This window comes from Streptomyces sp. B8-7 (genome assembly GCF_058833805.1).
Genome location: NZ_JBYRRL010000003.1, coordinates 461374 through 519044 on the forward strand (window position 1 = coordinate 461374; position 57671 = coordinate 519044).

At 74.9% G+C, this 57671-nt stretch carries 35 protein-coding genes and 3 pseudogenes (2 of these 38 only partly in view); 20 read left to right on the forward strand and 18 right to left on the reverse strand.

Translation table 11 applies throughout. The features are described from left to right. From AC5K6T_RS17265 to AC5K6T_RS17280, 4 genes are all read right to left on the reverse strand, one after another. On the reverse strand, positions 1-6684 hold the 5' portion of the coding sequence (locus AC5K6T_RS17265; RefSeq protein ID WP_493210009.1) for an SDR family NAD(P)-dependent oxidoreductase. Its footprint begins 264 nt before the window's first position; the window shows 6684 of its 6948 coding nt (coding positions 1-6684); it begins with the start codon at positions 6682-6684; its stop codon lies beyond the left edge, outside the window. A 420-nt stretch (positions 6685-7104) separates the two neighbouring features. After that, positions 7105-7371, reverse strand: coding sequence for an acyl carrier protein (locus AC5K6T_RS17270; protein ID WP_493210011.1), 267 nt, complete (start codon positions 7369-7371; stop codon positions 7105-7107). 330 nt (positions 7372-7701) lie between these two features. After that, positions 7702-9342: a BTAD domain-containing putative transcriptional regulator gene (locus AC5K6T_RS17275; RefSeq protein WP_493210013.1), complete on the reverse strand. Its 1641-nt coding sequence runs from the start codon at positions 9340-9342 to the stop codon at positions 7702-7704. Between the two features lie 440 nt (positions 9343-9782). After that, the gene (locus tag AC5K6T_RS17280; RefSeq protein WP_493210015.1) at positions 9783-10451 is read right to left on the reverse strand and encodes a TetR/AcrR family transcriptional regulator; all 669 of its coding nucleotides are present in this window, start codon (positions 10449-10451) and stop codon (positions 9783-9785) included. Between the two features lie 286 nt (positions 10452-10737). On the opposite strand from AC5K6T_RS17280, the gene AC5K6T_RS17285 reads away from it, so the two are divergent. The 4 genes from AC5K6T_RS17285 to AC5K6T_RS17300 all read left to right on the forward strand — a co-directional run bounded on the left by AC5K6T_RS17285 (position 10738) and on the right by AC5K6T_RS17300 (position 20103). Next, positions 10738-12912: an MMPL family transporter gene (locus AC5K6T_RS17285; RefSeq protein WP_493210017.1), complete on the forward strand. Its 2175-nt coding sequence runs from the start codon at positions 10738-10740 to the stop codon at positions 12910-12912. Between the two features lie 190 nt (positions 12913-13102). Then, positions 13103-14896, forward strand: a complete 1794-nt coding sequence (locus tag AC5K6T_RS17290; RefSeq protein ID WP_493210019.1) for an ABC transporter ATP-binding protein — start codon at positions 13103-13105, stop codon at positions 14894-14896. Beyond that, positions 14896-16632 carry an ABC transporter ATP-binding protein gene (locus AC5K6T_RS17295; RefSeq protein ID WP_493210021.1) on the forward strand — a complete coding sequence of 579 codons (1737 nt, stop codon included), beginning with the start codon at positions 14896-14898 and terminating at the stop codon, positions 16630-16632. The genes AC5K6T_RS17290 and AC5K6T_RS17295 overlap by 1 nt, the downstream gene beginning before the upstream one ends. Positions 16633-17157: 525 nt before the next feature. Continuing rightward, on the forward strand, positions 17158-20103 hold the full coding sequence (locus AC5K6T_RS17300) for a LuxR C-terminal-related transcriptional regulator (RefSeq protein ID WP_493210023.1): 2946 nt from the start codon (positions 17158-17160) through the stop codon (positions 20101-20103). 110 nt (positions 20104-20213) lie between these two features. Here AC5K6T_RS17300 and AC5K6T_RS17305 read toward each other — a convergent pair whose 3' ends face one another. The 4 genes from AC5K6T_RS17305 to AC5K6T_RS17320 form a co-directional block, all read right to left on the reverse strand. Beyond that, positions 20214-21398, reverse strand: a complete 1185-nt coding sequence (locus AC5K6T_RS17305) for an SDR family oxidoreductase (RefSeq protein ID WP_493210024.1) — start codon at positions 21396-21398, stop codon at positions 20214-20216. 180 nt (positions 21399-21578) lie between these two features. Continuing rightward, positions 21579-22820, reverse strand: a complete 1242-nt coding sequence (locus AC5K6T_RS17310) for an aspartate aminotransferase family protein (RefSeq protein WP_493210025.1) — start codon at positions 22818-22820, stop codon at positions 21579-21581. A gap of 4 nt (positions 22821-22824) precedes the next feature. Further along, complete coding sequence (locus AC5K6T_RS17315) at positions 22825-23268, reverse strand: type II toxin-antitoxin system RatA family toxin (RefSeq protein ID WP_493210026.1); 444 nt, start codon at positions 23266-23268, stop codon at positions 22825-22827. A gap of 127 nt (positions 23269-23395) precedes the next feature. Further along, complete coding sequence (locus AC5K6T_RS17320) at positions 23396-24349, reverse strand: AfsR/SARP family transcriptional regulator (RefSeq protein ID WP_493210028.1); 954 nt, start codon at positions 24347-24349, stop codon at positions 23396-23398. Positions 24350-24594: 245 nt separating this feature from the next. Between AC5K6T_RS17320 and AC5K6T_RS17325 the strand changes: the two genes are divergently transcribed. Next, positions 24595-25734, forward strand: a complete 1140-nt coding sequence (locus AC5K6T_RS17325; RefSeq protein ID WP_493210030.1) for an FAD-dependent oxidoreductase — start codon at positions 24595-24597, stop codon at positions 25732-25734. Positions 25735-26158: 424 nt separating this feature from the next. On the opposite strand, the gene AC5K6T_RS17330 is transcribed toward AC5K6T_RS17325, so the two are convergent. Then, on the reverse strand, positions 26159-26995 hold the full coding sequence (locus AC5K6T_RS17330; RefSeq protein ID WP_493210032.1) for an SDR family NAD(P)-dependent oxidoreductase: 837 nt from the start codon (positions 26993-26995) through the stop codon (positions 26159-26161). A gap of 375 nt (positions 26996-27370) precedes the next feature. On the opposite strand from AC5K6T_RS17330, the gene AC5K6T_RS17335 reads away from it, so the two are divergent. The 3 genes from AC5K6T_RS17335 (at position 27371) to AC5K6T_RS17345 (ending at position 31935) form a co-directional block, all read left to right on the forward strand. Next, the gene (locus tag AC5K6T_RS17335; protein ID WP_493210034.1) at positions 27371-28771 is read left to right on the forward strand and encodes an MFS transporter; all 1401 of its coding nucleotides are present in this window, start codon (positions 27371-27373) and stop codon (positions 28769-28771) included. 381 nt (positions 28772-29152) lie between these two features. Then, positions 29153-30331 (forward strand): FAD-dependent monooxygenase, encoded by a 1179-nt coding sequence (locus AC5K6T_RS17340; protein ID WP_493210036.1) that lies wholly within the window; start codon positions 29153-29155, stop codon positions 30329-30331. Continuing rightward, positions 30331-31935: a hypothetical protein gene (locus AC5K6T_RS17345; RefSeq protein WP_493210038.1), complete on the forward strand. Its 1605-nt coding sequence runs from the start codon at positions 30331-30333 to the stop codon at positions 31933-31935. Before AC5K6T_RS17340 ends, AC5K6T_RS17345 begins: the two co-directional genes overlap by 1 nt. A gap of 72 nt (positions 31936-32007) precedes the next feature. Here AC5K6T_RS17345 and AC5K6T_RS17350 read toward each other — a convergent pair whose 3' ends face one another. Then, positions 32008-33183: a MalY/PatB family protein gene (locus tag AC5K6T_RS17350; RefSeq protein WP_493210040.1), complete on the reverse strand. Its 1176-nt coding sequence runs from the start codon at positions 33181-33183 to the stop codon at positions 32008-32010. A gap of 228 nt (positions 33184-33411) precedes the next feature. On the opposite strand from AC5K6T_RS17350, the gene AC5K6T_RS17355 reads away from it, so the two are divergent. The 3 genes from AC5K6T_RS17355 (at position 33412) to AC5K6T_RS17365 (ending at position 38073) form a co-directional block, all read left to right on the forward strand. Beyond that, the gene (locus tag AC5K6T_RS17355; protein ID WP_493210042.1) at positions 33412-34239 is read left to right on the forward strand and encodes a VOC family protein; all 828 of its coding nucleotides are present in this window, start codon (positions 33412-33414) and stop codon (positions 34237-34239) included. A gap of 517 nt (positions 34240-34756) precedes the next feature. After that, positions 34757-36235: a rifampin monooxygenase gene (gene rox / locus AC5K6T_RS17360; RefSeq protein ID WP_493210818.1), complete on the forward strand. Its 1479-nt coding sequence runs from the start codon at positions 34757-34759 to the stop codon at positions 36233-36235. A gap of 149 nt (positions 36236-36384) precedes the next feature. Next, on the forward strand, positions 36385-38073 hold the full coding sequence (locus AC5K6T_RS17365) for a phosphodiester glycosidase family protein (protein WP_493210044.1): 1689 nt from the start codon (positions 36385-36387) through the stop codon (positions 38071-38073). An 84-nt stretch (positions 38074-38157) separates the two neighbouring features. Here AC5K6T_RS17365 and AC5K6T_RS17370 read toward each other — a convergent pair whose 3' ends face one another. Continuing rightward, the gene (locus AC5K6T_RS17370) at positions 38158-38673 is read right to left on the reverse strand and encodes a hypothetical protein (RefSeq protein WP_493210046.1); all 516 of its coding nucleotides are present in this window, start codon (positions 38671-38673) and stop codon (positions 38158-38160) included. A gap of 452 nt (positions 38674-39125) precedes the next feature. Here AC5K6T_RS17370 and AC5K6T_RS17375 point away from each other — a divergent pair, with 452 nt between their 5' ends. The 3 genes from AC5K6T_RS17375 to AC5K6T_RS17385 all read left to right on the forward strand — a co-directional run bounded on the left by AC5K6T_RS17375 (position 39126) and on the right by AC5K6T_RS17385 (position 41771). Beyond that, a complete protein-coding gene (locus AC5K6T_RS17375; RefSeq protein ID WP_493210047.1) occupies positions 39126-39596 on the forward strand; it encodes a cation:proton antiporter regulatory subunit in 471 nt (156 codons plus the stop codon). 7 nt (positions 39597-39603) lie between these two features. Next, complete coding sequence (locus AC5K6T_RS17380) at positions 39604-40821, forward strand: cation:proton antiporter (protein ID WP_493210048.1); 1218 nt, start codon at positions 39604-39606, stop codon at positions 40819-40821. 143 nt (positions 40822-40964) lie between these two features. Next, complete coding sequence (locus AC5K6T_RS17385; protein ID WP_493210050.1) at positions 40965-41771, forward strand: alpha/beta fold hydrolase; 807 nt, start codon at positions 40965-40967, stop codon at positions 41769-41771. A gap of 95 nt (positions 41772-41866) precedes the next feature. Here AC5K6T_RS17385 and AC5K6T_RS17390 read toward each other — a convergent pair whose 3' ends face one another. After that, the gene (locus AC5K6T_RS17390; RefSeq protein ID WP_493210052.1) at positions 41867-42061 is read right to left on the reverse strand and encodes a hypothetical protein; all 195 of its coding nucleotides are present in this window, start codon (positions 42059-42061) and stop codon (positions 41867-41869) included. Positions 42062-43489: 1428 nt separating this feature from the next. Between AC5K6T_RS17390 and AC5K6T_RS17395 the strand changes: the two are divergent. After that, positions 43490-43753: pseudogene (locus tag AC5K6T_RS17395) on the forward strand (ClpB D2-like domain containing protein); the annotation flags it as partial. Between the two features lie 11 nt (positions 43754-43764). Continuing rightward, positions 43765-43935 carry a hypothetical protein gene (locus AC5K6T_RS17400; RefSeq protein ID WP_493210054.1) on the forward strand — a complete coding sequence of 57 codons (171 nt, stop codon included), beginning with the start codon at positions 43765-43767 and terminating at the stop codon, positions 43933-43935. 458 nt (positions 43936-44393) lie between these two features. Here the strand turns inward: AC5K6T_RS17400 and AC5K6T_RS17405 are convergent, their stop codons facing one another. Beyond that, positions 44394-45659: a YhgE/Pip domain-containing protein gene (locus tag AC5K6T_RS17405; protein ID WP_493210056.1), complete on the reverse strand. Its 1266-nt coding sequence runs from the start codon at positions 45657-45659 to the stop codon at positions 44394-44396. A gap of 402 nt (positions 45660-46061) precedes the next feature. Between AC5K6T_RS17405 and AC5K6T_RS17410 the strand changes: the two genes are divergently transcribed. Next, positions 46062-47819: a sigma-70 family RNA polymerase sigma factor gene (locus AC5K6T_RS17410; protein WP_493210058.1), complete on the forward strand. Its 1758-nt coding sequence runs from the start codon at positions 46062-46064 to the stop codon at positions 47817-47819. A 65-nt stretch (positions 47820-47884) separates the two neighbouring features. Here AC5K6T_RS17410 and AC5K6T_RS17415 read toward each other — a convergent pair whose 3' ends face one another. The 5 genes from AC5K6T_RS17415 to AC5K6T_RS17435 form a co-directional block, all read right to left on the reverse strand. Continuing rightward, positions 47885-48724, reverse strand: coding sequence for a carbohydrate ABC transporter permease (locus tag AC5K6T_RS17415; RefSeq protein WP_493210059.1), 840 nt, complete (start codon positions 48722-48724; stop codon positions 47885-47887). Further along, complete coding sequence (locus tag AC5K6T_RS17420) at positions 48721-50070, reverse strand: ABC transporter permease subunit (protein ID WP_493210061.1); 1350 nt, start codon at positions 50068-50070, stop codon at positions 48721-48723. Before AC5K6T_RS17420 ends, AC5K6T_RS17415 begins: the two co-directional genes overlap by 4 nt. 6 nt (positions 50071-50076) lie before the next feature. Further along, positions 50077-51399 carry an ABC transporter substrate-binding protein gene (locus tag AC5K6T_RS17425; protein ID WP_493210063.1) on the reverse strand — a complete coding sequence of 441 codons (1323 nt, stop codon included), beginning with the start codon at positions 51397-51399 and terminating at the stop codon, positions 50077-50079. 38 nt (positions 51400-51437) lie between these two features. Then, a complete protein-coding gene (locus AC5K6T_RS17430; protein ID WP_493210064.1) occupies positions 51438-53060 on the reverse strand; it encodes a glycoside hydrolase family 13 protein in 1623 nt (540 codons plus the stop codon). Positions 53061-53296: 236 nt separating this feature from the next. Continuing rightward, on the reverse strand, positions 53297-54565 hold the full coding sequence (locus AC5K6T_RS17435; protein ID WP_493210065.1) for an ABC transporter substrate-binding protein: 1269 nt from the start codon (positions 54563-54565) through the stop codon (positions 53297-53299). Between the two features lie 132 nt (positions 54566-54697). Here AC5K6T_RS17435 and AC5K6T_RS17440 point away from each other — a divergent pair. The 3 genes and pseudogenes from AC5K6T_RS17440 to AC5K6T_RS17450 all read left to right on the forward strand — a co-directional run. After that, positions 54698-55210 (forward strand): annotated as a pseudogene (locus tag AC5K6T_RS17440) (PadR family transcriptional regulator); the annotation flags it as partial. Between the two features lie 239 nt (positions 55211-55449). Continuing rightward, positions 55450-56103 (forward strand): annotated as a pseudogene (locus tag AC5K6T_RS17445) (ABC transporter ATP-binding protein); the annotation flags it as partial. Positions 56104-56166: 63 nt separating this feature from the next. After that, positions 56167-57671: the 5' portion of an ABC transporter permease gene (locus tag AC5K6T_RS17450; protein ID WP_493210067.1), read on the forward strand. 964 nt of this gene lie beyond the right edge of the window; only the first 1505 of its 2469 coding nucleotides appear in the window; the start codon lies at positions 56167-56169; the stop codon falls past the right edge of the window.

The window sequence follows — 57671 nt, forward strand, 5'->3', positions numbered from 1 at the left end:
CAGGTCGGCGGTGCCGGGGGCGAACCGGGTGCCGCCGAACGCGCCGCCCTCGGGGCGCAGTTCGGCCAGTTCGCACTCCAGGACCAGCCGGGACTCGTCCTCGGCCAGCACCCGGCGCACACCGCGCAGGGCGGGCCCGTGGAAGAGGGTGCCGTCCGTGTACAGGCCGGCGCCGTCGCGTCCGGTGCCGAGGGCGGGCAGTCCGGTGACCGCGGCGGCGTCGGACGGCTGGGCGGAGGCCGTGCCGGGGGTGACCACGGCCGCGTAGTGGGGTCGTACGGTGCCCTGGGCGTCGGCGGCCTGGACGGTGACCTGGACGCTGTCGCCGACGGGGGTCATGGCCAGCTCGGGCCGCTCGGGCAGGGTGTCGTCGAACAGGATGCCCTTGCGGACCGCGAAGTCGGCGACCCGGCGCACCTCGGTGCCGGTGGCGCGCTCGACGGCGCCGATGGCCCAGCCCAGGGCGACCACGGCGGGCAGCACCGGGGTGCCGCCGATGACGTGGTCGGCGACGACGGGGTCGCCGGCGAGGGCGGCGAGGGAGCGGTGCACGGTGACGGTGCCGGTCTGCGCGGGCCGCTCGGGCTCGGACAGCGGGGTGGTCGGGCCGAGGACGGTGACCGTGTCGGCGGCCCGTCCGGCGTCGAACTGCTCGGTGAACATCCGGGCCCCGGTGTCGACCGGGATCAGGGTGATGCCGCGCTCCTCGAAGACGGCCTTGATCTGCGGGGAGACCATGCCGCTGTCCCAGGCGCCCCAGTTGAGGGAGGTGACGCGGACGTCGGGACGGCGCCGTCGGAAGGAGGAGGCCCAGGCGTTGAGGGTCTCGTTGGCCATGGCGTAGTCGGACTGGCCGCGGTTGCCGAAGAAGCCGGCCACCGAGGAGAACAGGACGACGTGGCGCAGGGTGCCGGTGTCGAGTGCGGCGGCGACCGAGCGCAGGCCGGTCAGCTTCGGGGCGAAGACCCGCTCGATCTCGGAGGCCTTCTTGTTGGCGATGAGCTGGTCGGCGAGGACGCCGGCGCCGTGCACCAGGCCGGTGACGCGCTCCTTGTACGGGGCGAGCGCGGCGGCGGTGGCGGCGGGGTCGGTGATGTCGACGGCCAGGTACTCGGCGGTGCTTCCGGCGGCCCGGAGGTCGGTGAGGGTGCGGCGGATCTCGCGGGCGCCGACGACGGAGCCGTAGAGCTGTTCGACGCGCTTGGGGGTGGGCTTCTCACCGGAGGACTTCAGCTGGGCGGCGGCGGCCGCCTTCAGGGCGCCGTCCTCGACGTCTCGCGCCCAGGCGGGTTCGTCGGCCAGCGGGGTGCGGCCGAGCAGGAGCAGTCCGGGGCGGTGGCGGCGGGCGAGTTCGACGGTGCAGGCGGCGGTGATGCCGCGGCCGCCGCCGGTGACGACGAGGAGGTCGTCGGGGCCGGGGGCGGGCACGTTCGGGACGCCCTCGGCCAGGGGCTGCCCGGCGAGGCCGAGGCCGACCCGGCGGGTGCCGTCGTGGCCGACCTGGGTGAGGTCGGCGACGGCGTCGTGCAGTTCGTCGACGAGAAGGCCGGCGCCGGCCTCGGGGCTGAGCCCGGCGTCCAGGTCGACGGCCCGGCAGAACAGCCGGGGGGCCTCCACGGCGAGGGTCTTGACCAGCCCGGTGACGCCCGCGGCGGGGGTGAGCTCCTCGGCCACACCGGTGAGGCCGAAGCAGCCGTCGAGACGGGTGACGGTGACGAACGCGGCGCGGCCGGCGTCGGCGGCGGCGCTCAGCGGTTCCACGGCGTGCTTGGCGACGAGCAGGGAGTGCGCGAGGCGCCGGGTGGCCTCGGACCAGTCGCCGAGGTGCGCGGCGGACAGGTCCACGACGAGGGTGACGCGGTCGGCGAGGACGGCCTCCATCCGCTCGGCCAGCTCGGTGACGCCCCAGCCGGTCAGCGCGTGGTCCTTGGCGCCTTCGACGCGCTGGACGACACCGGGCAGCCGCAGCACGTGCACCGGCCGGCCGGCCTCGACGAGGCGCGCGGCGAGTGCGGGCGCCAGCTCGGAGCCGTCGTCCACGATCAGCGCGGCCGAGCCCTCGGCGTAGGGGGCGGCCAGCAGGTCCGGGCTGGGCAGGGTGACGAGCGCGGCCTGGGCCCGGCCGACACCGCCGGCGGGCCGCTCGGCCGCGGGCCCGGCGGCGGGCCCGGCGGCGGGCCGGTCGTCGGCCGCGGGGGCGGTGCCGTCCGTGGTGCCGGCGGCGGGGGCGGCCGGGGTCCCGGTGCTGTCGCCGGACATGAAGTCGACGATCTGACGCAGGGTGCGCAGTTCGGCGAGCTGCTCGGGGCCGGCGGCGACGCCCGCGCCGAACCGCTCCTGCATCACGCCCATGATCTCGACCCGCTTGATCGAGTCGATCCCCAGATCCGCCTCCACATCCATGTCCAGATCCAGCATCTCCGCCGGATAACCCGTCTTCTCCCCCACCACGTCCAGCAGGGCGTGCGAGACCTGGGCGGAGTCGGGGCCGGCGGCCGGTGCGGCGGGGCCGGCGGCGGCGGGCGCCCCGACCGCGGAGGCGGGGGCGGGGGCGGCGGGGGCCGAGTCGGCCATGAAGTCCACGATCTGACGCAGCGTCCGCAACTCCGCCAACGCCTCCGGACCCGCCGCGACACCCGACCCGAACCGCTCCTGCATCACCCCCATGATCTCGACCCGCTTGATCGAGTCGATCCCCAGATCCGCCTCCACATCCATGTCCAGATCCAGCATCTCCGCCGGATAACCCGTCTTCTCCCCCACGACCTCCAGCAGAGCCGAGGACACCTGGGCGGAGTCCGGCCCGGCAACGGCCGACGGCGCGACAACCGGACCCGCAGCCGGAGCGGCATCCGCCATGAAGTCCACGATCTGACGCAGCGTCCGCAACTCCGCCAACGCCTCCGGACCCGCCGCGACACCCGACCCGAACCGCTCCTGCATCACCCCCATGATCTCGACCCGCTTGATCGAGTCGATCCCCAGATCCGCCTCCACATCCATGTCCAGATCCAGCATGTCGGCCGGATAACCCGTCTTCTCCCCCACCACGTCCAGCAGGGCCGAGGCGACGGCTCCGGAGTCGGGGCCGGACGGGGCGGCGGCCGGGGCAGCCGGCCCGGCGACGCGTACGGCCGGGGCCGGGGCGGAGACGGGCGCCGCGGGCTGGGCCGGAGCGGCGGGCGTGGGGGCCGGGGCGAGCGCGGCGGGGGCGCTCGCCGGGGCGGGCAGCGGGGGCTGCGCCGCGGTCTGCGGGGTGTGCAGGGCCTCGGGGCGGGTGGCCGGGGCCACCGCCCGCGCGGCGGCGGGACGGACCGGGGCGGCCGTGCGCAGCTCCAGGGCGGCCAGGTCGCGCAGGATCTCGTTGGCACGCAGGTGGCTGCGCCCGATGTCCAGGCCGTGTTCCTTGACGGCGTTCACACCGGGCAGCACCTCGCCGAGCTGCCCCTGCTCGGCGGCCCGCTCGAGTACGCCGGTCAGGCGCTCGGCGCTCTGCAGCTGGCTGTTCAGGTAGTCGTCGTGCAGGGCGAGGTGGTCGGCCACGAGCCCTGCGAGGCGGTCGCTGTCCACGTGGGGGGTCTCCAAGGCGGTCGGAGCGGGAGCGGGAGTCGGTGCGGGCCGCGCGGGAGCGAGCGCGGTGGCGAGCCCGGCGGGGGCGGTGTGCGCGGCCGGGCGGGCGGCGGCCGGTGCGGCCGGCTGTGCGGCGGCGGGCAGCGGGGCCGGGGCGGCCGGACCGCCGGGGGCGGCGGGCAGCGGCGCGGCTGCCGGGGCCTGCGGTGCCGCGGCGGGCGATGCCGCGCCCTCGCCGTCGGTGCCGCGGGAGGCGGCGCCCGGCAGGGTCGGGAGGGTGACCCGGTAGCCGTTGTCGAGCGCGTTCCGGTAGGCGGCCCGGCGCTCGGGCGAGACGTAGTTGATGCCGTTGAGGAGGATCTGCATGCCCTTGGCCGGCACCTGCTCGGCCGCCGGGGCGACGTAGCGGTCGGTGGTGGCCAGGGGAAGACCGAGTACGGCCAGCTGGGCGACGCCCTGCTTGAGAGCGGTGTCGGCGTCCCGGCCGGGACCGGCGTCCAGGGCGACCGCGGTGTGCTCGCGCTCGCCGAGGATGCGGCGGACCAGCTGGGTGAGCACGGACTTCGGCCCGAACTCCACGAACACCCGGTGCCCGGCGGCGTACATCTCCTCCACACGGGTGGCGAAGTCGACCGGGTTGAGGAGCTGCCCGGTGAGCACCTCGCGGTTGGCGGCGACGTCGTCGCCGTAGGCGGCTCCCCGGGTGTTGGCGTACACGGTGCCCTGCGGCCGGGTCACCTCGACCCGGTCGACGTCGGCGCGGAACGCCTCCACGGCGTGTCCGACGAAGGGCGTGTGGAACGCGGCGGACACCGGCAGCCGGCCGGCGCGCAGTCCGGCCTGCTTCGCCGCGGCGACGACCTGCTCGACCTCGTCGGTGGGGCCGCCCACGACGATCTGGTCGGGGGCGTTGCGGTTGCAGACCACCACGTCGCGGCGGCCGGAGAGGAGTTCGGCGGCCTTCGCCTCGGGGGCGGACACCGCCGCCATCGCGCCGGCGTCGAAGCCGGGCTGCTCGGGCGGCGCCATGGCCGTGCCTCGGGCCCGGGCGAGCGCGTGGAACGCCTCGTCGTCCAGGGCGCCGGCCGCCCACAGCGCGGTCAGCTCTCCGAAGCTGTGGCCGAGGAAACCCTCGGCGGTGAAGCCGAGTTCGGTGAGATAGCGGAACTGGCCGGCGGACAGCGCGCCGATGGCGGGCTGGGCGTAGGCGGTGGCGCGCAGCGCGCTCTCCTGCTCGGCGCGTTCGGCGTCGCCGAAGGCGGGCGGCGGGAACGCGACGCGCGACAGTGCCACCGAACCCTCGAAGTGCCGGTTGGCGGCGTCGAACGCGGCGCGCAGCGGCGGCAGGGCCATGACGGCGGACCGGCCGAGGTCCACGTACTGGCTGCCCTGTCCGGCGAACAGCGCCGCGACCTTGCCCCGCCCGGCGGCGCGGCGCCGGAAGTACACGCCCTTGGGGTGCTGCCAGGCGTCGGCGTCGGGGCGGGCCCGCAGCTCGGCGGCGGCCAGCTCGCGCAGTGCGGTGAGCTCCTGCCCGGTGCGGGCGACGAAGGCGATGCGCGCGCTGTCCTCGGGGGCCGGGCCGCCGGTGGCCGGGGCGCCGGAGGCGAGCAGGCCGGCCAGCGCGGCGGTGTCCGGGGCGTGCCACAGGTGCACGGCGGCCACGGGGTGGGACACGCGTGTGTCGTCGCCGTCGCCGTGCTCCTCCAGCACCATGTGGAAGTTGGTGCCGCCGAAGCCGAACGAGGAGATCGCGGCGCGGCGCTTGGGGCGCTCCGGCGTCCGGATCCAGGGGCGGGCCTCGGTGTTGACGTAGAACGGGCCGGAGGCGAAGTCGATGGCCGGGTTGGGCTCGTCGACGTTGATGGTGGGTGGCAGCACGCGGTGGTGCAGGGCCAGTGCCAGCTTGATCAGGCCGGCCGCGCCGGCGGCGGCCTTGGTGTGCCCGATCTGGGACTTGACGCTGCCGACGGCGGCGTAGCGGACCGCCTGGGTGGTGTCGGACACGACCGCGGACAGCGCGCTGAGTTCGGTGGCGTCGCCGACCGCGGTGCCGGTGCCGTGCGCCTCGAACAGTTCGACGCTGGCGGGCGAGCAGTCGGCGTCCTCGTACGCCCGGCGCAGGGCGACCATCTGCCCCTCCTTGCGCGGGGCGTAGATGGACTTGAAGCGGCCGTCGCTGGAGGTGCCGATACCGCGCAGGACGGCGTAGATCTTGTTGCCGTCGCGCTCGGCGTCGGCGAGGCGGCGCAGGGCGAGCATGCCGATGCCCTCGCCGATGAGGGTGCCGTCGGCGTCCTTGTCGAACGGCCGGATGCGCCCGGACTTCGACAGCGCGGGCGTCTTGCTGAAGCACAGGTACATGAAGATGGTGTTCTCGGCGTCGCAGCCGCCCACCAGCATGGTGTCGGCGCGGCGCTCCAGCAGTTCGCTGGCGGCGCTGCGGACGGCGCCGAGCGAGCTCGCGCAGGCGGCGTCGATCGTCATGTTGATGCCGCCGAGGTCGAACCGGTTGGCGATCCGGCCGGCGACGACGTTGCCCAGCATGCCGGGGAAGGAGTTCTCCTCCCAGGGCGCGTACGCCAGGCGGAACTTGGCGACGATCTCCTCCGCGTCGCGCTGGGACAGGCCGCAGCTGCGCACGACCTCCTTGAGGACGCCGCTCTGCAGGCGTGCGGTGAGCGGCTGCGTCAACTGGTTGGCGCCGGTGATGCCGAGGACGACGCCGGTGCGGGTCCTGTCGTACCACTCCTGCTCGGCGCCGGCGTCCTTGAGGAGTTCGCGGGTGACCACCAGGCTGAGGAGCTGGAGGACGTCGGTGACCTCCAGGGTGTTCGGCGGAAGGCCGAACTCCAGCGGGTTGAACGGCACGTCGGGGATGAAGCCGCCGCGCTTGGAGTAGGTCTTGTCGGGGACCGCGGGGTCGGCGTCGTAGTGCTCGTCGACGTCCCAGTGTCCGGCCGGCACGTCGTCGATGCAGTCGGCGGCCGAGACGACGTTCGCCCAGAACTCCCGCACACTGCTGGACTTGGGGTAGAGCGCGGAGAGGCCGACGATGGCGATGGGGTCCCGGGCTAGCCGACGGTCGAGGTCGGATTCCTGCGATGAGTTCACGGCGAGTCTCTCTGGTTCCGGGCGAACGGTGACGGGTTCGGTGCGGCCGCGGTACGCGGACGCCCCGGCCTGGGGGTCGGGGCCGGGTGGGGCGCGGCCGGGGGCTGGGCCCGCGCGGGGGCCGTGGGGTGAACGAGCGGCTGGGCGCGGTGCGGGGTGCGCGGTGCGGGATGCGCGGTGCGGGGTGCGCGGTGCGGGGTGCGCGGTGCCGAGTGCGGCGGGGCGAAGCGGACGCCGGGCGGGGGCCGGCGCCCTCCGGGCCGGCCGGGGCCGCAGGGCGGTTCGGGGCGGGGCGGGTGGCCTAGGCCGCCTCCAAGGGGCCACCGCGCCGCCGGTGGTGCCCCGGCCCGTGCGCCCGTCCCGGCCGGGGGTGGACTCCGGGTGCCGCCCCGGGCGGCGGCCACCTGGCCGACGGCGTGGTCAGGCCGCGGCCGCGCGCTGCTGCGACTCCTCGGCGATGTGCGCCGACAGCGCCTCGATGGTCGGGTGGTACCACAGGGCCGTGGTGCCGAGTTCGAAGCCGAGCCACTTCTCCATCTCGCCGGCGATCATCAGCGCGGCGGTGCTGTCGAGGTCGAGCTCGTCGAAGTACTGGTCCGGCGGAACCTCGGACGGATCCACGCCCAGGCGCTGCGCGATCTCCTCGATCAGCCACTTCTGAGCTTCGGCGGCCGTAACCTTAACCATTTCCGATCCTCTCCGAACGGTGTGTCGCGCGCCTGCGGAGTCGACCGGGAGAACGCCCGCGGGTGCGCCTCGCGGGGCGTGCGGGGGGGATTTCACGGGCCGGGCCCGTGGCACGCCTTCGAAACAGGTCGTGCAGGCGGCTGCGAATCTAGGCGTGCGGAACCGTTCGGGCAACCGAACTCCCGCCGGGGAAAAGGCGCCAGGGTGTCGCTGGAGAATCACTCAAGGCCTGCTCGCACCGGGTTCCGCGCCGCGACCTGCGACGTCGTCCCGTCCGGGGCCGGTGCGCGGCCCCTGTGTCAGCCTGGCGCAATGCTGTCAGCGGCCGTGTCAGCAACCCGGGCGAAGGAATCGGAAATGCGAGGGAAACACATGCGTCGGCGACGCGTACGGAATGCGGATTCGCGGCTCCGTCGAATGCTGAACCCCGGGTGATTCCCCCCGCGCGGGTGGAGAGCGGCGGCCCCGCTCCGTCGCGGACGGCCGGCGGGCGGGCACGCCGCCCGCCGCGGGGACGCGGCCCGCCCCCGACGCGGTGTCAGGTCCGCCACGGGGCGCCGTCCCGCTCTCGGCCCGCGGCGCCCGGACCGGGCCGTCCTGGTCCGGTGTCCCCCGGGCCGGTCCGGCGGCCCGGGGGACGGGCCGGGCCGGCCGGGACTGCGCAGGCACCAGCCCGATCGGCGGTCGGGCCGGAGCCGCGGGCGCGACGGGGGGTGCGGCCGCAGGCGTCGAGGCGGCCGGCGCCGGCGTGCCGGCCGCCCTGCCGGTGGCACCGGGCGGCCGGGGCGGGGCGGGGGGACGGTCGGCGTGCGCCGGCGGAGCCGCGGTGGCCGGGGCGCGCAGGGGTGCGCCGGAGCGGTGCGGACCGAACGGGGCGGGGATGCCGGGCACGGGCCGGCCGGCGGCGCCGGAAGCGGAGTGGGCCGCGCCGTCCGGTGCGGGCCGCGGGGTGCGGTCGGCCCGGAGGGGCGGTGCGCCCTCGCCCGTCCCCGCCCGAGGGCGGTCACCAGCGGATAATCGCTGCCCGGCGAGCACGCTCGCGCGCGCGTGGTCGAGCTCCTGCCCCGGTTCGACGCCGAGTTCGGCGCGCAGGCGGACGCGCAGGTCGTCGTAGAGGCGCAGGGCCGCGGCGCGGCGGCCGGAGCCGGCCAGGCCGAGCATCATGCGGGCCTGGAGCGCCTCGTGCAGGGGGTCGCCGTGGGCGGCGATGGTGAGCGGTTCGATGATCCGTGCGGGTTCACCGAGGCTGAGGGCCAGGTCGGCGAAGTCGATGGCGATGTCGATGTGGCGCAGGGCGAGACGGACCGCGCTGGGGTGCTGCCACAGCGCCGGCAGGTCCTCCAGCAGACGGCCCTGCCAGCGGCGCAGGGCACGTCCGTAGGTGTCCAGGGCGGCGGCCGGGTCGGTGGCGGCCAGGCCTCCGGCGCGGGCGACGTCGTCCTCGAAGCGGCGCAGATCGAGGGGCATGGCACGGCTGGAGAGGACGTAGCCACCGCGCACGGTGCTGATCCAGTGGCCGTCGCCGGGGCCGACGATACGGCGCAGCCGGGCCACGTAGGTGTACACCAGGTGCTGGTAGCCCTGGGGGGCGTCGCCGCTCCACAGGGCGTCCGCGATCTCGTCGTGGCTGACGACCCGGTCGGGCTGGACGGCGAGCAGGCCGAGCAGGACGCGCTGCTTGAGCGGCATGGCCACGGGGACGCCGGCCCGGAGGATGGCAAGCGGCCCCAGCAGGCGTATCTCGTAGGGCAGCCGGGACGCGGTGGGGTGGCCGGCGGCGGCCGCGGCGGGATCGTAGCCGAGGACGCGGCAGAGCCGGGTGAGTGTGTCCCTGCGGGGTTCGACGTGGCCCCGCTCGATGTGACGCACCGTCCTGACGCTCACCCCGGCCCGCTGGGCCACCTCGTCCTGGGTCAGTCCCGCACGGACGCGCGCCTCGCGCAGCGCGTCGCCCCAGCGTCCATCCACCATGTCTCCGCCCTTCGTACGCCTGCGTCCGGCGAGGGGTTCCGTCGAACGCGTCGAACAGGCCACTTCGTTGCGGAGATTAGTCCCAGCCGGGGCACCGCATGCCCCGATCGCGTGATCGGACGGCAGACGGAGCGTGATCGGGCGGCGGACGGGGAGATTCCGGCCCCTTGCGTGCCCGGGCAGACGCACGGCCGGGCGGGCGCCGGCCCGGCCCACGGGTCCTCGCCGCCGTGTACGCCGGGTCCCTGCCGGACCGGACACGGGGTCCGCCCGCCCCGGATGTCGCCGGGCGGGACGCCGGGTCCGGGCCGGATGCCGGGCCGCCGCCCGAGGGGGTGCGGCGGGCGGGACCCCGGTGGGCTTTCGCGGGTGCGGCGGCGGCGCGGCGTCTGCGGCGCCCGGGCGGGGCCGGGGCGCCGCGGCGGCCACCGTGGCGGAGTTCAGTGCGCCGCGGCGGCGGCCTGCCAGCCCTCGACGACGGCCCGCAGCGTACGTTCGTATCCGGCCGCGGCGGAGAGTCCCGGCGGCTCCTGCCCCGCCAGTTCGAGTGAGACCAGGCCGTGGGCGGTGCCCCAGCAGAACAGCGCGACGGCCTCGGCGGCGGCACCCCTGGTGAAGCTGCCGGACTCCTGTCCGCGCCGTACGGCGTCCACGAGCGGCTGGTAGGGCTCGGGCTCCAGGGGGTCGGTGTCCGCACCGGGGCCGCCGGCACCGCCGGGAGCACCGCCGGGAGCACCGCCGGGACCGGTGCCCGACGCGGCGCCGAACCGGGTGGCGGGGTCGGAGAAGAGAATGGCGTACAGATGCGGATTCGCCAGCGCGTACTCGCGGTAGGCCAGCCCCAGGCGCACCACGTCGTCCGTCGGGTCGGCGGTGGGCAGCACCGCCGCCAGGTGCGCGACGAACAGCCGGGTGGCCTCCTTGAAGAGGCTGTCGAGCAGCCCGGACTTGTTGCCGAACAGCGAGTAGACCGCGGTGGTGGACGTCTTCACGTCGGCCGCCAGCTGCCGCAGGCTCAGGGCCGCCACGCCGCGGTCGAAGACCGTGGCGGCCGCTCGGTGGATCAGCCGCTGGCGCAGCGCTTCGTCATGTGTCTTCGGCCTGACCATTCCCCAACAGTACCGCAACGCCGTTATGAATCCCGCTCGCTGACACGTCAGTAGCCATCAGCGCGCGCCGTGATCGGCTTTCGAGTGAGTCAAGGGGAAATTTCAAGCCACATCAGTGCAGGTCAGAGGCCACCTCCTGGAGCAAATTGCGTTAGACAGTGTGCAAGAGCCCTGGAGGAGGCGATAAAAACGGTGTTACGGTCGCCGCGCGGACCCGGACACATCCGGCCAGCGGCGCGCTTGCCGGACGAACTCCGGACGAACTCCGGACGAACTAGGGAGACCCATGTTTGAGGGGCTGGGGCGTTTCATCCACCGGAGGCGAGGTCCTCTTCTCGCTCTGACGCTGCTGTTCGCGGTCGTCGCGGGCGCGTACGGAGTGGGTGTCTTCGGTGACATGAAGCCGGGCGGATTCGAGGACCCCGGATCGGACAGCCGGCGCGCCGCGCAACTGGCGGAGAAGGCCTTTCCGCAGCGGGCGCCGGACGCGGTGGTCGTCTACCGCGACAAGGAGCGCACGGTGGACGACCCGGCCTTCCGGGACGCGGTCGTCGGCACACTGGAGAAGCTGCCGGAGTCGGAGGTCACGGGCGTCGCGCACTTCTGGACGACCGGGATGCCCGCCCAGGTCAGCCGCGACCGGCACGCGACCTATGTGGCGATCAACCTCCGGGGCGACAACGACAACGCCAAGGAGGAGTCGTACAAGGCGGTCACGGACAGGCTGGCCGCACCGGGGCTGGAGACCCTGCGCGGCGGGCCGGTACCGACCGGGCACCAGGCGGGCGACGAGATCGGCAAGGACCTCGGCACGGCCGAGGGCCTGTCCTTCCCGGTCCTGTTCGTGCTGCTGGTGATCGTCTTCGGCGGTCTCGCCGCGGCGTCGCTGCCGCTGGTGGTGGGCGGACTGTCCATCCTCGGCTCCATGGCGGTACTGCGGATCATCGCGCAGGTCACCGACGTGTCGGTGTTCGCGATGAGCCTGGTGACGGTCCTCGGCCTGGCGGTCGCCATCGACTACGGACTGCTGATCGTGAGCCGCTACCGGGAGGAACTGGCACGCGGCCACAGCGGCGAGGAGGCCATCGCCCGGACCGTGGCCACCGCCGGCCGCACGGTGGTCGTCTCGGGCATCACCGTGGCGGTCGCCCTGGCGGGCATGACCTTCTTCCCCTTCGGGTTCCTGAAGTCGATGGCCTACGGCGGGGTCGCCTCGGTCGTGCTCTCGGTGTTCTTCTCCCTGGTGACGCTGCCCGCGGCACTCGCGGTGCTCGGCCCGAAGGTCAACGCGCTGTCGCTGCGCCGCCGTTCGGCGACCCCCGCCAAGCCCGCCGAGCAGGGCGGCTGGTACCGCCTCGCACAGGGGCTGATGCGCCGCCCGGCGCTGGTGGTGCTCGGCACGCTGGCGGTGCTGCTGGCACTCGCCCTGCCGTTCCTGCGGATCGAGTTCGGCGCCAACGACGCGCGCCAGCTGCCCGACACCGCGCAGGGCCGCCAGGTGCACAACATGCTGGAGCGGGACTTCGACGGCGACGGGGTCAAGTCGATCGACTCGCTGCTGGTGCTGGCGTCGGACTCCGGCTCCGCGGAGCAGGGCGCCGCGCTGCAGGCCTACGCCGACCGGCTGGGCCGCGTCGAGGGCGCCAGGGGAGCGCAGATCACCGGTGCCGAGGGCACCACCGCGCGGGTGTCGGTCTCCTTCGACGGCGTGGCCGTCTCCACCGAGGCCCGCGAGCTGGTGAACCGGCTCAAGGACGTCGCGCCGCCGCCCGGCGCCACGGCGTACTTCGGCGGTGAGACCGCGGCGTTCGACGACACCCTCGACGCCCTGGGCAGGATCCTGCCGTGGATGCTGCTCTACGTCGCGGTGGCGACCTATCTGCTGCTGTTCCTCGCGTTCGGCTCGGTGCTGCTGCCGCTGAAGGCGATCCTGATGAACCTGCTGTCGCTGTCGGCCACCTTCGGTGTGCTGGTGTGGATCTTCCAGGACGGCCATCTCCAGGACCTGATCCGCTTCGACCCCACGGGCAACATCGAGCCGAACATGCCGATCATGCTGTTCGCGCTCATCTTCGGACTGTCCATGGACTACGAGGTCTTCCTGGTCTCGCGGATCCGCGAGCAGTACGACCTGCTGGACGACCCCGAGGCCGCGGCCGCCACCGGCCTGCAGAGCATCGGACGGCTCATCGCCAGCGCGGCGCTGCTGATGTGCGTGCCGCTGGCGGCGATGGCGACCAGCGGTGTGCTCACCATGAAGCTGTTCGGCGTCGGCATGGTCTTCGCGATCCTGCTGGACGTGGCCGTGGTCCGCATCCTGCTCGTGCCGGCCGTGATGAAACTGCTGGGCCGCGCCGGCTGGTGGGCCCCGGGACCGCTGGCCCGGTTCTACAGCCGCTTCGGCATCAAGGAGACGGACGCCGCACCCGAGGCCCCGAAGCCCGAGCCGGTCTCCGTCTGACCCCGCACCGGGGGCCGGAGCGCCGACATCCCCCGCGGCGCTCCGGCCCCTCGCGAGACGCCCGCACCCGCGGCGTCACGACCCGAACCACCGTGTGACCAGGCGTGCTTGACGTCTCGTCACCGGCCCGGGGTACAGTCCCAACCATCGTTAGACACCGTCTAACAGAGTTCATCTCCAGGAGGACCGGATGGCCGCGGACAAGGCCGCACTCGGTGCGATTCTGCGCCCGATCAGGGGCAGGCTGCGGTGGGCGGTCGCAGCACAGGCCGTCTCGGCGATCGCCGCGGTCGTGCCGTTCATCGCCATCGCCGAACTGGGGCGCACCCTGCTCGGCGACGGCCCCGTCGACACACGCCACGCCTGGACCGTCACCTGGGCCGGGGCCGGCGCCCTGCTGGTCCGGCTGGCCTTCCTGACGGCCGCGGGCGCCGTCTCGCACTTCGCCGACGACGTGCTCCAGGCGCACGTACGGCGCTCCCTGGTCGAGCGCATGGGCCGGGTACCGCTGGGCTGGTTCTCCGGCCGCAACTCGGGCGAGGTCAAGAAGGCCGTCCAGGACGACGTGGAGGCGATGCACCACTTCGTCGCCCACTCGGTCCTCGACATCACCGCCGCCGTGGTGATCCCGGCCACCTCGCTGGTCTACCTGTTCGCGGTGGACTGGCGGATGGCCCTGATCACCCTCGCGCCGCTGCTCATCGGACTCGCCCTGTACAGCGCGACCATGGCCGGCCTGGCCGGGCACCTGCCGGAGTACGACCGGGCGATGGGCCGCATCAACGGCAGCGCCGTCGAGTTCGTGCAGGGCATCGCGGTGGTGAAGACCTTCGGCCAGACCCGCCGCGCCCATCGCGAGTTCACCGACGCCGCGGACGGCTTCTCCGCCTTCTTCCTCGACTGGGTGCGCTCCACCCACGGCTCCAAGGGGGCCGCGGAGATCGTGCTCTCCCCCGTCGTCGGGCTCGCCACCACGCTGGTCGGCGGGGCCGTCCTGGTCACCCGGGGCCGGCTCGACGGGGTCGACCTGCTGCCGTTCGTCCTGCTGGGGATCGGCCTGACGGCCCCCGTGCTGTCGCTGTTCTACGCGAGTTACGAACTGCGCTTCGCCAAGGGCGCGGCCGAGCGCGTGGCCGGGATCCTGGACACGGAGGAACTGCCCGTCCCGGCCTCCCCCGCCGTCCCCGACGGCAACCACGTCAGCTACCGGGGCGTCGGCTTCTCCTACGACGGCGTCCGCGACGCCGTCTCGGGAATCGACCTCGACCTCGCCCCGGGGACGGTCACCGCCCTGGTCGGCCCCTCCGGGTCGGGCAAGAGCACCCTGGCCGCACTGCTCCCCCGGTTCGCCGACGTCGACCGCGGCTCCATCACCCTCGGCGGCGTCGACATCCGCGACATGGCTCTGGAGGACCTCTACAGCCGGGTCGCCTTCGTCTTCCAGGACGTACGCCTCACCCGGGACACCATCGCCGCCAACCTCCGCATGGCCCGCCCCGGGGCGAGCCTCGACGAGGTGCGCGAGGCAGCCCGCGCGGTCGGCATCGACCCCGTGCTGCAGGCGCTGCCGCGCGGCTACGACTCCGTCGTCGGCGAGGACGCCCAGCTGTCCGGCGGCGAGGCGCAGCGCGTCTGTGTCGCCCGCGCCCTGCTCGCCGACGCCCCCGTCGTCGTCCTGGACGAGGCCGCGGCGCACGCCGACCCGCACGCGGAGGCCGAGGTGCAGGACGCGCTGTCCGTACTGACCCGGGGGAAGACCGTCCTGGTGATCGCCCACCGGCTGCCCAGTGTGGCCGGGGCGGACCGGATCGCCGTCCTGGACGACGGCCGCATCGTCGAGTCCGGCCGGCACGAGCAGCTGCTCGCGGCCGACGGCCGGTACGCGCGCCTGTGGCGCGCCCAGCAGCGCACCGCCGACTGGCGGCCGCGCGCCACCGCGCCGGCGACGGCCGCGGGCGTCACCCTGGCGGGAGGAAAGAGCTGATGATCCGTCAACTCATCGACGTGGTGGGACCCGGGCACGCACGGCCGCTGCGCCGCATGGTGGCCGGCCTGGTGGTGGGAGCGGTGCTCCAGGGCATCGCCTTCGCCCTGCTCGTCCCCCTCCTGCAGGCGCTGCTCGGCCCCGACCCCGACGGGGTCTGGCCGTGGCTGTGGGCGATGCTCGGCGTGGCCGTGCTGTACGGCGTCGCCTACCACGACAGCATGCGCACCGGCTTCGCCGCCGGAGCGGCGCTCTCCCGCAGCCTGCACCACCGCATCGGCGACCACGTGGCCGAGCTGCCGCTCGGCTGGTTCGTCCCGGAGCAGGTGGGCCGGCTCGGCCAGCTGGCCACCAGGAACGTCATGGACATCATGGGCGTCCCCGCGCATCTGCTGCGCCCGCTCGTCACCAGCTACGTCACCCCGGTCACCGTGGTCGCGGCGATGTACCTCTTCGACTGGCGGCTGGCCCTGGCCGCCACGCTCACCATGCCGGTCGTCGCGCTCGTCTACCGCTGGAGCACCCGGCTGACCCGCACCGCCGACGAGGTCCGGCACGCGGCGCAGGCCGAGACCGGCGGCCGCGTGGTGGAGTTCGCCCAGCTGCAGCCCGTCCTGCGGGTGTTCGGCCGGGGCGGCGCGCCCGGTTCGGGGCGGCTGGCCGACGCCCTGCGCACCCAGGCCGAGGCCTCCCGGCGCTCGCTGCTGACCGGCGTGCCGGGGCTGATCGGCTTCACCCTGGTCATCCAGGCCGCGTTCACCGTGGTCCTGGTCACCGGCACCTACCTGGCGCTGGACGGCGGCCTCGACGCGGCCCGGCTGCTGGCCGTCCTGGTGCTCGCCGTCCGGTTCACCGAGCCGCTCGCCGAGACCGCGGTGCTCGGCTCCGCCCTGCGCTCGGCGCGCTCCGCCCTGGACCAGGTGGCCGCGCTGCTCGCCGAGCCCCCGCTGAAGGCACCCGGGCAGCCGCGGGTGCCCGCCGGCAACACCGTCTCCTTCGACGACGTCCACTTCGGCTACGGCGGCCGCCGCGTCCTCACCGGGGTGAACCTGACGCTGCCGGAGGGCGGCATGACCGCGCTGGTCGGCCCGTCCGGATCCGGCAAGACCACCGTCGGCAAGCTGATCCCGCGGTTCTGGGACGTGGACTCGGGCGCCGTACGGATCGGCGGGGTCGACGTGCGCGACATCGGGACCGAGGAGCTGATGTCCCGGATCTCCGTCGTCTTCCAGGACGTCTACCTCTTCCAGGGCACCATCCTGGAGAACATCCGCCTCGGCCGGCCCGGCGCGAGCGACGCGGAGGTCCGCGAGGCCGCCCGGCTGGCCCGCGTGGACGAGATCGTGCACCGCCTGCCGGAGGGCTGGGACGCGAAGGTCGGCGAGGGCGGCGCGCTGCTGTCCGGCGGCGAGCGCCAGCGGGTGTCCATCGCCCGCGCCATCCTCAAGAACGCCCCCATCGTGCTGCTGGACGAGGCCACCTCGGCGCTCGACCCGGAGAACGAACAGGCCGTCCAGGACGCTCTCGGTGCGCTCACCACCGGGCGGACCCTGCTGGTCATCGCCCACCGGCTGCAGACCGTCGCGGCCGCCGACCAGATCCTGTTCCTCGACGAGGGCCGGATCACCGAACACGGCACGCACGACGAACTCCTCGCGCAGGACGGCCGCTACGCGTCCTTCTGGGCCCAGCGCACCCGGGCGGGCAACTGGCGCCTGGCGCCGGAGTGGGCATGACGGCCGCCCCGCGTCCCGGACCCGCCCCGGGGACGGCGCCGCACCCGGCCGGAGGGCAGCGCCGGACCTGACCGGAACACGCCGCCCGGCCCGGCCGGAACACGCCGTCGAATGCGGCCGGATTCAGCCGTCACGACCGGCCGGAAACAGCCGTCGCCGGCCGGGCATCACCGATGCCGCCGGCCCGGCCCGCCGGATGCTCCGGCCGGACCGCACCCGGCCGCCGGACCCGGCGTGCGGACCCCGCCGAACGGAGCCCGCGCACCGGGGATTTGCCGCCCGAGTTGCCGCCGGCCTTCCGGTTTCCCCGGTCCACCCGCCCGCCATCAGGCACTCCTACGGTTCCAGTGGCCGTCGAGAGGAATCAAGATTGGCTTTTCCCGCCACGCATACGCTGTTCGAGCAAGAATGCAGCAGCCTTCAGAAGTTCATCCCTCTACAAAGGGGTCCCGTCTTCGCCTCAAACGCCGGTTAGCTTCCAAAAATTCATCGCACGTACTGTTTCGAGCGGGGGCTTGAAATCAGATGTCAACGGATGATGCCAATTTCTGGCGAATAGCGGCTAGAGAAAAGGAGCTCGACGCGGTCCACCAGGCCCTGGCCCGAGGCGGCGGAGCACTGCTCGTCGGCGCCGCCGGAGTGGGCAAGAGCACCCTTCTGGCCACCGCACTGCGACGGGCCGCCGACGAGGGCCGGACCGTGCTCTGCGTCGGCGGAGCGAGCTGGAGCAGCGGGACCCGGGCCCGCGGCTTCGCCTGTCTCGCCGAGTGCCTGGAGTCCGTGGAACCGACCACCCTCCACGCCACCCAGGCCGACCACCCGATCGTGGGCATCGACGACGCCCACCTCGCCGATGCGGGCGCCAGCGCCCGGCTGCACCGGCTGGTGGCGGCCGGCCGGCTGGGCGTGCTGGCGACGGCGCGTCAGAACGCTCCCGCCCCGGCCGGCCTGGACAAGCTGTGGGTGGAGCGCCTGGTCGACCGCATCGACGTCGCGCCCTTCGACTCCACCGCACTGGACGAGGTCCTGCACGCCCGTCTCGGCGGGCACGTCGACACCTTCACCCTGGAACGGCTGTGGAGCGCGACCCACGGCAACGCCCTGATGCTGCGCGAACTCGTCGAGCACGCCCTGGAGGACGGCTCACTGCGCCGCGTCGACGGCGCCTGGAGCTGGATGGGGCTGACCGGCGCGCCCGGCCGGCGCCTCGCGGACGTCGTCCGGGTGGGGCTGCGCGACCTCGACGCCGAGGAGAACGAACTGGTGCACATGCTCGCCGTGGCCGAGCCGCTGGAGGCCGAGATCGTCGCCTCCTTCGGCCTGGCCAAGGCGGCCGAGTCGCTCGACCTGCGCGGCATCGTGCGCGTCGAGCGCGCCCGGGCCCGCGTCAGCCTGCGCCTGGCGCTCCCGCTCAGCCGGGCCGTGGTCGCCTCGGGCATGTCGGATCTCACCGCCCAGCGGCTGCGCCGCGAGCTCGCCGACGCGCTCGAACGCACCGGGGCCCGCCGGGAGGACGACGTCCTGCGCATCATCTCGCTCCGCCTGGAGTCCGGTCTGGTCCCGCCGGCGGAGCAGTTGCTGACGGCGGCCCGCAGCGCCATCCGGCGACGCGACTTCCCGCAGGCGGAACGGCTGTGCCTGGTCGGCCTCCAGGACTCCCCCTCGGACGCCGACTCCTCCTTCCACGCCCCCCTGCCCGACTCGGCGGGCCACGCCGCCGTGGTCCGCCGGGTCGTCGCCCGCGCCCGCGCCCGCGCCCGCGCCGACGGCGACCCCGCGGCCCGGGACCGGATCAGGGCCGCCCTGCTGCTCGGGCAGGTCCTGGTCGGCAAGGGGGCTTTCGAGGACGCCGAGCAGGTCCTCGCCGCGGGCCTCGGTGCCGAGGCCCGCGTGCCGCTCGACGAGTACGTCGGCGCCGTCCACACCCGCGTGATCAACATGGCCTGGAGTCTGCGCCGCATCGCCGACGCCGAGGCCGTCCTCACCCGGGCCGTGGCCGCCGTGGGCGCGGGCGACGCCGGTGTCCTGGACGCCAGCCGGGCGGTGATCGCCGTCCTGTCGGACCGGCTGCGGGAGGCCGTCGCCATCGGCGACGAGGTGCTCGGCAGGGGCGAGCCCTCCGGCGTGCAGATCGCCCCCGTGCTGCTGCCCACGGTGGCCTTCGCCCGCGCCGAGGTCGGCGACCCGGCCGGCGCGCTCGCCCTGGTGCGGCGCTACAGGGACGTCTCGGCGGAGTGGGACACCGAGGCCCGCCTGATCACCGGCGCGGTCAGCGCGCGTTGCTGCTACCTCCTGGGCCGGCTGCACAGCGCCGCCGACGCGCTCGACGCCATGCACCGCGACCTGTTCGACAGCCGGCCGATGATGATGCAGAGCGTGCTCGACCACGCCCGGGTGCTGCGCCTGCTGGGCCGTCCCGAGCAGGCCGTCGGCCTGCTGCGGCAGACCATCGCCGCCGAGGCGCCGCTGGAGTACCCCACCGCGCAGGCCTGGCCACTGGCCCAGCTCGCGGGGGCGCTGGCGGAGTCCGGCCGCCCGGCGGAGGCACTGCGCACCCTGGTGGAGATCCGCACCGCCCGCGGCGGCACGATCCCCTCCCCCGTCGCCGAGGACGAGATCGCCTACGAGCACGCCCTGGTCCTCGCCCACTCGGGCGACCGCTCCGGAGCCGTCACCCAGGCGCTGGAGGTGGCCGAACGGGCCTGGGAGGCCGGCCGCAGCGTACGCGCCGTGTTCGCGCTGCACCTGGCGGCCCGGATCACCGAGGGCGGCGCGGTACGGCGCCCCGACCGGGGCCTGTTGCAGACGGCCCGGCAGGCGGGCGGCATCGTGGAGGTGATCGGCGACCACATCCAGGCGCTGGCCGACTCCGACGGCGCCGCCCTGCACCGCGTCTCCGAGCGGCTGCGCGACATGGGCGCCCTGCCGCTCGCCGCGGAGGCCGCGGCGCAGGCCGCCCGCGCGCTCAAGGCCTCCGGTCAGCGCCGCAAGGGACGCGAGGCCGCGGCCGCCTGCACGGAGCTGCTGCGCACGCCCAGCGCCGCACTGCCTCCCTGGCTGTCGCCGGAGGCGCCGCGCCGGCAGGATCTCGCCCCGCTCACGCCACGGGAGCGGGAGGTCGCCGCGCTGGCCGCGACCGGACTGTCCAACCGGGACATCGCCGGGCGCCTGGTCGTCTCCGTCCGCACGGTGGAGAACCACCTCCACCGCATCTACCACAAGCTCGGCATCACCGCCCGCAGCCATCTGCTGCGGGGGCTGCAGGGCGCCACCGCCCTCGCGGAGGGGGCCCCCGCCCTGCCGCGGCAGCGGGGCTGGCCGTCCGCCGAGCCCGCGGCACCGCGCCGGCACACCACCGAGGCGGCGATGCTGCTCGGCGGACCGATGTCACTGCTGAGCCGGTCCGAGGGCGCCCGCGCCTACGTCGCCCCGCGCCGGCCCGCCGGGCACGGTCCCGCACCGCGACCCTGAGCCCGGGTACGGAGGCCGCCGGCTGACATGTGATCAGCCGGCGGCCTCCGCCCGTGCACCGCGGCGTCACCGCGCGCGCACCATGGCGTCACCGCCCGTGCGCCGGAGGGTCACCGCCCGGCCGGGGCGGGCAGCATCCCGTGCCGGACGAAGTACCCGACGTAGGCGGCGAACACCCGGTCGTCGATGTCCGGGCAGGTCACCCCCGTGCCCTTGAGCCGCTCACGCGTCAGGTCGTCGGTGAACTCGGCGAGTTCGGTCTTCTCCGTGTCCACCAGGATCCGCATCAGCGGCAGCATGGAGTTGTTGACGTCCGCGGCGATCGCCCTCATCCAGCGCAGCGTGCTGGTCTCGGTCAGCTCGTAGCCCGCCCGGCGCAGCAGGGCGAGCAGTTCGTCGGCGTCCAGCGAGCGCGGGCCGACCTGGTGGTAGACCCCGCCGAGGGCCTCGGGGTCGCGGGAGAGGGCGACGATGGCGCCGCTGACGTAGTCGACCGGGACCATGTTCATGCGCAGCCGGAAGCGGCGTGGGTAGACACCCGCCTGCAGGGCGCCCTTCATGAACCGCCACACGAAGTCGTTGGGCTGGCAGGCGCCGCTGCGGGAGTCGCCCCACACCTGGCCGGGCCGGTGGACGGTGACGGGCACGCCCCGGCGGCGGGCCTCCAGCACCAGCTGCTCCGAGACCCACTTGCTCTTGGTGTAGCCCAGGGCCATGTCCTCGGGCGGCCCGGTGCGCCCGAGTTCACCGCGCGGGGTGCCGTCCTCGGACGGGAGGAACACGCCGGTCGTGGACACGTGGTGCAGCGTGGCGCGGGCGGCCTGCGCGAACCGCAGGACGGCGTGGGTGGCGTCCACGGTGGCCTTGCGCAGCCACTTGTAGACGGTCAGGAAGTTGACCTTGGCGGCGGCGTGGTAGACGGCGCCGACGCGTTCGGCGAGCGCGTCGTGGGCCTCCTGGTCCATGCCCAGACGCGGCCTTGCGACGTCACCGGTGTGCACGTGGACGCGGTCCAGGTGCGGGCGCAGGCCGTCGAGGAGTTCGTAGCGCTCCAGGTTCGCGGTCAGCCGGGTCCGGGCCGATTCCTCGTCCCTGCCGCGCACCAGGCAGTGCACCACGAGGCCGCGGTCGAGCAGGTCCCGCAGCAGGAACGCCCCGAGGAACCCGGTCGCGCCGGTGAGCAGCACCTCGGTCACCGCCTCGGGTGCGGGCGCGTCGTAGCCGGTGACGTCGTCGGCCAGCACGGTGTCGGCGTCGAACTCCTCGGCGACGCCTTGGAGTGTCGTCGAAGTCATGGTGTTCCTCTTCCTTCCGGGGGGGGGCGTTCCGGCTCCCGGCCGGTCGCCGGGAGCGGCGTGCGCGGCCGGTACCGGGCGCGCAGGGCTCCGCCCGTCGCCGGCGGCGGGGCCGGGCGACGGGCGGACCGGCGGGCGCGTGCGGGGCGTACCGGAGCGCGTGCGGGGCGTGGGTGCGGGTCAGGCCGCCGCGGCGCGGGCGATGGCCTCGCCCAGCAGCGCCAGCGCTTCCTTGATCTCCAGGTCGCCGGCCACGATCGGCGGCAGCAGGCGGATCGTGGTGGGGCGGCTGATGCAGGGCGACACCACGAGGCCGAGCTGCGCCAGCCCGGTCAGCACCTCGCCGGCCATCTCCGCGGAGCGGAAGTCCAGGCCCCACAGCAGGCCCCGGCCCCGGACTTCCGTCAGCGCGTCGGGGAACTGCTCACGCAGGCCGTCGAGTCCCTCGCGCAGCGCGGACGCCACCCGCTCGCCGTTGCCCGCGTACCGTTCGACGGTGTCCAGGGCCACGGGGACGACCCCGGTGCCCAGCGGGTGTCCGCTGAAGGTGGCGGTGTGCATCAGCGGGTCGGCCAGCAGCGGCGCGTACAGCGCGTCGCTGCACACGGCGGCCGAGACCGGCACCACACCGCCACCCAGCGGCTTGCCGAGCAGGACGGCGTCCACCGGCAGTCCGGCGGCCAGGGCGACCGACCTCGGGCCGCAGCGGCGCAGACCGACCTGGATCTCGTCGGAGATCACCAGTGCGCCGGCCGCGTGCGCGTCCTCGCACCAGCGGGCCAGTACCGCCTCGTCGAGGATGCGCACGCCGTTCTCGGCCTGCACCGGCTCGAAGATCACCGCGGCCACGTCGTGCTCGCGCACCGCGTCGGCCACGGCCGCGGGGTCGTCGGGCGAGACGTGGACGACGCCCTGCAGGAGGGGCTCGATGCCCTTCTTGAAGCGGGGGTTGTCGGTCAGCGCGAGCGCGCCGAGGGTCTTGCCGTGGAACGCGCCCCGCACGGCGACCACGGTGGTGCGGCCGGTGGCCATGCGGGCGAGCTTGACGGACACCTCGACGGCGTCGGCGCCGCCGCAGCCGAAGAACACACGGTCCAGCCCGCCGCCGAGGTACTCGGTGAGCCGCTCGGCCGCCATGGGCGGCACCGGGCTCTGCACGGACCGGGTGGAGGTGGTCATCACGTCGAGCCGGTCACGCACGGCCGCCACCACCGCCGGATGGCGGTGGCCGAGCAGGGCGACGGCGTAGCTGCCGAAGTCCAGCACCGACCGCCCGTCGGACAGCAGGATGCGGCAGTCCTCGGCGGAGGCCTCGACGGCGCCCTGACCGGTGAACTTCCCGGCGACGGCGAGAGCGGGCGAGAAGTGGCGCTTGACACGCCGGAAGGTCTGCTTGGCGTCGGCCGCGGGCAGCGCGTTCATGTCCTCAGCCCTCCCCGCTGCGGTCGACTATGCCCTGCTGGTAGCTCTCCAGGGCCTTGGCGACGGCGGGGTGGATCATCTCCTCCACCATCGGCAGGCCGACGTCGAACTCGACACTGAGTTCGAGGGCGGTGCCCCCGGTGCCGTCGGTGCCCCCGGTGCCGTCGTGCACCTGCCAGTAGCCCTCGTACCGGGCGAGGTCGCCGTCGGTCTGGCGGAACTCCCAGCGGCGCCGGGCGGGGTCGAGGACGTCCTCCTGCTCCCACTCCATCTCGGAGCCCTTGAGCTCGACGAGCCAGCTGCTGCTGCGCCTGCCGTCGGCCTCTTGGGTGACGGACACCTCGTTGACGCCGTCCATGAACTCGGGGAACGCCGTGACGTCCAGGAGCACGGCCCACACCTGGTCGGGTGTGCCTCCGCCCCGCAGGGTGGTGTGCAGTACGGCCATGAAGTCTCGCCTCTTTCGTGTTGTGCGGGTGTACCCGGGCGGCGGGCCCGCGACCGGGCCGTGGTCCGGCCGCGGGCCGGAGCGGCCCCGACGGGCCGGCAGGGCCCGGCGGAGCCGGGGTGGGTGGTCAGGCGGAGTCCCGGTCGCGGCCGCCGGTGCGCGCCTCCAGCAGCGTCAGCAGACGGTCCATCTCCGAGCGCAGCATCCGCTGCTGCGAGGTGAGTTCCTCCACGCGCAGCCGCAGCCGCAGCAGTTCGCCGACGGGCTCCTCCGGCGTCGCGGACGGTTCGGGGCCGGCCGGCGGCGCGGGGGCGGCGATCCGGCCGGCGCCCGCCTGGCTGAGCAGGCGCACGTTGCCCGGCAGGACTGCCGTACGGACACCGGCCCCGGCGTGTTCCACGCTGCGGCAGGGGCCGTCCTGGACGGCGCGCGCCTCGACGGGCCGGCCGCACCGCTGCAGCGCGAGGGCCAGTTGCTCGCGGAACCGGCGACGCAGCGGATGAGCGGCGACCAGCTCCTCAAGGCGCCCCACGATCCGCTGGTGCTCGCCCAGCCGCAGCGACGCCTCGCACAGGTCCTCCAGCGCGAGCAGGCGCTCCTCCTCCAGACGGGCGGCCGCGGGCGCGCACAGCGGGCCGAGCGGGCCGCCGTCCAGTGCGGGGCCCCGCCACAGCGACAGCGCCCGGCGCAGCAGCACGGACGCGCCGCCGGGGTCGTTGTCCAGCTGGCGGCGGGCGCGGGTGACCTGGAGCCGGAAGCGGACGCTGTCCAGTTCGTCCGGGCGCGCCTGGAGCACGTAGCCGGCGCCGCGCGCCACCAGGCGGGGCGAGTTGGCCCGCGCCGGCTCGGCCTCGACCAGGTGCTGGCGCAGCCGTGACACATGTGCCTGCAGGGCGTTGCCGGCCTTCTCGGGCGCGTCCTCGCCCCACAGTTCGCGGATCAGCTCGTCGGTCGGCACCGGCGTTCCCGTGCGCACCAGCAGCGCGCCGAGCAGGACGCGCTGCTTGGGACTCGTCAGCCGAACGCCGCACCGCCTGGTGTCGTCGTAGATCCCAGGGATCCCCAGTACCCGGAACTGCATCCAAACCTCCACCCGTGTCACGGCTCGCACCGAGCGACACCCTGAGGTCATCACGCGCGCAGGTCCGGGTGCATGAGTGCTCAGGTACTCCAAACCTCGGCGGTCTGCGGGCCGCACGGGGCCGGTGGGTGCCGCACCCGAGTGGGGTGAGTGGCCGGGTGTGAGTGGTCCGCACTCACGCCCGGCCGGTCCCGCACATGGTCCGCTGATGCCGAACTCGCCCTGGAACGAGAGGAGTTGGTGGCATGCCTCGATGGGATGCCGAGGCCGCGGTGGTGGGGCTCGGTGCGTGGGGGGCGGCGGCGCTGTGGCGGCTCGCGGCGCGGGGGGTGGACGTCCTCGGGTTCGAGCGGCGCACTCCCGGTCATGCGCTGGGCTCGTCGCACGGCGGACCCCAGCTGTTCCAGCTGGCCTGTGCGGATCATCCGGACCTCGTCCCGCTGGCCGAGAGCTCGCGGGAGCTGTGGACGGAGCTGGAGGACGCCGGGCAGCCGGTCTTCCGGCCGTGCGGGATGCTGTCGATCGGTCCGGAGAGCGGGCCGGTCGCCGGCGGTGTGCTGCGCGCCGCCCACGCGCACGGTGTCCAGGTGCGCACCTTCACCGCGAGCGCGTTGCGCATGCAGTATCCGCGGCACACCGGTCTGCCCGGCCATCACACGGGTGTGTGGGATCCGGGCGCGGGTCTGGTGCACGCCGAGCGGGCCGTGCGGTCCATGGTCGCGCGGGCCCGGGAAGCGGGCGCCCGGCTCCATCCGGACACGCGCGTGCTGCAGGCGGAGGCGGTCACCGCAGGTGTGCATCTGCGGACCGCGCAGCGGCTGGTGAAGGTGCGTCATCTGGTGGTCGCGGCCGGTTCGTGGCTGCCCGCGGCGCTGTCCGGGCTGCCGCTGGTGACGGTGCGCGCGCCGTTCACCCGGTTCCGGCCGATCGAGCCGGACGGCAGCTTCGACCTGGAGGTGTTCCCGGCGTTCCGGCGCGAGCTGGACGACGGCAGGGTGCTGTGGGGCAGCGGCGAGGAGGGCGGCTACGGGGTCCGGCTGGGTCTGGAGGATCTGCGGCTGACACCGAAACCGCTGGACGCCGAGGACACCGACCGCTCGGTGACTCCGGACGACTGGCAGGACATGGCGCGGCTGCTGCCCGCGAAGGTGCCGGGCCTGCAGGGCCTGCCGTCCCGGATCACGGTGGGCACGCGGATCCGCACCCCGGACGGGCTGCCCGTGCTCGGCACGGTCGGCGGCGACCCGCGGATCGTGGTGGCGGCCGGCGCCGGCGCGCACGGTCCGGCTCACGCGCCGGGCGTCGGCGAGGTGGTCGCGGATCTGGTGCGCGGTGAACGGCCGCGTACGGACCTGGAGTTCCTGTCGCCCGAACGTCTCGGCTGAGCGGCGGACGCGTACGGCACCGGCTCGTCCGGTGCCGGGGACCGTCGTCCGGAGCGCGCCGGCGGCCCGGGTCACCGCACGAACCCGCACCGGGCGGCGGCAGGCCGGCGCACCCGGCCCGGCCGGCAGGCCCGGAGCCGCGGCCGGCCCGCCGGCTTCGCGGTCTCCGGATCCGCCGCACACACCGCACACACCGCACACACCGAAGACGCCGAGCGCAGCGGCTGCGGCTGCGGCTGCGGCTGCGGCTGCGGCTGCGGCTGCGGCGACACCGGTACCGTCGGCGCGGTGCGGGCCGCGGGCAGCCCACGGCGCGCGGCTCCCGCGCCTCGCGGCCTCCTTCCCCTCGCCCGTCCCCGTACGCCCCGCGCCGGGCGTTCCGTGCGGCGCTGCGGGCCCGGACCGCACCGAGGGCGCTGCCCGTTCAGGCCGTCGCGCCGTCGCGCAGGGGGACCGGCCGGGCGGGCTCGGGCTGCAGCGCCTTGCGGCAGATGCGCTCCCCGACCCAGGCGACCAGGTTGCGCGGGCGGCGCGGGTTCAGGTGCGCCACCAGGGCGTTGCGCCGGCCGGGGGTGACGTAGGCCTGGTTGCGCCGCAGGGCGCGCAGTCCGGCGCGGACCACCGGCTCGGGGGTGGTGAACCGCCCCACGACGGCGGCGTTGCGGGTGCCGATCACCTCGAAGAAGCGTGTCTCCACGGGGCCGGGGCAGAGCGCGGTGACGCGGATGCCGCGGCCGCGGAGTTCCTGGCGCAGCGCGAGGGAGAAGTTCAGCACGAACGTCTTCGAGGCGCTGTACACGGACAGGTACGGGCTGGGCTGGTAGCCGGCCGTGGAGCCGACGTTGAGCACCGCTCCGGAGCCCCGCTCGAGCATGCCGGGCAGCACGGCGTGGGTGAGGTCGACCAGCGCGACCACGTTGACCATCAGCTGGTCGTGCTCGCGGGCGGGGTCGATCTCCTCGAAGCGGCCCGCGGTGCCGAAGCCCGCGTTGTTGACCAGCAGGTCCACGTGGAGGCCGCGGGCGGCGAGCTCGTCGGCGACCCGGGCGGCCGCCTCGGGGCGCGACAGGTCCGCCACGAGGACGTGCGCCGTGACGCCGTGGGCGGTGCTCAGCCGCTCGGCGAGCGCCTCCAGCCGCTCGCGGGAGCGGGCCAGCAGCACGACGTCGTACCCCTGCGCGGCGAGCTGGGCGGCGAACTCGCTGCCGAGCCCCGACGAGGCTCCGGTGACGAGGGCGGTCGGACCGGGTGTGCTGTCCATGTCTGTGTCCCCATTCGGCTGGGCGCTTCGGGCGGGCGACACGCTAGTGCCGCGGCAGTGGCCGCGCCCGTGTGCTGACAGAGCCTGACGAAGGGCCGCCTCACGTCCCGACGCCCCTCGCCGCGTCGGCCGGGGTGAGAGGGCTGAGTCGCAGTGGGGTCGCGGTGAGATCGCGGTGAGATCGCGGTGAGAGGGGTGAGCGCCCGTGAAGGACCGGGGGCTGGGCGGGCACCGGACCCTGCCCTACGATCGATCGTCCATGGATCGATGGAGGCCGACATGACGAGGCCGACATGACGAGGACGACATGACGAGGACGCCGAGGACGCCGACGACCGGCTGCCGCTCGGCACCTCGCCCCCTCCCGGGAGAATCGTGACCAGCACCGCATCAGCCCCGGCCGCGGGCCCCATACCCGACGCCGCCCGGGCGCAGCGCCGCATCCTGCGGGTCCTGGTCGCCTCCCAGATCCTCAGCGGTGCCGGTCTCGCGGCCGGCGTCACGGTCGGGGCACTGCTCGCGCAGGACATGCTCGGCACGACCAGTCTCGCGGGCCTGCCCAGCGCGCTGTTCACCGCGGGGGCCGCGCTCGCCGCCGTGACGATCGGCCGGGTCTCGCAGACCCGGGGCCGCCGTCCCGGGCTGGCCGCCGGCTACCTCACCGGAGCCGTGGGCAGCGCGCTGGTCATCGTCGCCGCCGTGGTCGGCAGCGGGGCCCTGCTGTTCCTCGCGCTGTTCGTCTACGGGGCCGGGACCGCCACGAACCTCCAGGCCCGGTACGCGGGGGCCGACCTGGCCCGGCCCGACCACCGCGCCCGCGCCCTCTCGCGGGTGCTGGTCGCCACCACCCTGGGCGGTGTGACCGGCCCCAACCTGGCCGCGCCGACGGGCCGGTTCGCCGAGACCCTCGGCATCCCCGCGCTCGCCGGGCCGTTCCTGCTGTCCGGGTCCGCCTACGCCCTGGCCGCGGTGGTGCTTGCCGTGTGGCTGCGGCCCGACCCGCTGCTCACGGCCCGTGCGCTGGCCGCCGCCGAAACGGCCGGCACCGCCGGACCGGCCTCCCCCGGACACACCGCGGCCGGACCGGCCCCCGCCGACGGCCCCTCCGGCGCACCGGCGGCCGCCCCCTCGGGAGCCACCGAAAGGACCACCGGAAGGACCACCGAAAGGGCCACCGGAAAGGTCACCGACGGCGGCCGCGACGCGGGCGGCGGGGTGGTGCTGGGCACGCTCGTCATGGTGCTCACCCAGCTCGTCATGGTCGCGATCATGACGATGACGCCGGTCCACATGGCCCGCCACGGCCACGGCACCGCCGCCTCGGGCCTGGTCATCGCCGTGCACATCGGCGCGATGTACCTGCCGTCGCCGGTCACGGGCTGGCTCGTGGACCGGTACGGCAGGCTGAAGGTCGCCGCCGCGTCCGGTCTCACCCTGCTGGCGGCGGGTCTCCTCGCGGCGTCGGCCCCGGCCGGCTCGCTGGTGCTGCTGGCCCTGGCGCTGGCCCTGCTCGGGCTCGGCTGGAACTTCGGGCTGGTGTCCGGCACGGCCGTCATCACCGACGCCGTGCCGTTGGCCACGCGTGCCCGCACCCAGGGCATGGTCGACGTGTCGATCGCCGTCGCGGGGGCGACCGGGGGCATGGCGTCCGGCTTCCTGGTGGCCGTCGGGAGCTATCCCGTGCTCGCCCTCACCGGGGGGCTGCTGTCCCTGGCCCTGCTTCCGGCCGTCGCGGCGACCGCCCACCGGCCGGCCACCGGCTCCGGCCGGCCCTGACCGTCACGGACCGGTGCCGGCCGGCACCGGCCGGCACCGGTTGCCGCTGACCGCCGTGCGCCCGGGACCGCCCCCGGTCCGCACCCGCAGCCCACGGGCACACACCTGCGCACACACCTGCGCACGCACCCGCAGCCGCACGCACGGACAGGCATGCAGGCGGCGACCGCGTGCTCGCACACGGCCGTCCGATGGTGTCGCTCACATCGGTGAGCTGCGGGGGCCGCCCGTCGGCGGATCCCGCAGCTCACCGCTTTGACAGTCGGAGACGGGCATGGTGGCATGGGGCGCTGCTCAGCCGGCCGCGCGTCCCGCCGCGCCCCGCTCGGGCATCCGACCGCCCGTCGACCGGGGCGGGCACCCGAACCGTAGTGAGGAAGCATGCCGCAGCGCGCCGCGACCGTCGTCGGCGGCGGGATCGGCGGCCTCGCCGCCGCCGTCGCCCTGCACCGCCGGGGCTGGCAGGTCGAAGTCCTGGAGCGGGCACCGGAGTTCACCGAGATCGGTGCCGGGATCTCGCTGTGGCCGAACGCGTTCCGCGCACTGCAGAGGCTCGGTCTGGCCGCCGAGGTCCGGGCGCGGGGCGCGGTCGAGTCCGCGGGCGGCGTGCGCGACCGGCGGGGCCGCTGGCTCTCCCGCACCGACAACACCGAACTGGAGCGCCGGTTCGGCCATCCCCTGGTGGTCCTGCACCGCGCCGACCTGCTGAGGGTGCTGGCCGGGGCGCTCCCCGCCGGCTCCCTGCGCCCGGACAGCCCGGTGCACGCCGTCCACGAGGGCGGGGACCGCACGGTCGTCGAGCACGGGTCCGGCGGCGTGTCCCGCGCCGGCCTCGTCGTCGGCGCCGACGGACTGCGCAGCACCGTCCGGCGCATGCTGTGGCCCGACACACCCGGCCCCCGGTACGCCGGCTACACGGCCTGGCGGATGGTGACGGACCGGCTCGCCCGGCCTCCCGCCGAGGGCGCCGCGATCTGGGGACGCGGCGAGCGCTTCGGCTACACCGCGCTGCCCGGCGGACGGATGTACTGCTTCGCGACCGCGTCCCTGCCCGAGGGCTCGGACTGCGGCCCGTCCGAGCACGCGGCGGTGGTGCGCCGCTTCGCGTCCTGGCCGGACCCGGTGCCGGCGCTGCTCGCCGCGGTCCCCGCGGACGCGGTGCTCCGCCACGACCTGTACGAGCTGCCGCCGCTGCCGGGGTTCACCCGCGGCCGGGTCGCGCTGCTCGGCGACGCCGCCCACGCCATGACGCCCGACCTCGGGCAGGGCGCGTGCCAGGCCCTGGAGGACGCGGTCACCCTCGCCCACTGCCTGGACTCCGCCCCCGACACCGACGCCGCGCTGCGCCGCTACGACCTCGCCCGCCGCCCGCGGGCACAGGCTGTCGCCCGCCGCTCCGCCCGGCTCGGTACGGTCGCGCAGTCGGCGTGGCCGCCCGCGGCGCTGCTGCGGGACACGGCGGCCCGGCTCACTCCGACGCGGGTCACGCTGCGCTCCATGACACCGGTGCTCGGCTGGCGGGCACCGGACGGACCGGCGACCGGAAGGGGCCGACACTGATGCCGGACTGGACGTACCATCCGCTGCGCGGCACGGCCGCCGCCCTGCTCGGCGAACGCCGCTCGCAGCGCACGGCCCTGCGGCTGCTGGCGTCGATCGGATCCCGCCCGGCCGGCGCGCGGCTGATCGCCCGCGGGTTCGGCCACCGCCATCCGCCGCGGCGGCTGGCCGGGGAGGTCGCCGGGGTACCGGTCGCGGTCCGCGTGGGCGTCTCCGTACCGCCCCGGCTCGCCCGGGACACCATCCGTGCGATGGCCCCGCTCGGGGCCGGGGTCGTCGAGGTCGCGCCGGTGACCGCCGACGACGTGGACACCGTACGCGAGGCCGGTTCCGGGCGGTCGCTGCCCGTGGTGGCGGGCACGGCCGACCCCGCGACGCGGGCCGCGCTCGCACCGCACGTCGACGGCTTCACCGACGGCACCGACGACCCGCACGTCACCCGTGTGACGGACCCGTCGGTGACCGCCGCGGCCGCCGTGCTCGACGGCCCCGGAGCCGTCGTCCTGGCCCGGCCGGCGACGCTGGTCGCGGCCGGACCCGGCTGGTTCGCCCGGGTCACCGAGGCGGCCACGCCCACCGGACCCGCACCGACGCTGCGCGACGCCGGGCCCGACCCGCGCCGCTGGCCCGCCTGGTGCTGGGCGCTGCTGGTCGGGCTGGGGATGACGGCCGCCGGGCTGGGCGCCGCGGCGATCACGCTGGGCCCGGTGCTGCTCTGGTACGACCGCGACTACCTCGGGATGGACCTGCACGATCTGCATGCCGCCAACTCCCATCTGGTGCACTTCCTCCAGCACGACCGGATCACCATGGCGGGCACGATGGTGGCGATCGGCGCGCTCTACACCGGGCTGGCGGCGGGCGGCATCCGGCAGGGCATGTCCTGGGCCCGCACGGCGTACCTGCTGTCCGGGGCGGTCGGCTTCCCCACGCTGTTCTACTTCCTGGCCACCGGCTTCGTGGAGCCCCTGCACACGGCGACGGCCCTGGTGCTGTTCCCGATGTTCGTGGCCGGTGTCCGCCGCGTGCCGCACACCCCGCGCTGGCGCCCCGTGGCGGAGGGGCCGGAGCGGGAGCGGCGGCGGGCGCTGGTCGGCCAGCTGCTGCTGATCACCACGGGGGTGGGCCTGTTCGTCGGCGGCGCGGTGATCTCGCTCATCGGTCTGACCGGGGTGTTCGTGCCGACCGACCTGACGTTCCTGGGCACCAGCGGGGACGCGCTGAGGGCCGTCGGCCCGCGGCTCGTACCGTTCGTCGCCCATGACCGGGCGGGCTTCGGCGGCGCCCTGATGGCGGCCGCGGTGGCGATCACCCTGACCAGCCTGTGGGGCTGGCGGCGCGGCGAGTCCTGGGTGTTCTGGAGCCTGGCCGTGGCCGCGGCCGCGGGCTTCCTGCCCACCGTGATCGTGCACGGCTCCATCCACTACACCGACTTCGTCCATCTCTCTCCCGTCTACCTCGGCACCGTCCTGACCGCGGTCGGCCTGCTGCTCGCCCGCCCGTACCTGTGCGCGCGGCCCGCACCGGAGCACCCGGCCGCGGCGGACGGGCCGGCGACCGGGACGGCACCGGGCCCGTCCGCCGCGGTGCCGTCGGACGGCTGACGCAGGGGCGGCGGACGGCCCGGCGGGCGGGCCGCGGACGGCGCGGCGGCGTCCCGCCCCGCGCGGCTCCGGTCAGCTGCAGGCGGCGGCCATCCTCCGGACGGCCTCGGTGAGCAGCTCCGGCGAGGTCGCCAGGTTCAGCCGGACGAACCCGGCGCCGCCCGTGCCGAAGAGGGTCCCGGAGTTCAGGGCGACGCGGCCGCGCTCCAGGAACACGGCGGCCGGGTCGTCGCCCAGGCCCAGCTCACGGCAGTCGAGCCAGGCGAGATACGTCGCCTCGGCGGGCGTGTAGCGGACGGCCGGCAGGTGTTCGCGGAGGAGGGCGGCCAGCAGGCGGCGGTTCTCGTCCAGGTCGGCGAGCAGCGCGTCCAGCCAGTCCCCGCCGTCCCGCAGGGCCGCGGTGTGGGCGATGACACCGAGGTGGCTGGGGCCGTGGGAGACCTCCTCCGGGAGCCGGGCGAGGTCGTCGGCCGCGTCGGGTCCGGCGACGGCCAGGGCCGCCTTCAGTCCGGCCAGGTTCCACGCCTTGGACGCCGACATCAGGGACAGGCCGTCCTGTGCGCCGGGCACGCTCAGGTACGGCACGAAGGACGTGCCGCCGGCCGTGATCGGCGCGTGGATCTCGTCGGCGACGACCCGGGCGCCCGAGTCACGGGCCAGCCGGGCGACCCCGGCCAGTTCCCCTGCGGTGTGCAGGGTTCCGGTGGGGTTGTGCGGGCTGCACAGCAGGTACACCGGGCGGGCGCCGCCGCGCGCGGCCCGGCGCAGGGCGTCCCGCAGCGCGTCCGGGTCGATCCGGCCGTCGGGGCGCAGCGGAGCCTCCACCAGGGGCCGGCCCAGGCTCGCCACGAACTGGTAGAACGGCGGGTAGACCGGGCAGTTGACGACGACCGGGTCGCCGGGGCCCGAGACGAGTCTGATCATCTCGACCACGCCGAGCATCACGTCCGGCACGATCGCGGTGCGTTCCACCGCGATGCCGTCCCAGTCCCACCGCTTCCGGGCGAACTCCGCGAGCGCCCGCGCGTACCCGGTTCCGGCCGGGTATCCGGTGTCTCCTCGCGCGACCGCGTCCGTGATGGCCCGCGCCACCGGTTCCGCGAGGTCGGCGTCCATCTCCGCCACCCACAGCGGCAGCACATCGGCCGGGTGGGTGCGCCACTTCACGCTCGTACGGCGGCGGAGGCGGTCGAGGGAGAGCCGGCGCAGCGGGGTCGCGCCGGGCGCGGCTTCGGCAGGTGTGTCCATGCCCTCAACGTAGACGAACAGGTATTCCCCGGACAGCAGTTCCCCGGTCCGCCGGCCGGGCACCCTCGCGCACGGCCCCGGGGGCTCGGCTGCGGACGTGCCGGGGCCGTCCGCAACGGGCCCCGCAGCCCGGCGGGTTCCTGGCCTGCCCCCGGTCGGCCCGCCCCTGGTGCGTGGCCACGGACCGGCTGTCAGGCTGATGAGCACGCACCTCGGAAGGGACCCGTCATGATCACAACCGATTTCGTCCCCGGCTCGCCCTGCTGGCTCGACCTCGGGGCACCCGACGTCCCGGCCGCCGCGGCCTTCTACGGCACCGTGCTCGGCTGGGACTACGAGCCGATGGGGGGCGGAGGCGAGTCCGAGGGGGCCGGTGAGGGCGGCGGGAGCGGGGAGGGCGGGTTGTTCCGCAAGGACGGCAGCATCGTGGCCGGCCTGGGCCGGCTCACCGAACCGGGCGCGCGCCCGGCCTGGATGATCTATTACAGCGTGCCGGACGCGGACGCCACCACGCGGGCGGTCACCCGAGGGGGCGGCACCGTCCGGGTGCCCCCGCCGGATCTCGGCGAGTGGGGCCGCATGGCGCAGTACAGCGACCCGCTCGGCGGCCAGTTCGCCGTCTGGCAGCCCGGCAGCACCACGGGCGTGGAGCTGGTGGACGCGCCGGGCTCGCTGTCGTGGGCCGAGCTGTACACGAGTGACGCGGCGGGGGCGAAGGCGTTCTACGGCGACGTTCTCGGCTGGTGGTACAGCGACATGGAGCTGCCCGGCGGGGCCGCCACGTACACGATGATCACCCCCGCGGGGCAGCCCGCGGAGCGGATGCACGGCGGGCTGATGGAGCTGACGCCGGAGCAGCTCACCCTGACCGGCGGGACGCCGTACTGGCACCCCGTGTTCGACGTCGACGACTGCGACGCCGCCGTCGCCCGGGTCACCGCCAACGGCGGCGGCGTGCAGATGGGCCCGGAGGACTTCGAGGGCGTGGGCCGGCTCGCCATCTGCCTGGACCCGGCGAACGCCGACTTCGTGGTGCGCACGCCGCAGCAGCGCTGAGGCCGCCGCACCGGGAAGCCCGTGCCGGGCGGGCTGCCCCGGCCCGGGGGACGGCAGGGGCACACGCGGGGCAGCGGCCCGGGCACCTAGGGCGTGTTTCGAAAGTCCCGCCTGCCTGGCGGCGTCTGGCACGCACGCTCGCCGCGTTGTCGGGCTCGCCCCGATACATCCAGTATCGGGGCGACCCTCCGCCTTGCGATCGCACGCACCAGACGCCGCCAGGCCTGCCCTTCGGGCAGACGACGCTACTTTCGAAACACGCCCTAGCACGGCGCGGCGGAGGCCGCACGGCGTCGACGGTGTGCGGACGGAACGTACGGCGTCAACGGTGTGGACCGGCGCGGACGGCGCCTACGGCGTCAATGGTGCGGAGGGCCGCCCGGGAAACAGCGGGGCGAGGAGTTCGCCCACTCCTCGCCACTGTCAACTTATAGCGCGCGGGGGGCCTTGCGGCAAGGCCCCGCTCATGCCGCAGAATCTCCGGCCGAGGCCAGGACCTGCGGAAATGAGTGAGCTGATGAACGACGTGATCGTGGTCGGGGGCGGGCCCACGGGCCTGATGCTGGCGAGCGAGCTGCGGCTGCACGGTGTGCGGACGCTGGTGCTGGAGCGGGACCCGGCGCCGCCCCCGTTCGTGCGGGCGCTGGGTCTGCATGTGCGCAGTGTCGAGGTGCTGGACCAGCGCGGGCTGCTGGAGCGCTTCCTGGCACTGGGGCAGAAGTACGCGGCCGGCGGGTTCTTCGCCGGTATCGAGAAGCCGTGGCCGGACGGCCTGGACACCGCGCACTCCTACGTCCTCGGCATCCCGCAGACCGTGACCGACCGTCTGCTGGGCGAGCGTGCGGCCGAGCTGGGCGCCGAGGTGCGGCGCGGCAGCGAGGTGGTCGCTCTGGCCCAGGACGAGGACGGGGTGAGCGTGGAACTGGCCGACGGCACGCGGGTGCGCGGGCGGTACGCCGTCGGCTGCGACGGCGGGCGCAGCACGGTGCGCGGGCTGCTGGGTGTCGGCTTCCCCGGCGAGCCCAGCCGGGTGGAGACCCTGCTGGGCGAGATGGAGGTGGCGATGCCGCCGCAGGAGCTGGCCGAGGTGGTGGCCGAGGTGCGCCGGACGCAGAAGCGGTTCGGGGCCATGCCGCTCGGGGACGGGGTGTACCGCGTCATCGTGCCGGCCGACGGGGTGGCCGGGGACCGGGCGGAGCCGCCCGCGCTGGAGGACTTCCGGCGGCAGCTCCGGCGGGTTGCGGGCAGCGACCTCTCGGTCCGCTCGCCGCGCTGGCTGTCCCGCTTCGGCGACGCCACCCGGCAGGCGGACCGCTATCGCGTGGGCCGGGTGCTGCTGGCCGGCGACGCCGCGCACGTTCACCCGCCGACCGGCGGACAGGGCCTGAACCTCGGTATCCAGGACGCCTTCAACCTGGGCTGGAAGCTGGCCGCCGAGGTCGACGGCTGGGCCCCGGAGGGGCTGTTGGACACATACCACTCCGAACGGCATCCGGTGGCCGCCGACGTGCTGGACACCACCCGCGCGATGACGGAGCTGCTGTCCACGGAACCGGGCGCGCGGGCGGTGCGCCGGCTGGTGGCGGAGCTGATGGACATCGACGCGGTGAACCGGCACCTGATCGAGAAGATCACCGCGATCGGGATCCGCTACGACGTCGGCGAGGGCCACGGTCTGCTCGGGCGGCGACTGCGCGACCTGACGCTCGCGCAGGGCCGCCTGTACGAGCGGATGCACGCCGGGCGCGGCGTGCTGCTCGACCGGACGGGCCGGCTGTCGGTGGCCGGCTGGGCGGACCGGGTCGACCACGTCGTCGATGCGGTCGAGGCCGCCGATGCCGCCGCGGCCGCCGAGGCCCCGGGCCCGCGGGGAGACGGCGGACGGCTCGACGTGGCCGCGGTGCTGCTGCGGCCGGACGGGCACGTGGTGTGGGCGGGCGCGGAGCAGCGCGAGCTTCTCGACGTGCTGCCGAGGTGGTTCGGTGCCGCGCGCTGAGCGCCGCCCCGGCGCCGCCGCGGTCCCCTGAACGGTGCGGCCCCGTACGGCCACTCCGGCGTAACCGCGCGGCGCCGCTGCCGCCCCTCGGACGACACGCGCGGCGGGCACGGTCGCAGCAACTTCCCTTGAGCGAAAGGGCACGCCGCATGAGCAACCGTATGGCACGCCGGGGACTGGTCGGCGGGGCGATCACCGTCTGCCTGGTCGCCGGCACGATGACCGCTTCGGTGGCGACGCAGCCCGGCACCCGGCCGGTGGGCGGAGCGGCCGCGGCACCGGGCGGGGCGGCCGCCCTCCGGGCCGCCCCCGCAGCTGCCTCCGCGAAGCTCCCGCTCGGCCCGGCCGACCTGCCCGAGACCCGCACGCCTCGTCAGGTGGCTCCGGGGGTCACCCATCTGGCGATCGAGCGCGGCCGGCCGTCGGCGAGCGACGCCTGGACCGTCACGATCGGCTTCGGCCGGACCGAGGCCGAGGTCGCCGAGGTGGAGCGGAAGGCGCGCGCCGCCGGGTACGCGCCGCGCCGGGACCGCGCCGCGGGCCCCGATCCCGGCGGCCCGCAGGACACCGTGCTGGGCTGGATGGTGCGGGTGGGCCGGTACGCGGACCGGGCCGACGCCGACCGGGCGAGGACGGAGATGGCCGCCCGGGGGGTGCCCGGCAGCGTGCAGCACACCGCCGAGGACGGGCACCCGACGACCGGCCCGTGGTCGCTGGACGTCCTGGTCGTCGACCCCGCCCGGTTCCGCGGCCGGGTGCGCTCCGAGCTCGCCCGGGGCATCGTCCCCGGCCGGGAGACGACGAGTTCGACGGCGAAGCGCACCGGTGCGCTGGCCGCGGTCAACGGCGGCTTCTTCGTCCTCGCCGGCGGTCACACCACGCCCGGCCCCTGGCTGGCGGGCACCGACGGCGACCTCGGCGGCATCGCGGTGACCGGCGGGACCCTCGTCTCGGAGGCGGTGAACGACCGGCCCGCCCTCGTCGTGCCGAACGCCTCCGGCGAGGGCACGGCGGTGCGCCGTCTGAAGACCCGGATGACCGTGCGGGCGGCGGACGGCGCCCTCCGCCAGGTGACCGGCCTGAACCGGCAGTCGGGGCTGATCGTCAACTGCGGCGGGGTGGGGACCGCGACGCCGTTCTCCCACCCCGCGCAGGACTACACCTGCGGCAACGACAACGAACTCGTCGCCGTCACGCCGAAGTTCGGCGGCCGCGCTCCGGAGGGGGCCGGCTATCAGGCCGTACTGGACGCCCGTGGCCGGGTGACCTCCGTCCGGGAGAGCCGGGGAGGCACCGTGCCCGCGCAGGGCACCGTGCTCCAGGGCACCGGGACCTCCGCCCGATGGCTGCGCGACCACGCCCGGACCGGCACGGTGCTGCGGCTGAGCAGCACCGTCGCGGACTCGGAGACGGGCGAGCGGGTCCCCCTCACCCCGGGCACGTCCGTCGTCAACGGAGCGCCGCTGCTGGTGCGTGACGGTGAGGTCGCCCTGGACCCGGTGCGCGACGGCTTCAGCCCCGAGGCCATCGGGGGTTCGGACCGCGCCGGCCTGTACAACCTGTGGCTGCTGCGCCGCAATCCCCGTACCGCCGCGGGTGTCACCGCCGACGGCCGGATCGTCCTGCTCACCTGCGACGGCCGGCAGCCCGGCCGCAGTGTGGGTCTCTCCGTCGGTGAGACGGCGGCGGTGATGCGCAGCCTCGGCGCGGTCGACGCCGTCAACCTCGACGGCGGCGGCTCGACCGCGATGGTCGTCGGGGACGAACTGCAGGGCGTTCCCAGCGACCGGACGGGCGAGCGCCGCGACGGTGACGCGCTGCTCGTCCTGCCCGGGTAGGGCCCGCCGGGGGCGTCCGGACCGGGGACGGATTCGCGGTCGCACGGCGGGGCCCTTGCGGCCGGGGCGAGCGGGCCCGGCCCGTCACGGCTCCCGGTCCTCCCCGGCGGCGTCCACCCGGCCGACGGCGGCGGACCAGAGCACGGACGGGGAGGCGCGGACGACCACGGTTCCGGGCCGGTGTCCGTTTCCGAGACTCAACTCGTCGTGGTAGGAGGACGTTTCGCCGTCTTCGCACGGGTGCGACAGGGACGCGCTCACCGCGGGCAGGTCGATGACGACGGTGCCCTCGCCGCGGCAGGTGAGGGACACCGCGAGCGCCTTGCCGTGCGGCCCGCCCCGGTAGGGGAAGACGGCGTTGCCGCGGGTGGGCCGCCGCTGTCCGGCGGTGCTGCCGCCCGGGGCGTCGAACCGGGGCACGGTGACCGGGGCGGACTCGCCGGCCGCGGCCGGCGCGTGAGTGCTCCGCGGCACTTCGGCGACGGGGGGCGGTGCCGGCCCCGCACAGGCCGCGGCCGACGCCGGTGGCAGGAGCAGCAGTGCCGCGGCCGCCCACCGCTTCACGCCGCCCCGCAGGCCCGCCCTGTCCGGTCGGTTCACGCCGCTCCGTCGGTTCGGCGTGTCCGGTCGGCCCGGCGTGCTCGGTCGGCCCGGCGTGCTCGGTCGGCTCGACGTGCTCGGTCGGTCCACCGTCCGGCCCCTGTTCTCTCGGCGCCCGCGGCGGTGCACGGGCGGACCGCGCCCCGTGGCGGTCCCGGCCCTCAGCGTACGTGCGGATCGCACGTCACCGGCGGGGCGGGGGAAGTCCGGAGGTTCCGGACAAGCGCGTGGTACGGCAAGGGAGTTGGGGCGGGGGTTCGGGGGCGCCGTGCGGGCGCCCCCGAGGGCGGTACGGGGCCGCGCGGCTCCGGCGGGCGGCCCGCGCTCCCGGCGGCGCGGAGCCTCCGTCGGCACGGCCGCGCCCGGCTGGTTAGGGTGGAAGTAACAGGTTGACCAAGAAACGGTCAAACACCCAAGCCAGACTGGAGGCCGGCCCCATGGGGACGCCACGCATGAGCAGCACGCCGTTGCCCGGCATCGGGGTCCGCTACGACCTGACCACCCGGGAGCAGCGCCGCCTCTCCGTGGTGGCCCACCGGGACGGCACCCGCACCCTGAGTGCCTACCGCGACGACGACCCGGACGCCTGCGCCCTGTCGGTGCGGCTGTCGTCCGGCGAGGCGGAGACGCTGATCGACGCGCTGATGCCGACCCACCACAGCCCGAACCTGCTGTCGACGACCGAACTGGGCCTGGTCGCCGAGCGCGTCGAGCTGTCGGCGGGCTCGCACTGGAACGGGCGGCAGCTCGGCGACACCCGGATGCGCACCGAGACCGGGGTGTCGATCGTGGCCGTGCTCCGCCTGGCCGAGGCGGTCCCGTCGCCCGGCCCGGACTTCCGGCTCGCCGGCGGGGACACCCTCATCGTGATCGGCACCCGCGAGGGCGTGGACGCGGCCGCCGCCATCCTCGGGCGGGAGTGACCCCGCCATGCACTCCTCCGCTGTCTTCCTGATCGAGTTCGGGGCGATCATCCTCGGTCTCGGCCTGCTGGGGCGGTTCGCCGCGCGCTTCCGGTTCTCCCCCATCCCCCTGTATCTGCTGGCCGGGCTCGCGTTCGGCGAGGGCGGGCTGCTGCCACTCGGCTCCAGCGAGGAGTTCGTGGCGATCGGCGCCGAGATCGGCGTGATCCTGCTGCTGCTGATGCTGGGCCTGGAGTACACGGCCAGCGATCTGGTGTCCAACCTCAAGACCCAGTACCGGGCCGGGCTGGCGGACGGCGCGCTCAACGCTCTGCCGGGCGCCGCGCTGGCCCTGCTGCTCGGCTGGGGACCCGTCGCGGCCGTGGTGCTCGCCGGGGTCACCTGGGTGTCCTCCTCCGGTGTGATCGCCAAGGTGCTCGGCGACCTGGGCCGACTGGGCAACCGGGAGACACCGGTGATCCTCAGCATCCTGGTGTTCGAGGACCTGTCGATGGCGGTCTACCTCCCCATCCTCACCGCGCTGCTCGCCGGGGCGGGGCTCGCGGCGGGCAGCGTCACCCTGGCGGTGGCGCTCGGTGCGGCCGCGCTGGTACTGGTGCTCGCCGTGCGCTACGGACGCCACGTCTCGCGCTTCGTCTCCAGCGACGACCCGGAGAAGCTGCTGCTGGTGGTGCTGGGGCTGACGCTGCTGGTCGCGGGCATCGCGCAGCAGTTGCAGGTCTCCGCGGCCGTCGGCGCGTTCCTGGTGGGCATCGCCCTGTCGGGGGAGGTCGCCGAGGGCGCGCACAATCTGCTGGCTCCGCTGCGGGACCTGTTCGCCGCCGTGTTCTTCGTCTTCTTCGGCCTGCACACCGATCCGGCCACGATCCCGCCCGTGCTGCTGCCCGCACTGGCCCTGGCGGCGGTCACCGCCCTGACGAAGATCGCCACCGGGTACTGGGCCGCGCGCCGCGCCGGGATCTCCCCCAAGGGGCGCTGGCGCGCGGGCGGCACCCTGGTCGCGCGCGGCGAGTTCTCCATCGTCATCGCCGGGCTCGCGGTCACGGCCGGGGTGGAAGCGTCGCTGGGCCCGCTGGCGACGGCGTACGTGCTGATCCTCGTCATCCTCGGACCGCTGACGGCACGCTACACGGAGCCGGTGGCGACCCGGCTGACGAGCCGCCGCGGCCGGCCGCGGCCCCCGGTGCCCGGAGGCGGGGTGCGCAAGGCCGAGCTGGTCGAGTAGGGCCTGGACCACGGCCGCCGCGGGCCGCTCGGGGAGGTGACGGCGCCCCCTCCGGGAGTGCCCGCACCCGGGCGGCGAAGGGCCCGGCTGCCGCTGCCGTGAGACGATCGCAGACGGTGTGCCGTGCGAGGAGGGGGCCAACTGTGGTGTGGGACGAGCGCGTTGTCGTGCGGGACGGTGTGCGGCTGGTGTGCCGCGACTGGGGCGGGACGGGCCCCTCGGTCCTGCTGCTGCACGGGCTCGCGGGGCACGCCGGTGAGTGGGACCCGGTCGCGGAGCTGCTGCGCCCCGGCCACCGGGTCGTCGCGCTCGACCAGCGCGGGCACGGTTGCGCCGAGCGGGAGCCCGGCGACGTGTCCCGGGCCGCCTACGCCGAGGACGTGCTGGCCGTGGCCGCCGAACTGGGACTGGAGGAGCCGGTGCTGGTGGGCCAGTCGCTGGGCGGCAACACCGCGTTGCTGGCCGCCGCCCGGCAGCCGGACGCGGTGCGGGGCGTGGTGCTCGTCGAGGCCGGTGCGGGCGAGCCGGACCCGGGGGCCCCGGCACAGCTCGCCGCGTGGCTCCGGTCATGGCCCGTCCCGTTCCCGTCGTACGGGACGGCCGTGCGGTACTTCGGCGGCGGAGCGGTCGGCGAGGGCTGGGCGGGCGGGCTGCAGGAGCGCGAGGGCGGCTGGTGGCCACGGTTCGACCGGGAGGTCCTCGCCCGGTCGCTGACGGAGCTGGGTGAGCGGTCGTTCCTCCCCGAGTGGGAGAAGGCCGACTGCTCCACGCTGCTGGTCCTGGCCCGGTCGACGTTCGTGCCGGCCCGGGAGTTCGAGACGATGGTGCGGCTGCGGCCGTCGGTGCGGTCCGTCAGCGTGCCGGGGACATGTCACGACCTGCATCTGCAACGGCCGGACGCGGTCGCCGCGCTGGTCTCGGAGTTCGTGCGCGAACTGCCCTGCGGGTGAGGTGCGTCTGCGGCACCGTGGTGCGGTGCGCCCCCGGTGGTCGGCCGGGCCGGCCGGCCCGGCCGGCCAGCGCGGGGCCGTCGTCCGGCGGCGTCTCACGGTCCGGCGGGCTCCCCTGACGACCAGCCGCCCGGCCCGCCCGGCTGCCCGCCGTGTCCGCCGCTCGCGGGTGTCGGGGGTATGACCCGGGCCAACTCCCGCTTGAGACGGTCGGCTTCACCGCTCACCTGGGCGGGGATGTCGCCGCGTTCGGCCACGAGACGGCTGTAGATGGGGGTATCCAGGAACACGGCGAATTCGGCCTGCCTCTCGGTACATCGGTTCCAGCGGGGTCGCGAACGCTGTGCAGGACAGCCTACGGTCCACGCCGGACTTCACTCCCCGCTTCCGGCCCGGTACACCACCGGACGGGCGACCGTGTGCGGCCGCCGCGCCCCTCGGGCCGCCCTCCACGCCCGGCGCCCGCGTCCGGGCGCCCGCCGCGCTCTCCCCGCCGTACGGCCGCTTCTCCCGGCCGGCGTCCGCCGGGGCACCGGGAGAACGGACCTGCCGGGAGATGTGACACGCGTCACCGCGACAGGGGGGCGGACATCCCGCGGGGGCCGCGGCCGGAGCGCCGTCCGGGCGGCGACGCCGCCGTCCCGGTCCGCGGCGTACGGCAGCCGGGCCGGTCACGGGGTCCGGCCGCGGGGACGCTGTCCTTCGCGGCAGCCCTCCGGCTCGGGGAGCCGCGCACCGGGCGGGCCGCGGCCCGGCGGGCCGCGTACGCCACCGGCACCGGGTTCGCGGCGGGCTCACCGGCCGCGGGGACGCCCCCCGACGGACCGCCGCCGACGGCGGTGCCCGCCCTCGCCCACACGCTGCCGTGCCTGCTCGCCGGGCGGCGCGCCCCGCCCGGCGCCCGGGACCGGGACCGGACGCACACGGTCACCGGCCGTGGCGGCGGGTCCGCCGACCGGTCACGGAGGGGGCTCGCGACGGGCGGCGCGACCGGAGCGTGCGCCCGCAGGTGATGCGCTGCCCCAGCGCGCACCGGGCGGTCGTGCGCCCTTCGCGGTTCCGGTGGGCGGCCCCGGTGGGCGGTCCCGCCCGCGAGCCCGGCGGTGTGCAGCCGTGACGGTGGCCTGCGTGGTACGGCCGCCCGCGGTCGCCGACCGGGTATCGCGGCACGCTCCGCCGGTCAGCGGACCGGGTGACGGCGCTGCCCCTGACCACGGACAGGGTGGTGCGGCCCCTCGCGGCGCGGCTCGGCGGCGTGGGCGGGGCGACGGGCACGCGCACCGCGCTCACGACCGTGATCGCCGGTGTGCTGCCCGGCGCGCTCGCCGTGGAGCACGACTCGGCCGGACAGGGGGCCGGCGGCAGCCGCGGTGCCGGACGGGGCGGCCACGGGCTCCCCTCGCCGCGGTGCCCCGGGGGACCGGGAGCCCGGCGCCGCACGCGGTGTGCGGAGTTCGCCCCGGCCACCCCGGCCGTCGGTGCACGTCCTCGTCCCGGTGCACGGCCGGGTCCCGGTACACGGCCGTCGGCGGCTTGCCGGCGCGGTCGAGGTCCGGTCGCCGGCGGCCGTGCGGGGCGGCCCTCCGGGCCCCGGTTGCAGGGGGGCATGGCGGGCGATTGAGTGGTTCTGTCCCCTGATGCGACGGGAGCAGCGATGTCCATGGCTTTCGGCTCGCCCTCCGGTTCGCCGGATCCCTTCGGTGATCTCCTGAACCGGGGTGCGCGGCCGGGGCCTGGACCTGGAGGTCACCGGCGCGGCGCGGAAGCCGCTCGTCGCGCACGGCTGCCAGCCCGCGTTCGGCGCCCGCCCGCTGCGCCGCACCATCCAGACGGGACTGGACAACCGCGTCGCCGAGATCCTGTTGACCGGTGACGCCGAGCCCGGCGACACGATCGTCGCCGATGTTCGGGAGGACTCGCTGCACTGCACGATCCGCAAGGGCGAGGGCGCGGCGCGCGAGGAGCGGGCGCCCGAGGGCGAAGGAGGCCAGCGATGGGCCGTCACCACCACCACAAGTCGAACGCGCAGGTCGAGGGCGATCCGGACACCGGTCACAGCCGGGGCCTGCCTCTTCGCCCGGACGAGGACCGGCTGGAGGAACTGCTGCGGGCGGAACGGGAGCGGCTGGGCCTGACGGCGGAGCGGGACGCGCAGGCGGACTAGCTAGGGCGTGTTTCGAAAGTAGCGTCGTCTGCCCGAAGGGCAGGCCTGGCGGCGTCTGGTGCGTGCGATCGCAAGGCGGAGGGTCGCCCCGATACTGGATGTATCGGGGCGAGCCCGACAACGCGGCGAGCGTGCGTGCCAGACGCCGCCAGGCAGGCGGGACTTTCGAAACACGCCTCAGGGGCGTGCTGCGAGAGTCCCGCCCGGCCCGCGACGGCTGCCACGGCACCTCGCCGTGCTGCCGGGGCCGTCCGCGTACGCCCGGTACCCGGACGGCCCTCTGCCGTGCGCTGCTCCCCCACTGCCGCAAGGGTGTGGGAGACACCCCCGGCACCGGACGCCGCGGGCCCCGCCCTCCGGGCGGACGACGCCCCTGCCGCTACACGCCCGGCGTCCCGCCGGAAGCGGCGCGGTACGGCACCCGTCGAGCCGCGCACGCGGGGCCGTCGGCGGACCGGTCAGGCGGGCGCGGGCTGCGGGGTGAGGCGGGCCAGGCCCTTGCGGTCGTAGTAGCGGGTCATCGCCAGGCCGAAGACGAGCGCGCCGGCGAAGCCCAGCCCGATCATTCCCCAGGCGCGGGCGAGGCCGGCGTCGGCGCGGGCGTCGAAGAACAGGATGGCCCGCACTCCGTCGGTGAGCTGCCGCATCGGCTCGAAGGCGCCGAGGAAGCGGTAGAAGCCGGGGGTCGCCTCCAGCGGGACGGTCGCCCCGGAGGACGGCAGGGCCAGCGCGATGAAGACGAACATGGACACCAGTTGGCCGATCCCGCCGAAGGCGGCGTTGATGGCCTGCACGCCCAGGCCGACGGCGACGACGGCGCAGTAGGAGAAGATCCACAGCAGGGGTACGTGCGGGGCGTCCATGCCCAGGATGCCGATGGTCGCCACCATGACGAGCGTGGTCGTCAGCAGGGACACCCCGGCGGTCATCAGCATCTTCAGGACGAGCGTCTGGGTGCGGTCGACCGGCACCGTGGGGCGCCGTGTGTGCCAGGGCCCGAGCTCGCTGTCGGCGTATCCGAGAGCGGTGTCGATGCCCGTGTGCACGACGTTCGCGCTGATGAAGCCGGACAGGACGAGCAGCAGCGTGTAGTAGAAGGCACTGAGGCCCAGCCCGCTGTGCCGGCCGATCGGATGGCCGGGCCGCACGGTGACGCCGACGGGGTCGGCCAGCAGGGCGCGGGTGGTGGCGTCGGCTCCGGACGCGGTGGCGGTGAGCTGCCTGCCGATGTCCAGGGAGGCGCGGTGCGCGGCGCTCTGGTTGATCTGCGAGGCCAGCGAGGAGCCCAGACTGCCCATCCCGGGATTGGTGAGCACGGTGAGGGCGGGCCGCTCGGCGGCGTCCGAGGTGGCCAGGGCCGCGACCGACGCGGTGAAGCCACGCGGCACGACCAGGGCACCGTAGATCTTTCCCGTGGCGAACCGGTCGTCCGCCTCGGAGCGGTCGAGGACCCGCCAGCTGACGCCGGCGGCTGCCTCGGAAGCGGTCACGGACGCGGTGATCTGCGTCCCCAGGTTCTGGCGCTGACCCGGCAGCGGCCGGCTCTGGTCCTCGTTGACGACCGCGACGGGCAGTCCGTCGAGGTTGCCGCTCGGGTCGAGGATGCCGCCCATGTAGAGCAGCGACAGCACCAGGGCCACCAGTCCGCTCAGGACGGTCGGCACGAGCCAGAGTCGGGCGCGCCGGACCAGGGTGCGGGCGCGCTGGGGGGTCGCGGAGGTCATGCCGCCATCCTCTGCGCCCACCCCGCATGAACCCGGCATTGACGCCACGAGGGACATCCCGGGCACTTCGCACGCAGGCCCGGTACGGGACGGACCCCTTTCTGCTGACACGTACTCAACCATGCCGATACACAGATTTTTTACCTGGTCACACCCGTTGGTACCGATTTGGGCCGGCGCATTTCCGCCATCTGGCACGGGCGTTGATCGGCCACGCTCCCTCGTCCGTACCTCCTGGGAGTCCGGGCGGGTACGCCCGGCGCCGGCGGACAGGGAGAAGAGTCACTCTTCCCCGCGAAGGTTTGTGTTATTCCGCCGGCCGTCGCAGGGTCTCCCCTGTGACGGACCGCGTGCGGCATGCGCCGCCGCGCGGGGACGAGCGAGGAAGAGAGTGGTCGTAGCGTGAGCACCCAAGGCGAAGCGGCGCTGGTGAAGGCGGCTCAGCGGGGGGACCGGAGAGCCCAGCAGGAGCTCGTCGCGGTCTACCTGCCGCTGGTCCACAACATCGTCGGCCGGGCCATGGACGGGCACGCCGATGCCGACGACATCGTGCAGGAGACCATGATCCGCGCGCTGGGCGGGCTGGATTCGCTGCGCAACCCCGAAGGCTTCCGCCCCTGGGTGGTCGCCATCGCGATGAACCGCGTCCGCAGCCACCGCCAGGACCGCAGCACCGCCCAGGCCGCCCAGGGGCTGCACGAGGCGTACGACGTCCCCGACCCGGGCGCCGACTTCGAGAGCCTCGCCATCCTGCGGCTCGGTCTGTCCGGGCAGCGCCGCGAGGTCGCCGAGGCCGCCCGCTGGCTGGACCCCGAGGACCGGGCCCTGCTGTCGCTGTGGTGGCAGGAGGCCGCCGGCCGGCTGACCCGGGCCGAGGTGGCGTCCGCGCTGGAGCTGTCCCCGCAGCACACGGCCGTGCGCGTGCAGCGCATGAAGGAGCGGCTGGAGGCGGCCCGGGTCGTGGTGCGGGCGCTGTCGGCCGCGCCGCGGTGCGTGCTGCTGGCGGACGCGGTGGCGTCCTGGGACGGCGTGCCGTCGGCGCTGTGGCGCAAGCGGCTCACCCGGCACACCCGTGACTGCACCGTGTGCGGCGGCCTCGGAGCCGGACTGGCCCCCGCGGAGGGTCTGCTCGTCGGCCTGGCCCTGGTGCCCCTCGGCGCGGGGCTGGCCGCCGTCGCTCCGGAGGAGTACGTGGAGCTGGCCGCGCAGGCACAGGCCGCCGGCGCGTACGGAGACCCGCTGATGTCCGGGAGCGATCCGCTCATACCCGGCGGTGAGCCGGTGGCGTCCGACGGCGACCGGTTCGCGGCGCGGAGCGACTCCGGCCCGGCGCCGGACGGGGGGCCGGACGAGGCGTCGGGCGGGGCGTCGGGCGGGGCGGGGAGCCGGCTGGCGCAGCGTCGCAGCCTGCGCCGGCGCCGGCGGCGGGTCGCGGTGGCCGCGCTCGCGGCACTGGTCGCGGCCGGCGGCAGCGCAGCCCTGCTGATACCCGGCGACGCCGACGAGTCGCGGCCGCCCCTGGCCTCGGACGACACTCCCGACAGCACCACGCTGGCGGTACCCGGGCCGAGCCGCTCCTCGGCCGCCCCCTCGGCGTCCCCCTCGACGTCGTCCTCGCCGTCGCCCAGCCCGTCGGCGTCGCCCAGCAGCAGCACGTCCGCCTCGGCGAAGCCCACCCCGAAGCCGACCCCCACCCCCACTCCGCGCCGCACCACCGCGCGCCCCGCGCCCGCACCGCCCACGACCAAGGCCGCGGCCGCCCCGGCGGCGCCCCCGAGCTCCGTCGCCGGTCAGGTGCTCGCACTGGTCAACGCCGAGCGGGCGAAGGCGGGATGCTCCCCGGTCACGCAGAACAGCACGCTGGACACCGCCGCGCAGCGCCACTCCGACGACATGGCGGCGCGCGGCTTCTTCGACCACACCAACCCCGACGGCCAGGACCCCGGCGACCGGATCACCGCGGCGGGCTACCGCTGGAGCACCTACGGCGAGAACATCGCCCGCGGCCAGCAGAACGCGGACCAGGTGATGGAGGCGTGGATGAACAGCCCCGGCCACCGGGCGAACATCCTCAACTGCTCGGTGAAGGAGACCGGGCTCGGCCTGCGCGAGGGTGCGGGCGGGCCGTGGTGGACGCAGGTCTTCGCGACCGCCCTGTGACCGCGGGCGGCTGAGGGGAGAACGGCGGCCGGCCCCGCCCCCACGGGGGCCGGCCGCCCGGCTCCCTACTTCACGGAGCCCGCCATCACCCCCTGCACGAAGTGCCGCTGGAAGGCGAAGAACACCGCGACCGGGACGATCAGCGACAGGAACGCGCCGGGCGCCAGGACGTCGATGTTGCTGCCGAACTGGCGTATCTGCGACTGGAGTTGCACGGTCAGGGGCTGCGAGGAGCTGTCCGCGAACAGCAGCGCCACGAGCATGTCGTTCCACACCCACAGGAACTGGAAGATGGCCAGACTGGCCAGGGCGGGCCGGGCGACGGGCAGGACCAGCCGGGTGAAGATGCGCCACTCGCCGCCGCCGTCCATGCGGGCGGCCTCCAGCATCTCCTTCGGGATCTCGGCGAAGTAGTTGCGCAGCAGGAACACCGCGAACGGCAGCCCGTAGGCGACGTGGAAGAGGACCACGCCCGGGATGGTGCCGAACAGGCCGAGCTGCCCGAAGAGTTTGGCCACCGGCAGCAGCCCGATCTGCACCGGCACCACCAGCAGCGCGACCACCAGCAGGAACACGGCGTCACGGCCGGGGAAGTCCAGCCAGGCGAAGGCGTATCCGGCGAGGGCGGCGATCACCACGACCAGCACGGTGGCGGGCACCGAGATCAGTACGGTGTTCCAGAACGCGCGGGTGATGCCCGCGTTCTCCAGCAGTGCCGAGTAGTTGTCGAGGGACAGCCGGCCGGGGCTGGTCAGCGCCGTCCACCAGCCACCGCGCGCGGTGTCCTCGGCGGAGCGCAGCGACGACACGAGCAGCCCGGCCAGCGGTGTCATCCAGACCAGGCCGATGACGACGAGGAAGGCCTGGACGATCCCGCTGCCCAGGTAGCGGCGGACGGTGCTCATCGCTGGCTCCTTCGGAAGCGGCGTACGTTGAAGACCATCGCCGGCACCACCAGCAGCAGGAGCAGCACGCCGAGCGCACTGCCCAGTCCCTGGTCGTTGCCGCCGCCGAAGGACACCAGCCACATCTGCGTCGCGAGCACGGTCGCGTCCTCCTGCACGGGTCCGGGCGCGATGATGTAGACGAGGTCGAACACCTTCATCACGTTGATCACGAGGGTGACGAAGACGACCGTCAGCACCGGCGCCAGCAGCGGGACGGTGATACGCCGGAAGATCTGCCACTCGTTCGCGCCGTCGATCCGGGCCGCCTCCAGGGCGTCCCGCGGCAGGGTGGACAGGCCCGCGCCGATCAGGACCATGGCGAAGCCGGTCCAGATCCACAGGTAGGCGCCGATGATCGCCGGGGTGACCAGCGCGGGGCCGAGCCAGGACACGCCCTCGTAGGGCGCGGCGAAGTTGGCCGCGGGCAGGCGGAGGGTGTAGGCGCCGTCGGGCAGGCCGTCGAGGCGGAAGGTGCCGTCGGACGCGGTGGTCGCCGAGGCGGCCGTCCGGCCGTCGCGGACGGCCTCGACGCGGATCCCGGGCAGCCCGCTCTCCTGCGGGTCGATCCGGCCCGGCCGGCCGCCTCCGCCGGGGGTGAAGTCCAGGTAGACGACACCGCTCAGGGCGCCGGGCGCGGCCGTGGCGGGCCGGGCGGGCGCGGCGTCGGCGGGCAGGTCCCCGGGGGCGACGCCGACCAGGCCGAGGGCCGCCGTGCCGCCGGGAGCCACGGTGGCGGTGGTCCGCCAGGCGCCGTCCGGGCTCCCGGTGAGTCCCTGTCCGTCGCGGGCGCGGGCGGTGGGGTAGGCGGAGGTCCCGGTGAACGCGTCGTGCACCGAGACGGCGACCGCGTTCAGCACGCCCTTGTCCGGGTCCTCGTCGTAGGCGAGACGGAAGATGATGCCGGCCGCGAGGAAGGACACCGCCATCGGCATGAACAGCAGCAGTTTGAAGGCGGTGGCCCAGCGGATCTTCTCCACCAGTACGGCGAGGACCAGGCCGAGTCCGGTCAGCAGGGCGGGGGCGACGACGACCCAGATCGCCGTGTTGCGCACGGCTTTGAGGGTGGCCGGGTCGCGGAACATCTCCGTGTAGTTCCCGGCGCCGACGAAGCGGGTGCCGGAGGCGTCGAAGAGGCTGCGGCCGACGGAGAACAGGACGGGGTAGACGACGAGCGCGCCCAGCAGGAGCAGGGCCGGCAGCACGAAGAGCAGTGCGGTGATCCGTCCGCGCCGCCGCGGGCGCCGGGTGGGTCCGGCACCGGCGGCGGCCGGGGGGCTCGTCCGTTTCACGAGCGTGGCGGTCATCTCCGGTCAGTCCTTGTAGGCCTTGGCCGCGGCGGCCTCCAGGTCGGCGGCGGTCCCCCGGGGGTCGGAGGGGTCGCGCAGGAAGTCCTGGAGGATCTTCCACTCGCCGGCGCCCTTGGTGCCGCCGAAGGCCGCGGGGGCCTGGTCGGACATGTCGAAGCGGACCGAGTCGGCCGCCGCGACCAGGGACTTGGCGGTGGCCCGGGTGGTGACGTCGGTGTAGGCGCCGGGGTCGAGCTTCTTGTTCGGGGACAGGAAGCCGCCCGCCTCGGCCCACACGGCCGCGGCCTCGGGGGTGGCGAGGTACTCCACGAGGGCCATGGCGGCCTCGGCGTTCTTGCCGTCCTTGAGGACCACGGCCGCGTCGCCGCCGCTGACCACGGGGGCGGATCCGCCGTCGACCGAGGGGAACGGGTAGAACCTCGCGTCCTCGCCGATCTTCCGGCCGAACTGGTCCTTGGCGACGCCGCCCACGAAGTCGCCCTCGTAGACCATGGCGGCCTCGGGCTCGGGGCCGAAGACCTTCTCCACCGAGCCGGGGAAGTCGGTGTTGAGGGCACCCTTCTGGCCGCCCGCGATCAGCTGCTTGTCCTTGAACAGCTCGCCGAGCGTGGTCAGCGCCTTCACCACGGAGGTGTCCGTCCACTTCAGTTCGTGGGCGGCCAGGGCGTCGTACTTGTCGGGTCCGGCCTGGGAGAGGTAGACGTTCTCGAACCAGTCGGTGAGGGTCCACCCGTCCTGTCCGGCGACGGCGAACGCGGCGAGCCCGGAGTCGGCGACGGTCCGCCCGGCCTGCACCATCTCGGCGAACGTCGAGGGCTGGGCGACACCGGCCTGCTCCAGGGCGTCGGGGCTGTACCAGACGGTCGACTTGTGGGCGGCCTTGAAGTAGAGGCCGTAGAGGCTGCCGTCCACGCTGCCGTAGTTCTTCCACACGGGTGCGAAGTTGTCGTCCACGGACCGGGTGACGGTGTCCGACAGCGGGGTCAGCCAGCCGCTCTCGGCGAACTGCTGCAACACGCCGACCTGCGGGACCATCACCACGTCGGGGGCGTTGCCGCCCTCGATCTTGCTGCCGACGACGGTGGAGAGGTTGTCGCCGGTGGACACGAACTGCGTCTTGGCGCCGGTCTCGGCGGTGAACGCGTCGAGCACCTTCTGGAAGTTCTTCTGCTCGTTGCCGGTCCAGACGCCGGCCACGGTGAGGGTGGTGCCGCTCAGCGCCTTGTCGCCGCCGCCTGCGGAGACGTCGCCGCCTCCGCAGGCGGTCGCTCCGAGGGCGAGGACCAGGGCGGTGCAGCCGGTGAGCAGGGTGGTGCGTCGCATCATCGTCGATGTCCTTTCGCAGTACGGGTGTTCGGTGGGAGTCAGGCGTTCGGCGACTGGTCGTCGATCCACCAGGCCGCGGTCGAGCCGGGGAGTTCCCCGGCCGGACAGGGGCCGCTGGACAGCAGGGGGGCGCCGGGGACCGGCGCGGGGACGGAGGCGGTGCCGAAGTTGACGGCGCACACCAGCCCGTCGCCACGGGTGAAGGCCAGCACCCCGGGCGGGGTGTCGAGCCAGCTGAGGGTGCCCTCGCCGAGCTGGGGCAGGGCGGACCGCAGGTGCAGACCGTCGCGGTACAGGTGCCAGAACGAGCGGGTGTCGGCCAGCGCGCGGTCGGTGGCGTGCTCGGCGAAGTAGTCCGGCTGCGGCAGCCACGGCCTGGCGCCCTCGGTGCCGGAGGTGAAGCCGAACGGGGAGGCCTGACCGGACCAGGGCAGCGGCACCCGGCAGCCGTCGCGGATCCGGGCGCGGTCGCCGGTGCGCCGGAAGATCGGGTCGGTGAGCACGTCGTCGGGCAGGTCGACGACCTCGGGCAGGCCGAGTTCCTCGCCCTGGTAGATGTACGCGGCTCCGGGCAGCGCCAGCATCAGCAGCGCGGCGGCGCGGGCGCGGGCGGCACCCAGGCCGCTGCCCCCGGGGGCGGGTTCGCCGTAGCGGGTGACGGTGCGGACCTGGTCGTGGTTGTTGAGGACCCAGGTGACGGTCGATCCGGTGCCCGCGATGTCCTCCATGGCCTCGGAGATGACCTTGCGGAAGGCGTCGTCGTCCCAGGGCGCGCTGAGCAGGTCGAAGAAGAAGGCCTGGTGGAGTTCGTCGGGGCGGACGTAGCGGGCGTGCTCGCGGGCGGTGGGCACGGACACCTCGCCGACGAGGAGGCGTTCGCGGCCGTCGCGGGCGGTGTACTCCTCGCACACGGCGCGCCAGCGGCGCCAGACGTGGTGCACCTCGGGCTGGTTCCAGGCCAGCTGGTTGACCGAGTCACGGGTGCGGGCGTCGGCCTCGGGGTCGTCGGAGTCGGGCAGGTCCGGGTGCTTGTAGAGGCCGGCGGCGACGTCGATGCGGAAACCGTCGACGCCCCGGTCCAGCCAGAAGCGCAGGACGCGCTCGAACTCCGCGGGGACGCGGGCGTCGCGCCAGTTCCAGTCGGGCTGCTCGGGGGTGAACATGTGCAGGTACCACTGGCCGTCGTCGACACGGGTCCAGGCCGGGCCGCCGAACATGGCGTGCCAGTTGTTGGGCGGCTCGGCGCCGTCGGGCCCGCGGCCGTCGGCGAAGTGGAAGCGGGCCCGGGCCGGGCTGCCGGGCGCGGCGCGCAGGGCCTCGCGGAACCACGGGTGCTCGCTGGAGCAGTGGTTGGGCACGATGTCCAGGAGCACCCTGATGCCGAGCCGGTGGGCGGCCCGCACCAGCAGGTCGAACTCGGCGAGGTCGCCGAAGAGCGGGTCGACGTCGCAGTAGCCGGCGACGTCGTAGCCGTGGTCGTGCTGCGGCGAAGGGTAGAAGGGGCTCAGCCAGATCCCGTCGACGCCCAGCTTCTTCAGGTACGGCAGCCCGGCCCGGACCCCGGCGAGGTCGCCGACGCCGTCGCCCGTGCTGTCCAGGAAGCTGCGGACGTAGACCTGGTAGATCACCGCGTCCCGCCACCAGCGGTACTTACTCAACATGCATGCATGTTAAGTAGCGGTTTCCGAGAGGTGTCAATGAACAGGTCACAAGCTACTACCGAGTTGGGTGATGAAGTCAGGAAAAATCAGACCACCACGCGCCATGATGAGACCCTGGCGTTACCTAACATGTAACTAGGATCAGGGCGCCGGACCGGACCGCGGGGAGCGCCGGGCACCGTCGGCGGCGGACGGCGGGCCGGGCGCGGCGGCCTCGGCGGGCCGCCGTCCGGGGGTCAGCGGGCGATGGAGCCGAGTTCGCGCGCCAGCCGGCGCACGGCCGCCTCGGGGGTCTGGCGTCCGGTCATCGCGTCCTGCACGACCGCCTGCACGGCCAGGCTGACCTGGTCGTAGCGCGGGCTCTTGGGCCGGGGCGCGGCCGCCAGCACGCTCTCGCGCAGGGTCGGCAGATAGGGGAACCGGCTGATCAGCTCGGGGTCCTCGTACAGGTCGGCCCGTACCGGCGGCAGCGCGCCCCGGGTGAGGACCTGGCGCTGGACGCGTTCGCTGGTGAGATAGGAGATCAGGCGCGCGGCCGTGCCGGGATGGCGCGCGGTGGCGCTGACGGCCAGGTTCGAACCGCCCAGGACGCTCGTGCCGGGCCCGTCCGGGCCGGGCAGCGGCACGGCCCCGATCCGTCCGGCGACCGGCGACCCGTCGGCGGACGCGGCGACGTACGCGTACGGCCAGTTCCGCAGGAAGAGCAGGCGGCCGTCCCGGAAGGCCTGCTTGGACTCCTCCTCCTTGTACGTCAGCGCCTCCTCGGGGATCCAGCCCTCGCGGACGCCGCGGGCCAGGAAGCCGACGCCCTCGCGGGCGGCCGCCGAGTCCACCGTGACCCGCGACCCCTCGTCGCCGAGGATCGAGCCGCCCGCGGAGTAGACCGCCTCGGCCGCGTTCACGGTCAGGCCCTCGTAGGGCAGGAACTGGCCGGCATAGCCGTCGAGCCCGTACTCCGGGGCGAGCGTCTCGGCGTCGTGCTCCAGCTCGGCCCAGGTGCGCGGCGGATCCAGGCCCTCCTTGTCGAGGATGTCCTTGCGGTACAGCAGCAGGCCGGCGTTGGTGACGTAGGGGACCGCGTACAGCCGCCCGTCGTAGGTCGCGGTGTCGACCACGGGCGGCAGGAACGTGCCGAGCGGGAACCGGTCCGGTTCCAGCGGGCGTATCCAGCCGGCCGCGGCGAACTCCGGCGTCCAGTTGACGTCGATGTTGAGCACGTCGAACCGGCCGCGCCCGCTGCCGCGCAGGTCGGTGACCATCTGCGCGTGCGTCTCGTCGGCCGAGTCGGGCAGCTCGACGAGCGTGACCTCCTCGCCGGGATGGGTGCGGTTCCAGCCCCGCAGCAGCGGGCCGAGGTAGCCGGTGAGGTCCCCGGCCGTGGCCAGGGTGAGCGGGCCGCGTCCGCCCGGGGCGGCTTCCTGCGCCCGCGCGCCGACGGCGACATGGCCGGTCAGGACGACGACGAGAACGAGGAGCCCCCTACCCGCGGCACGCGTCCACCGCATAGGTTCCTCCCTGTACCCCGGCGTACACCCGGCCCCGGGCACCCTCGCCCGGCGTCAGAGGCCATGTATACCTGTTAGGCATGGGCGATACTAGGGCCTGGCACACATCACCAGGACGGGAGGACAGCACGCGTGCGCCTGCCTCTCCTGGCACTCCTCGCCCGCGGCCCGGCCCACGGCTACGAGCTGAAGCAGGGCCTTGAGCAACTGCTGGGCTCCGCGTACCCTCAGCCGAACGTCGGCCAGATCTATGTCACCCTCGGCCGCCTGGAGAAACAGGGACTGATCGAGGGCGAGGACGTCGAGCAGTCGAGCCGGCCCAACAAGAAGGTCTACCACCTCACCGAATCCGGGCGCGAGGCGCTGCGCACCTGGTTCGCGGAGCCCGAGGACGAGCCGCGGGTGCGGGACGAGTTCTTCATGAAGCTGGCCCTGGCCCCGCGGACCGGTCTCGCCGACCAGGTCGCTCTGATCAACAAGCAGCGGCGCCAGTACCTGAACAGCATGCGCCAGCTGTCCCGGCTGGCCGCCGCCGAAGACCGCGAGAACCGTATCGCGCACCTGCTCATCGAGGGCGCGATGCTGCACCTCCAGGCCGACCTCGACTGGCTGGAACGCTGCCAGGAAGAGCTGGAGGGCCTGGAGGACCTGCACGACCTGCGAGACCTGCACGACCTGCAGAACGTGCCGAACGTGCAGGACGTGCAGGACATGCAGGACGTGCAGGACATGCAAGACCTGCAAGACATGGAGGGACGGGAGTGACGACCGAGGGCACCGCCGACGTGCCGCCGTCCGGGGCGGCCCCGGTCGTGCGCGCCGAGGGCCTGGTCAAGACGCACCACGGGGAGGGCGCGCCCGCCCGCGCGGTCCGCGGTGTGGATCTGAGCGTGCGGCGGGGCGAGTTCGTGGCGATCACGGGTCCGTCCGGGGCCGGGAAGTCGACCCTGCTGCATCTGCTGGGCGGGCTCCAGCGGCCGGACGGCGGGAGCGTGTGGCTGGACGGCAGTTGCGCCGACGGCTGGAGCGAGGCCCGCTGGGCCGCGGAGCGGCGCCGGCACATCGGGATCGTGTTCCAGTTCTTCAACCTGGTCTCCAACCTGTCGGTCGCCGACAACGTCGAGCTGCCCGCGCTGCTGGCCGGCGTCCCGCCGAAGCGGGCGCGCGCGGCGCGCGAGCGGCTGCTGTCCGAGCTCGGCCTGGACGGCAAGGAGCGCAGCCTGCCCGGCGAGCTGTCCGGCGGCGAGCAGCAGCGCGTCGCGCTCGCCCGTGCCCTGGTCAACCATCCGCCTCTGCTGCTCGCGGACGAGCCCGCCGGCAGCCTGGACAGCAAGGGCACGCGGGAGGTGATGCGGCTGCTGTCCGGCTTCCACCAGCGCGGGCAGACCATTGTGCTGGTCACTCACGACGCCCGGCTGGCGAGCGCCGCGGACCGGGTGATCAGCTTCTTCGACGGGCGGATAGCCGACGACGCGGAGCTGCGCGGCGTGCCCTCGCGCCGGGCGGGTGCCTCCGGTGTGCTGGAGCTCAGGGACTGACATGGGGCGGTACGACGGCGGGGGCGCGACGTCCCGCGGGACCGGGAAGCGAGGCTGACGGCCGTGCGGGCCACTCTGCGCTGGGCGCACTCGGACTTGCGCAACCACCGCGGCGAGGCGCTCTTCCTCGTCCTGGCGACCGCGGGCATCGTGGTGTCGCTGCTGCTGGCCGCCGCCCTGTTCGGCTATGCCACGAACCCCTGGCAGCGGGTGTTCACCCAGGCGAGCGGGGCGCATGTGTGGCTGCACACCGACGGGGCGGACGCCGGCAGGGGGCCGACGCTGTCGGAGCTGTCTGAGCTGTCGGGGCTGGACGGGGTGGACGCCGTCGCAGGCCCCTATCCGGAGGCTTCCGTCACGGTCGCCACGCGTGGGGCCCGCGCCGCGGTCGAGCTGCGCGGCACCGCCGAGCGGCCGGAGACCGGCCGGCCGCTGCTGACCGCCGGCAACTGGCTGGACCCCGCCGCGCCCGACGGTGTCGTGCTGGAGACCCGGCTGGCCCGCGCGCTGCTGGCGGAGCCCGGTGACACGCTCACTCTGCCCGGCCGGTCCCGGACCCTGACGGTGGCCGGGGTCGCCGACAGCGCCGAGCCTCGGTACCGGCCGGGCGAGCGGCGCGGTCTGGTCTGGGCCCTGCCCTCGGCGCTGCCCGAGCCCGACGGGCAGGTGATCGGCCTGCGGCTGAAGGATCCGGCCGACACCGGCTATGCCGTGCAGCGCGCCGTCACCGTGCTCGGGGCGGGCGCCATCGGCGAGGTCACCACCTGGCAGCAGGCGCGGGCGGAGGCCCAGGGCGACAACCGGCTGCTCGGCCAGGTGCTCGGCCTGTTCGGGCTGGGCGCGCTGCTGGCGGCCGGGTTCGCGGTGCACGGCGCGATCGCCACCCGTATCCGCGGCCACCTGCGCGACATCTCCGTCCTCAAGGCCGTCGGCTTCACCCCGGGGCAGGTGGTACGGCTCTTCCTGCTGCAGCATCTCGCCTACGCGCTGCTGGGCGCCGTGGCCGCGACCGCGCTCATCGAGGGGCTCGGGCACCGCGTACCGGGGCGGCTCGGCGACGCGGTCGGGGTGTGGCAGGGGCTGCCGGGGCAGCCGGTGACACTGCTGGCCGTGCCGGCCGGGGCGGTGCTGTTCATCGCCGCGACGACGTCACTGGCCGCCTGGCGGGCGGGCCGGGTGCCGCCGGTTCCGGTGCCCCGGCCTGCGGCTGCCCGCGGCGGCCGGCTGCCGGCGGTGGCCCGGTGGGCGCTGGGGGTGCGGATCCGGGTGCCGTGGACCCGGGCTTCCCGCTCCGCGGCGGCCGACGGCCCGGCCGGGGTGAGCGGGGTGAGCGGGCCCGCGAGCGGCACGGACGTGAGCCGGGCGGGGGCGGGCCCGGCCGGGCGGGGCCGGGCGGCGGGGGTGATCCGGGCCGGGGCCGGGCTGCCGCCCGCGCTGCTGCTGGGCGGGCACCGGGCGTTCGCCCGGCATCCGCGGACCGCGGCGGCCGTGGGCCGGCTGGCGCTGCCGCTGCTGCTGATCGTGGTGGCGATGAGCGCGTGGACCACGATCGACCGCTTCCACAGCAG

What these genes read in the sequence shown, in the direction of transcription:
- AC5K6T_RS17270 (WP_493210011.1), bottom strand. Translation starts at nt 7,371, where the DNA reads ATGGTTAAGGTTACGGCCGCCGAAGCTCAGAAGTGGCTGATCGAGGAG.
- AC5K6T_RS17275 (WP_493210013.1), bottom strand. Translation starts at nt 9,342, where the DNA reads ATGGTGGATGGACGCTGGGGCGACGCGCTGCGCGAGGCGCGCGTCCGT.
- AC5K6T_RS17280 (WP_493210015.1), bottom strand. Translation starts at nt 10,451, where the DNA reads ATGGTCAGGCCGAAGACACATGACGAAGCGCTGCGCCAGCGGCTGATC.
- AC5K6T_RS17285 (WP_493210017.1), top strand. Translation starts at nt 10,738, where the DNA reads ATGTTTGAGGGGCTGGGGCGTTTCATCCACCGGAGGCGAGGTCCTCTT.
- AC5K6T_RS17290 (WP_493210019.1), top strand. Translation starts at nt 13,103, where the DNA reads ATGGCCGCGGACAAGGCCGCACTCGGTGCGATTCTGCGCCCGATCAGG.
- AC5K6T_RS17295 (WP_493210021.1), top strand. Translation starts at nt 14,896, where the DNA reads ATGATCCGTCAACTCATCGACGTGGTGGGACCCGGGCACGCACGGCCG.
- AC5K6T_RS17300 (WP_493210023.1), top strand. Translation starts at nt 17,158, where the DNA reads ATGTCAACGGATGATGCCAATTTCTGGCGAATAGCGGCTAGAGAAAAG.
- AC5K6T_RS17305 (WP_493210024.1), bottom strand. Translation starts at nt 21,398, where the DNA reads ATGACTTCGACGACACTCCAAGGCGTCGCCGAGGAGTTCGACGCCGAC.
- AC5K6T_RS17310 (WP_493210025.1), bottom strand. Translation starts at nt 22,820, where the DNA reads ATGAACGCGCTGCCCGCGGCCGACGCCAAGCAGACCTTCCGGCGTGTC.
- AC5K6T_RS17315 (WP_493210026.1), bottom strand. Translation starts at nt 23,268, where the DNA reads ATGGCCGTACTGCACACCACCCTGCGGGGCGGAGGCACACCCGACCAG.
- AC5K6T_RS17320 (WP_493210028.1), bottom strand. Translation starts at nt 24,349, where the DNA reads ATGCAGTTCCGGGTACTGGGGATCCCTGGGATCTACGACGACACCAGG.
- AC5K6T_RS17325 (WP_493210030.1), top strand. Translation starts at nt 24,595, where the DNA reads ATGCCTCGATGGGATGCCGAGGCCGCGGTGGTGGGGCTCGGTGCGTGG.
- AC5K6T_RS17330 (WP_493210032.1), bottom strand. Translation starts at nt 26,995, where the DNA reads ATGGACAGCACACCCGGTCCGACCGCCCTCGTCACCGGAGCCTCGTCG.
- AC5K6T_RS17340 (WP_493210036.1), top strand. Translation starts at nt 29,153, where the DNA reads ATGCCGCAGCGCGCCGCGACCGTCGTCGGCGGCGGGATCGGCGGCCTC.
- AC5K6T_RS17345 (WP_493210038.1), top strand. Translation starts at nt 30,331, where the DNA reads ATGCCGGACTGGACGTACCATCCGCTGCGCGGCACGGCCGCCGCCCTG.
- AC5K6T_RS17350 (WP_493210040.1), bottom strand. Translation starts at nt 33,183, where the DNA reads ATGGACACACCTGCCGAAGCCGCGCCCGGCGCGACCCCGCTGCGCCGG.
- AC5K6T_RS17355 (WP_493210042.1), top strand. Translation starts at nt 33,412, where the DNA reads ATGATCACAACCGATTTCGTCCCCGGCTCGCCCTGCTGGCTCGACCTC.
- rox (WP_493210818.1), top strand. Translation starts at nt 34,757, where the DNA reads ATGAACGACGTGATCGTGGTCGGGGGCGGGCCCACGGGCCTGATGCTG.
- AC5K6T_RS17365 (WP_493210044.1), top strand. Translation starts at nt 36,385, where the DNA reads ATGAGCAACCGTATGGCACGCCGGGGACTGGTCGGCGGGGCGATCACC.
- AC5K6T_RS17375 (WP_493210047.1), top strand. Translation starts at nt 39,126, where the DNA reads ATGAGCAGCACGCCGTTGCCCGGCATCGGGGTCCGCTACGACCTGACC.
- AC5K6T_RS17380 (WP_493210048.1), top strand. Translation starts at nt 39,604, where the DNA reads ATGCACTCCTCCGCTGTCTTCCTGATCGAGTTCGGGGCGATCATCCTC.
- AC5K6T_RS17400 (WP_493210054.1), top strand. Translation starts at nt 43,765, where the DNA reads ATGGGCCGTCACCACCACCACAAGTCGAACGCGCAGGTCGAGGGCGAT.
- AC5K6T_RS17405 (WP_493210056.1), bottom strand. Translation starts at nt 45,659, where the DNA reads ATGACCTCCGCGACCCCCCAGCGCGCCCGCACCCTGGTCCGGCGCGCC.
- AC5K6T_RS17415 (WP_493210059.1), bottom strand. Translation starts at nt 48,724, where the DNA reads ATGAGCACCGTCCGCCGCTACCTGGGCAGCGGGATCGTCCAGGCCTTC.
- AC5K6T_RS17420 (WP_493210061.1), bottom strand. Translation starts at nt 50,070, where the DNA reads ATGACCGCCACGCTCGTGAAACGGACGAGCCCCCCGGCCGCCGCCGGT.
- AC5K6T_RS17425 (WP_493210063.1), bottom strand. Translation starts at nt 51,399, where the DNA reads ATGATGCGACGCACCACCCTGCTCACCGGCTGCACCGCCCTGGTCCTC.
- AC5K6T_RS17430 (WP_493210064.1), bottom strand. Translation starts at nt 53,060, where the DNA reads ATGTTGAGTAAGTACCGCTGGTGGCGGGACGCGGTGATCTACCAGGTC.
- AC5K6T_RS17435 (WP_493210065.1), bottom strand. Translation starts at nt 54,565, where the DNA reads ATGCGGTGGACGCGTGCCGCGGGTAGGGGGCTCCTCGTTCTCGTCGTC.